47 protein-coding genes and 2 pseudogenes (2 of these 49 running past the window's edge) are annotated in these 56450 nt (G+C 73.0%); 25 read left to right on the top strand and 24 right to left on the bottom strand.

Going from position 1 to position 56450, the window contains the following annotated elements:
• Positions 1 to 1101, top strand: the 3' portion of a protein-coding gene (locus tag DEJ43_RS27335; RefSeq protein WP_015036624.1) for a glutamate--tRNA ligase. It extends 549 nt beyond the left edge of the window; only the last 1101 of its 1650 coding nucleotides appear in the window; its start codon lies beyond the left edge, outside the window; it ends in the stop codon at positions 1099 to 1101.
• 27 nt (positions 1102 to 1128) lie between these two features.
• Here the strand turns inward: DEJ43_RS27335 and DEJ43_RS27330 are convergent, their stop codons facing one another.
• The 3 genes from DEJ43_RS27330 to DEJ43_RS27320 form a co-directional block, all read right to left on the bottom strand.
• Positions 1129 to 2550, bottom strand: coding sequence for a hypothetical protein (locus DEJ43_RS27330; protein ID WP_015036623.1), 1422 nt, complete (start codon positions 2548 to 2550; stop codon positions 1129 to 1131).
• Positions 2551 to 2567: 17 nt separating this feature from the next.
• Positions 2568 to 3524, bottom strand: a complete 957-nt coding sequence (locus DEJ43_RS27325; protein WP_015036622.1) for a hypothetical protein — start codon at positions 3522 to 3524, stop codon at positions 2568 to 2570.
• A gap of 85 nt (positions 3525 to 3609) precedes the next feature.
• A complete protein-coding gene (locus tag DEJ43_RS27320; RefSeq protein WP_015036621.1) occupies positions 3610 to 4095 on the bottom strand; it encodes a BAR domain-containing protein in 486 nt (161 codons plus the stop codon).
• Positions 4096 to 4757: 662 nt separating this feature from the next.
• Between DEJ43_RS27320 and DEJ43_RS27315 the strand changes: the two genes are divergently transcribed.
• The 4 genes from DEJ43_RS27315 to DEJ43_RS27300 all read left to right on the top strand — a co-directional run bounded on the left by DEJ43_RS27315 (position 4758) and on the right by DEJ43_RS27300 (position 9495).
• Positions 4758 to 5984, top strand: coding sequence for an RCC1-like domain-containing protein (locus tag DEJ43_RS27315; protein WP_015036620.1), 1227 nt, complete (start codon positions 4758 to 4760; stop codon positions 5982 to 5984).
• 17 nt (positions 5985 to 6001) lie between these two features.
• A complete protein-coding gene (locus tag DEJ43_RS27310; protein WP_015036619.1) occupies positions 6002 to 7162 on the top strand; it encodes an RCC1 domain-containing protein in 1161 nt (386 codons plus the stop codon).
• Positions 7163 to 7177: 15 nt separating this feature from the next.
• Positions 7178 to 8362, top strand: coding sequence for an RCC1 domain-containing protein (locus DEJ43_RS27305; protein ID WP_015036618.1), 1185 nt, complete (start codon positions 7178 to 7180; stop codon positions 8360 to 8362).
• Positions 8363 to 8496: 134 nt separating this feature from the next.
• On the top strand, positions 8497 to 9495 hold the full coding sequence (locus tag DEJ43_RS27300) for a TAXI family TRAP transporter solute-binding subunit (RefSeq protein WP_015036617.1): 999 nt from the start codon (positions 8497 to 8499) through the stop codon (positions 9493 to 9495).
• Positions 9496 to 9620: 125 nt separating this feature from the next.
• Here the strand turns inward: DEJ43_RS27300 and DEJ43_RS27295 are convergent, their stop codons facing one another.
• Entirely contained in the window at positions 9621 to 11051 is a 1431-nt protein-coding gene (locus DEJ43_RS27295) for a sensor histidine kinase (RefSeq protein ID WP_071891537.1), read from the bottom strand.
• Positions 11052 to 11069: 18 nt separating this feature from the next.
• On the bottom strand, positions 11070 to 11783 hold the full coding sequence (locus DEJ43_RS27290; protein WP_015036615.1) for a response regulator transcription factor: 714 nt from the start codon (positions 11781 to 11783) through the stop codon (positions 11070 to 11072).
• A 273-nt stretch (positions 11784 to 12056) separates the two neighbouring features.
• Here DEJ43_RS27290 and DEJ43_RS27285 point away from each other — a divergent pair, with 273 nt between their 5' ends.
• From DEJ43_RS27285 to DEJ43_RS27255, 8 genes and pseudogenes are all read left to right on the top strand, one after another.
• Positions 12057 to 12854 carry an amino acid ABC transporter ATP-binding protein gene (locus DEJ43_RS27285; RefSeq protein ID WP_015036614.1) on the top strand — a complete coding sequence of 266 codons (798 nt, stop codon included), beginning with the start codon at positions 12057 to 12059 and terminating at the stop codon, positions 12852 to 12854.
• Between the two features lie 54 nt (positions 12855 to 12908).
• Positions 12909 to 13730, top strand: coding sequence for a glutamate ABC transporter substrate-binding protein (locus tag DEJ43_RS27280; protein WP_015036613.1), 822 nt, complete (start codon positions 12909 to 12911; stop codon positions 13728 to 13730).
• Between the two features lie 120 nt (positions 13731 to 13850).
• On the top strand, positions 13851 to 14525 hold the full coding sequence (locus DEJ43_RS27275; protein WP_015036612.1) for an amino acid ABC transporter permease: 675 nt from the start codon (positions 13851 to 13853) through the stop codon (positions 14523 to 14525).
• Positions 14522 to 15412: an amino acid ABC transporter permease gene (locus DEJ43_RS27270; RefSeq protein ID WP_015036611.1), complete on the top strand. Its 891-nt coding sequence runs from the start codon at positions 14522 to 14524 to the stop codon at positions 15410 to 15412. Before DEJ43_RS27275 ends, DEJ43_RS27270 begins: the two co-directional genes overlap by 4 nt.
• 193 nt (positions 15413 to 15605) lie before the next feature.
• A pseudogene (locus DEJ43_RS27265) lies at positions 15606 to 17219 on the top strand (FAD-dependent monooxygenase); the annotation flags it as partial.
• Between the two features lie 506 nt (positions 17220 to 17725).
• The gene (locus tag DEJ43_RS38805; RefSeq protein ID WP_311605579.1) at positions 17726 to 17812 is read left to right on the top strand and encodes a putative leader peptide; all 87 of its coding nucleotides are present in this window, start codon (positions 17726 to 17728) and stop codon (positions 17810 to 17812) included.
• A gap of 93 nt (positions 17813 to 17905) precedes the next feature.
• Complete coding sequence (locus DEJ43_RS27260; RefSeq protein ID WP_015036609.1) at positions 17906 to 18454, top strand: cupin domain-containing protein; 549 nt, start codon at positions 17906 to 17908, stop codon at positions 18452 to 18454.
• Entirely contained in the window at positions 18451 to 18858 is a 408-nt protein-coding gene (locus DEJ43_RS27255; protein ID WP_015036608.1) for a rhodanese-like domain-containing protein, read from the top strand. Before DEJ43_RS27260 ends, DEJ43_RS27255 begins: the two co-directional genes overlap by 4 nt.
• Before the next feature lie 379 nt (positions 18859 to 19237).
• On the opposite strand, the gene recX is transcribed toward DEJ43_RS27255, so the two are convergent.
• The 3 genes from recX to DEJ43_RS27240 form a co-directional block, all read right to left on the bottom strand.
• On the bottom strand, positions 19238 to 19804 hold the full coding sequence (gene recX / locus DEJ43_RS27250) for a recombination regulator RecX (protein WP_015036607.1): 567 nt from the start codon (positions 19802 to 19804) through the stop codon (positions 19238 to 19240).
• Between the two features lie 4 nt (positions 19805 to 19808).
• Complete coding sequence (gene recA / locus DEJ43_RS27245) at positions 19809 to 20945, bottom strand: recombinase RecA (protein WP_015036606.1); 1137 nt, start codon at positions 20943 to 20945, stop codon at positions 19809 to 19811.
• Positions 20946 to 21244: 299 nt separating this feature from the next.
• Positions 21245 to 22537, bottom strand: a complete 1293-nt coding sequence (locus DEJ43_RS27240) for an MFS transporter (protein ID WP_051026178.1) — start codon at positions 22535 to 22537, stop codon at positions 21245 to 21247.
• 99 nt (positions 22538 to 22636) lie between these two features.
• On the opposite strand from DEJ43_RS27240, the gene DEJ43_RS27235 reads away from it, so the two are divergent.
• The 3 genes and pseudogenes from DEJ43_RS27235 to DEJ43_RS27225 all read left to right on the top strand — a co-directional run bounded on the left by DEJ43_RS27235 (position 22637) and on the right by DEJ43_RS27225 (position 23766).
• Complete coding sequence (locus DEJ43_RS27235; protein WP_015036604.1) at positions 22637 to 23197, top strand: CGNR zinc finger domain-containing protein; 561 nt, start codon at positions 22637 to 22639, stop codon at positions 23195 to 23197.
• Between the two features lie 87 nt (positions 23198 to 23284).
• Positions 23285 to 23377 (top strand): annotated as a pseudogene (locus tag DEJ43_RS38800) (transcriptional regulator); the annotation flags it as partial.
• Entirely contained in the window at positions 23374 to 23766 is a 393-nt protein-coding gene (locus DEJ43_RS27225) for a VOC family protein (RefSeq protein ID WP_015036603.1), read from the top strand. The pseudogene DEJ43_RS38800 and the gene DEJ43_RS27225, both read left to right, overlap by 4 nt.
• Before the next feature lie 33 nt (positions 23767 to 23799).
• Here DEJ43_RS27225 and DEJ43_RS27220 read toward each other — a convergent pair whose 3' ends face one another.
• Complete coding sequence (locus tag DEJ43_RS27220; RefSeq protein ID WP_015036602.1) at positions 23800 to 25368, bottom strand: IucA/IucC family protein; 1569 nt, start codon at positions 25366 to 25368, stop codon at positions 23800 to 23802.
• Between the two features lie 41 nt (positions 25369 to 25409).
• Between DEJ43_RS27220 and DEJ43_RS27215 the strand changes: the two genes are divergently transcribed.
• Positions 25410 to 27068 (top strand): IucA/IucC family protein, encoded by a 1659-nt coding sequence (locus DEJ43_RS27215; RefSeq protein ID WP_015036601.1) that lies wholly within the window; start codon positions 25410 to 25412, stop codon positions 27066 to 27068.
• On the opposite strand, the gene DEJ43_RS27210 is transcribed toward DEJ43_RS27215, so the two are convergent.
• Positions 27065 to 27415 (bottom strand): hypothetical protein, encoded by a 351-nt coding sequence (locus DEJ43_RS27210; RefSeq protein WP_015036600.1) that lies wholly within the window; start codon positions 27413 to 27415, stop codon positions 27065 to 27067. The two genes, DEJ43_RS27215 and DEJ43_RS27210, sit on opposite strands and share 4 nt — an antisense overlap.
• 42 nt (positions 27416 to 27457) lie before the next feature.
• On the opposite strand from DEJ43_RS27210, the gene DEJ43_RS27205 reads away from it, so the two are divergent.
• The 4 genes from DEJ43_RS27205 (at position 27458) to DEJ43_RS27185 (ending at position 31700) form a co-directional block, all read left to right on the top strand.
• Positions 27458 to 28771: a sensor histidine kinase gene (locus DEJ43_RS27205; protein ID WP_041662945.1), complete on the top strand. Its 1314-nt coding sequence runs from the start codon at positions 27458 to 27460 to the stop codon at positions 28769 to 28771.
• Positions 28768 to 29436 carry a response regulator gene (locus DEJ43_RS27195; RefSeq protein WP_015036598.1) on the top strand — a complete coding sequence of 223 codons (669 nt, stop codon included), beginning with the start codon at positions 28768 to 28770 and terminating at the stop codon, positions 29434 to 29436. The genes DEJ43_RS27205 and DEJ43_RS27195 overlap by 4 nt, the downstream gene beginning before the upstream one ends.
• A gap of 169 nt (positions 29437 to 29605) precedes the next feature.
• Positions 29606 to 30904 (top strand): cytochrome ubiquinol oxidase subunit I, encoded by a 1299-nt coding sequence (locus DEJ43_RS27190; protein ID WP_015036597.1) that lies wholly within the window; start codon positions 29606 to 29608, stop codon positions 30902 to 30904.
• 16 nt (positions 30905 to 30920) lie between these two features.
• Positions 30921 to 31700 carry a cytochrome d ubiquinol oxidase subunit II gene (locus tag DEJ43_RS27185; RefSeq protein ID WP_015036596.1) on the top strand — a complete coding sequence of 260 codons (780 nt, stop codon included), beginning with the start codon at positions 30921 to 30923 and terminating at the stop codon, positions 31698 to 31700.
• Positions 31701 to 31709: 9 nt separating this feature from the next.
• Here DEJ43_RS27185 and DEJ43_RS27180 read toward each other — a convergent pair whose 3' ends face one another.
• Positions 31710 to 32834, bottom strand: coding sequence for an AI-2E family transporter (locus DEJ43_RS27180; protein ID WP_015036595.1), 1125 nt, complete (start codon positions 32832 to 32834; stop codon positions 31710 to 31712).
• A gap of 299 nt (positions 32835 to 33133) precedes the next feature.
• Entirely contained in the window at positions 33134 to 33328 is a 195-nt protein-coding gene (locus DEJ43_RS27175; RefSeq protein ID WP_041662943.1) for a DUF3046 domain-containing protein, read from the bottom strand.
• A 79-nt stretch (positions 33329 to 33407) separates the two neighbouring features.
• Here DEJ43_RS27175 and DEJ43_RS27170 point away from each other — a divergent pair, with 79 nt between their 5' ends.
• Positions 33408 to 34337, top strand: a complete 930-nt coding sequence (locus DEJ43_RS27170; protein ID WP_015036593.1) for a hypothetical protein — start codon at positions 33408 to 33410, stop codon at positions 34335 to 34337.
• Positions 34338 to 34405: 68 nt separating this feature from the next.
• Here the strand turns inward: DEJ43_RS27170 and DEJ43_RS27165 are convergent, their stop codons facing one another.
• From DEJ43_RS27165 to DEJ43_RS27155, 3 genes are read right to left on the bottom strand one after another with little or no spacing between them, the layout of a single operon-like run.
• Positions 34406 to 34714, bottom strand: coding sequence for an AzlD domain-containing protein (locus DEJ43_RS27165; protein WP_015036592.1), 309 nt, complete (start codon positions 34712 to 34714; stop codon positions 34406 to 34408).
• On the bottom strand, positions 34711 to 35478 hold the full coding sequence (locus tag DEJ43_RS27160; protein WP_015036591.1) for an AzlC family ABC transporter permease: 768 nt from the start codon (positions 35476 to 35478) through the stop codon (positions 34711 to 34713). The genes DEJ43_RS27165 and DEJ43_RS27160 overlap by 4 nt, the downstream gene beginning before the upstream one ends.
• A 55-nt stretch (positions 35479 to 35533) precedes the next feature.
• Positions 35534 to 36358: an AraC family transcriptional regulator gene (locus DEJ43_RS27155; protein WP_015036590.1), complete on the bottom strand. Its 825-nt coding sequence runs from the start codon at positions 36356 to 36358 to the stop codon at positions 35534 to 35536.
• Between the two features lie 90 nt (positions 36359 to 36448).
• Between DEJ43_RS27155 and DEJ43_RS27150 the strand changes: the two genes are divergently transcribed.
• The 3 genes from DEJ43_RS27150 to DEJ43_RS27140 all read left to right on the top strand — a co-directional run bounded on the left by DEJ43_RS27150 (position 36449) and on the right by DEJ43_RS27140 (position 42936).
• Complete coding sequence (locus DEJ43_RS27150) at positions 36449 to 41098, top strand: Lhr family ATP-dependent helicase (protein ID WP_041662942.1); 4650 nt, start codon at positions 36449 to 36451, stop codon at positions 41096 to 41098.
• Between the two features lie 213 nt (positions 41099 to 41311).
• Positions 41312 to 42136 (top strand): DNA-formamidopyrimidine glycosylase family protein, encoded by an 825-nt coding sequence (locus tag DEJ43_RS27145; RefSeq protein WP_015036588.1) that lies wholly within the window; start codon positions 41312 to 41314, stop codon positions 42134 to 42136.
• Between the two features lie 32 nt (positions 42137 to 42168).
• Complete coding sequence (locus DEJ43_RS27140) at positions 42169 to 42936, top strand: SDR family NAD(P)-dependent oxidoreductase (protein WP_015036587.1); 768 nt, start codon at positions 42169 to 42171, stop codon at positions 42934 to 42936.
• Here DEJ43_RS27140 and DEJ43_RS27135 read toward each other — a convergent pair.
• The 9 genes from DEJ43_RS27135 to DEJ43_RS27095 form a co-directional block, all read right to left on the bottom strand.
• Positions 42884 to 43153, bottom strand: coding sequence for a hypothetical protein (locus DEJ43_RS27135; protein WP_015036586.1), 270 nt, complete (start codon positions 43151 to 43153; stop codon positions 42884 to 42886). The genes DEJ43_RS27140 and DEJ43_RS27135 overlap by 53 nt on opposite strands.
• Before the next feature lie 241 nt (positions 43154 to 43394).
• Positions 43395 to 43778 (bottom strand): helix-turn-helix domain-containing protein, encoded by a 384-nt coding sequence (locus DEJ43_RS27130; protein ID WP_015036585.1) that lies wholly within the window; start codon positions 43776 to 43778, stop codon positions 43395 to 43397.
• Between the two features lie 109 nt (positions 43779 to 43887).
• Positions 43888 to 44409 carry a CinA family protein gene (locus tag DEJ43_RS27125; protein WP_015036584.1) on the bottom strand — a complete coding sequence of 174 codons (522 nt, stop codon included), beginning with the start codon at positions 44407 to 44409 and terminating at the stop codon, positions 43888 to 43890.
• A complete protein-coding gene (pgsA, locus tag DEJ43_RS27120) occupies positions 44406 to 45080 on the bottom strand; it encodes a CDP-diacylglycerol--glycerol-3-phosphate 3-phosphatidyltransferase (RefSeq protein WP_015036583.1) in 675 nt (224 codons plus the stop codon). The genes DEJ43_RS27125 and pgsA overlap by 4 nt, the downstream gene beginning before the upstream one ends.
• Positions 45077 to 46570, bottom strand: coding sequence for a 30S ribosomal protein S12 methylthiotransferase RimO (gene rimO, locus DEJ43_RS27115; RefSeq protein WP_015036582.1), 1494 nt, complete (start codon positions 46568 to 46570; stop codon positions 45077 to 45079). The genes pgsA and rimO overlap by 4 nt, the downstream gene beginning before the upstream one ends.
• Before the next feature lie 90 nt (positions 46571 to 46660).
• Positions 46661 to 47482 (bottom strand): helix-turn-helix domain-containing protein, encoded by an 822-nt coding sequence (locus DEJ43_RS27110; protein ID WP_041662938.1) that lies wholly within the window; start codon positions 47480 to 47482, stop codon positions 46661 to 46663.
• A 261-nt stretch (positions 47483 to 47743) separates the two neighbouring features.
• Positions 47744 to 50566, bottom strand: a complete 2823-nt coding sequence (locus DEJ43_RS27105) for a DNA translocase FtsK (protein ID WP_041662937.1) — start codon at positions 50564 to 50566, stop codon at positions 47744 to 47746.
• Positions 50567 to 50692: 126 nt separating this feature from the next.
• Positions 50693 to 51367, bottom strand: a complete 675-nt coding sequence (locus DEJ43_RS27100; protein WP_015036579.1) for a response regulator — start codon at positions 51365 to 51367, stop codon at positions 50693 to 50695.
• Positions 51368 to 51691: 324 nt separating this feature from the next.
• Positions 51692 to 56450 carry the 3' portion of a HAMP domain-containing protein gene (locus DEJ43_RS27095; protein ID WP_181399481.1) on the bottom strand. It continues 728 nt past the right edge of the window, so only the last 4759 of its 5487 coding nucleotides appear in the window; its start codon lies beyond the right edge, outside the window; the stop codon is at positions 51692 to 51694.

Genomic DNA, 56450 nt, shown 5'->3' with positions numbered 1-56450 from the left:
GGCGAGCCGTACGTGGTGCGCTTCCGCTGCCCGTACGAGTTCCCCGGCCGGGTCCGGTTCGCGGACCGCATCCGGTCCTCCGTGACGCTGCAGGACAACGGCAACGACATCGTGCTGCTCAAGTCCTCGCAGGACGAACTTCCCCTGCCGACCTACCATTTCGCGCACGTCGTGGACGACCACCTGATGAGGGTGTCGCTCGTCGTGCGCGGCGAGGAGTGGCTGTCCTCGACGCCGGTCCATCTGCAGCTGCACACGGCGCTGGGCTTCGAACCGCCCGCGTACGCGCATCTCGCGCCGCTGATGAAGGCGGAGGGTCCGTCCCGCCGCAAGCTCAGCAAGCGCAAGGACCCCGAGGCGTCGGTGGACTACTACCTGGCCGCCGGATACCCCCCGGCGGCCGTCCAGCACTACCTGCGCGGTCTCGCCAACATCCGGCTGATGGACGTCCCCACGGCCGAGGCGCTCGCCGCGCCCGTCCGGACCGACGGCATGCGCCCGTCAGGTCCCCTGCTCGACCTGCCCAAACTGCACTCCCTGAGCCGGGAGTTCATCGCCTCGCTCACCCCCGGCGAGCTGTACGCCCAGCTCCTCGCCTGGGCCCGGGACCACGACCCCGAGCTCGGTTCCGTCCTGGCCCGGCACGAGGAACTCGCCTTGGCCGCCTTGGCGGTGGGCCGGCCGGAGGGCGCGCCCGCCCGGAAGGACCTCGACCGCTGGTCCTGCTTCCGCGACCGCTACGGCTTCTTCTTCACGGAGCTCTTCGGCTCGCCGCCGGCCGCCGACGACGACCGCTACGGCGGTCTGGACCCGGAGCTGGTGCGCCGGATCGCCGCCGGCTTCGCCCGGGAGGCGGCCGGGGCCGGCACGCCGGAGGAGTGGTACGGGGCCCTGCGGGAGCTCGCGGTGCGGCACGGTCACGCCCCGGACACGGCCGCCTGGCGGCGGGAGCCGGGACGCTGGGCGGGACCGCCGAGACAGGTCGCGAACGTGGTCCGGGTCGCGCTCACGGGCGCCACCCGCAGCCCCGACCTGTTCGCGGTGGCGCGCGTCCTGGGCCCGGACGAGGTGCTGCGCCGCCTCGGCGCCGTGGCGGGGTGAGGCGGCGGCGGGGCACCGGATGCGGGGTCAGTCCAGCGGCATGCTCCGTTCCGCGGGCCGCGCTCCCGGGGCCGTCGGCGCCGGGACCCTGAGCAGGCCCTTGTCGCTGGAGCTCGCGGGCGCGTCCGCCCCGACCGGGGTGGTGGTCATCGGGCGGGCGGCGGCGCAACGCTGCTTCTCCGCCTCGGACATGGGTCCGGTCCGCTGGAGCAGCCGGTCGGGCACGGCCCGGGAGGGCCCGTCGACGACGACGTGCAGCCGGTAGTCGTCCTTCGTGCTGACGAACCAGCCTTCGACCCGCTCCCGGCTCGGCTGCGTCTCGACCCAACTGACCTCGCCGGGCTGGATCTTCTCCACGATGGTGCGCCGGTCGCCGCTGAACCACTGCCAGGGCCGCTCCCAGGCCTTCTCGTAGGCGAGGGCGAACTGGGCGGCCATGGGCCGCTCCTTGGCCCGCTTCTCGTCCTCCTCCCGCACGCCGCTGGTGGGCAGCCGGGCCACCTCGGGGAGCGCGAGGCCGGCGTCGGCGTACGTCTGGGCGATGCTGTCGTGGCTGCGCTCGGAGTACGAGAGGAGCCGGCTGTGCTGGAGGGTGTTGCGGGTGCAGTTGACGAAGGCCTCTCCGACGACCCGCGCCTCGTCGTAGTAGCGGAAGGAGGTCCGGGCGTCCGGCCGGAAGACGCAGGCGTTCTCGCCGTTGCAGGCGGCGGCCGCGTTGTGGAGGCTGCTCTCCCGTTCGTTGCCCTTGTACGCCTCCGAGGTCCCGAGGCGCGTCTTGTCGACGGTCTTGTCGACGGCGGGCGGCACCTCGACCGCGCGGATGCGGGCGATCATCGGTGAACAGGTCACATGGGTACGGGAGTCGGTGACCCGGGAGGTGAAGATGAGCGCCGGTTCGTTCTCCCCGGCGGTGAACACATAGCCGCGACCCGTCCAACGCCCCTTGCCGGGCGTGCCCTTCACCCGGTCGGGGTCACCCGCGGTGGTGACCTCCTGGACGGCGCCGCCGGAGCCGGTGACCGCGTACGGCTGTCCGTCGACGACCTGCGCGCCGGTGCACTCCTTGGAGACGGCGGGGCTGTCCTCGTAGGTGACGGTGACCTTCGCCCCCGCACGGACCCCGCGGAGTCGCTGCCGAAGGGTGTTGCCGTCCTTCTGGAGGGCGACGCCGTGGGAGACGTCGGTGCGCCCGGAAGCGGTGGGCGAGTAGCGCTGGTTGAGGCCGGTCCAGTGGTCGATGCCGACGGTGGTGGGACCGTCGCCCCTCATGACGGGTTCGGCGAAGTCACCGTTGAGGACGGGGACGGCCTGCTCGGCGGGGGCGGACTGCCGGGCGGGGGCGGCCTGCTCGCCCGGGGCGGCCGAGGCGAGGGCGGGCAGGGGGGCGAGCGGCAGCAGCAGTCCGGCGGCCCCGATGACGGCGGCGGCCGGGAGCGTGGTGCGGTTCATGGCGGTGGTCCTCCCGGTCAGTGAGCGGCGAGTACGACGACGGCGCGCTTCGGTTCGGCGCCCGAGGGCACCGCCCGCGCTGCGGGGACCTCGACGGCCGACGGCGGGCCGGGAGCAGGAACGGGCCCGGGCCCGGGTGCCGGGGTGGGGGCGGTGTTCCCGGTGGGCCTCGTGCCGCCGCAGACGCCGGCGGGTGCGGCGTACGTCTGGGCGATGAACGTGCTGCTGGTGACCATCGAGGGGCTGTCCACGACGATGCCGAGGATCTGCTGCCCGGTGTCGGCGACGAGGCTGCCGGCCACCCGCCGCATGGCGGCGTTCGCTCCGAAGACGAGCATGTCGTGCGCGTTGACCGTGGTCTTGTAGACGGTCTGCTCGGTGGCCTCGGTCGTCCACGACTTGGAGTACGTAGCCTTGAAGGCGGCCTGGAAGGCGAGCCGCGCGCTCGTCGAGCCGGCCGCCTTGGCGCCGCCGGCGACGGTGGTCTTGGTCCCGTTCGTCGACGTCGGCCCGTCCTTGAGGTTGGGTGTCTTGTTCTCGCTGCTGTTGTCGTTGGAGAGGTTGGTGGTGACCTCGCCGGAGGCGCTGACCGTGCCCTCGGCGGTGATCTGCCCGGAGATCTCGCCGCCGATGTTGTCGGTGGTGCCGGTCTTCAGGGTGACGGTCCGGTCGACGGCCATGTCGTTCTGGGTGCAGTTGACGACCGCGTTGCCGAGGGACTTCACGGCGGTGACGTACTCGCGGCTCAGCTTGCGGTCGATGACGAACGTGCAGGCGGAGCGCTTGGTTTCGCAGTGCTTGAGGACGTCGTCGACCTTGGCCGGGCGGCCGTCGGCGGTGACGGCGCGGGGGACGGGGGTCTCGCCCGGCCCCTCCTCGGCGGCGCCGGCGGGAGGTGCGAGGGCGGTGGCGGCGAGGCCGAGGAGGACGGAGAGCGCGGGCAGCAGGGCGGCGCGAGGAGGGCACGCGGGCATGGCGGGGATTCCCTTCGGGACGGAGGGGCGCGGGGACGTGCGGGGGCGCGGCTGGAGCGCGGGGACGTGCGGAGGGGGCGGCGGCTCAGTCGCCGAGGAGGGCGCAGAGCTGGTCGACCGGGAAGGGGGACCGTCCCGGGTCGGTGGAGCCCTCCGGAAGCGAGCCGGGGAAGGACGCGCAGGTCGAGCTGACGGCCTGGGCCGCGTTGTTCGCGGGCTCGGGCTCGTTCGAGGCGATGGTCTCGGTCATGTCCTTGAGGCCCTTCTCCTCGGCGGCGCCCTTGCCGCCGGTGAGCTTGTCCATGCAGGAGGACGAGCCGGGCGGGCACTCCGAGAGCTTCTCTTCGGCGGCCTTGATGTCCTTGTCGGCCTTGCCGGCCGCCTCCTGGTTCTTCTTCTGCTGCTCCTCGATCTCCTTGGCCTCCTTGGCGTTGGCCTCCTTGTCCAGACAGGCCTGGTCGTCGGGCTTGCACTCCTCGGCGTACGCGGTGGGGGCCAGGGGCAGGGCGAGAGCGGCGGCGAGGACGGCGGCGGTCAGCACACGACGTGCCGATGCCTTGCGGGCGGGCATGGGAACTCCCTCGGGACATGGGTGAGTTGGTGAGCTCGGTCGGGGACGCCAGGGGCGGACAGGGGACTGTCCTCAAGATCACCGAGCGCATCCCGACGCTAACCGCCGGTGCCTCGGCGCTCCGGCACGACACACGGCGCGGCGCGCACCCCGAGGGCCGCTCACCACTTCGGCGGAGCGCACTCGGGGCCGCCGGGACCGGTCGCACCAGGGGGTCGCGGGGCCGGTCGCGCGGTCCCTCCGTACACCCGTGGGCGTGGATTACGGGCCCGGCGCGGGAGGGCCTGCGGCCGTGCGGGGCGGGGTCGCTCACTCCCCCGGCCGCCGCCGTTCGGCGGCCCGCGTCGGGGCGCGGCGGAGGGGCGCGTCCAGGGCCGGCGACCGGCCGAATGCGCCCCCGCCGCAGCGTCCCGAACGGAGGTCCGTCAAACGGGTGTTTCAGCGATTCCAGCGCGCCCTCGTGATCGTTTTCGGTCAGTCTGCTGATGTGCCCGGCGGCCCGTCCCGGTCGCCGCACCCGGCCGTGGGCACCCCATGCCCAAGGGCCCGGCACGGCCTGTCCGCATGACCCGCGCCCGGCCCGCCCGCCTCCGCCCACCCTCGGAACCGCAGGCCGACCGGCGCAGCGCTCCCGTATGTCCCCATCGAAGGAGAGCAGAGCCATGTCCCGAACACGCCGCAGTCCCCTGCGTACCCCGCTGCCCGGGCGCTTCTCGGCCGCGGCCGTCCTCACGGCCGCCGCACTCACCGCGCTTCCGGCGCTCGCCCCGGCCGCGACGGCCAACGAAGGCAACCCCACCGTGCTCAGCTGGGGCGCCGGCCGCACCGGCCAGCTCGGCAACGGCACCCTCAGCGACAGCCTCAGCCCGTCCTCGGTCACCAGCCTCTTCCGCGGCGACGTCGACCAGATGTCGGCGGGCGGCACCTCGTCCGCCGACTCCTTCGCCCTGGCCCGTACCGACAAGACGGTCAAGTCCTGGGGGCACAACTCCTCCGGCCAGCTCGGCAACGGCGGCAACACCAACCAGACCGTGCCCACCACCGTCCCGCGCCTGACCGACATCAAGGACGTCGCGGCGGGCGGGAAGCACGCCCTCGCCCTCGACACCAGCGGCCAGGTCTACTCCTGGGGCGACAACTCCTACGGCCAGCTCGGCAACAACCGCACCGGCGACAGCCGTACGGTGCCCGATCGCGTCCAGGGCATGCCCAAGGTCAAGCAGATCTCGGCCGGCTGCGACTTCAGCCTCGCCCTCCTGGAGAACGGCAAGGTGTACGCCTGGGGCCGCGGCATCCACGGCCAGCTCGGCACCGGAAACCGCGCCACCAGCTCCGTACCCCGGCAGGTCCAGGGCCTGGAGAACATCGTCGAGATCGACGCAGGCTGCTACCACGCCCTCGCGCTGACCGCCGACGACACGGTCAAGTCCTGGGGCTACAACCTCTACGGCCAGCTCGGCAACTCCTCCACCAAGTCCTCCACCCTCCCCGTCGACGTCGACTGGATCGAGGGCGTCTCCGACATCGAGGCCGGCGCCTTCCACAACTACGTCAAGACCAGCGACAGCCACGTCTGGGGCTGGGGCAACAACCAGTACGGCCAGCTCCTGGAGTCCGACGAGGCCTTCGACGCCAACGTCTCCCGCACCAACCGCACCGCCCCCGTCGAGATCCCGCGCCTCGAAGGCGTCCAGCACCTCGCCGCCGGCGCCCGGCACGGCGTGGCCGTCACCGCCGACGACGTCTTCACCTGGGGCCACAACGGCGAGGGTCAGCTCGGCAACGGCACGACGGTCGCCCGCTACGAGTCGGTGAAGATCCTCAACGAGGGTTCGGCGATCAAGAACGTGGCGGTCTCCCTGGGCGGCAACACGACGTACGCGTACTGAGACGGGAGGGCACTCCCATGACGACGTACACATACGTACGCGGTGTCGCGGCCGCCCTCGCGCTCCTCGCCCTCGCCGGCCCGGCCCGGGCCGCCGAACCCCGTGACCCCTGGGTACGCGCCTGGGGCGGCAACGGCGCCGGCCAGCTCGGCAACGGCACCACCCTCGCCCAGCAGACCCCGGCGGGCGTCCGGGGCCTGAACCGCGCAGACGTCCGGCACCTCGCGGCCGGCGGCGACAGCGACACGCGCTCCTTCGCCGTCGCCCTGCTGAACGACGGCACGGTCCAGTCCTGGGGCGGCAACGCCGCAGGACAGCTCGGCGACGGCAGCACCGTCGGGCGGTCCTTCCCCGCGGCGGTCACCGGACTCTCCGGAGTCTCGAAGACCGCCGCCGGAGTCAATTCCGCCTACGCCGTACGCGGGGGCCGCGTCCTCGCGTGGGGCGACAACACCTACGGCCAGCTCGGCAACGGCACGGCCGGGGCGTCCCCGCGCCCGGTCGCCGTCCAGAGCCTGAACAAGGTCGAGGACATCGCGGCCGGCTGCTTCCACGCGATCGCCCTCCGCGAGGACGGCACCGTCTGGACCTGGGGCCGCAACCACTACGGACAGCTCGGCCTCGGCACCACCACCGACCGGAACACCCCGCAGCGGGTCCCGGACCTCACGGACGTCGTGGAGGTGTCCGCCGGCTGCCACCACTCGCTCGCCCGTACCGCCGACGGCACCGTCAAGGCCTGGGGCTACAACGCCAGCGGGCAGCTCGGCAACGGCAGCACCGCGCACGCTTCCGCCCCCGTCGACGTCGCTCACCTGGCCGACGTCTCGCGGATCTTCGCCGCGGGCTACCACTCCTTCGCCGTCCTCGACGACGGACAGCTGCGCGCCTGGGGCTGGAACAGCGCCGGGCACCTCGGCGACGGCTCCACCGTCTCCCGGACCACGCCGGTCCCCGTCCCCGGACTCACCGACGTCACCGCCCTCGCCGGGGGCTACAACCACACGGTCGCCGTACTCGCCGACGGCTCGGTGCTCGCCTGGGGCGAGAACACCCTGGGCCAGCTCGGCGACGGCACCACCACGAACTCCTCCACCCCGGTCACCGCCCTGCCCCCGGGCAGCGGCGCGACCCGCGTGGCCGTGTCCACCGTGTCCCGGACCAGCTACGCGTACTGACCCCGAAAGGTCCCGATGGAACTCCCCGCACGCATCTCCTTGATCACCGCCCTCACAGCGGTCACCGCCCTCACCGTCCCCTGCGTCTGCGCCCACGCGGCCGCCGGCACCGACCCCTGGGTCCGTGCCTGGGGCGAGAACGCCCAGGGGCAGCTGGGCAACGGCAGCACCCTCGCCCAGCAGACCCCCGCGGCCGTCGCGGGCATCACCCGTGACGACGTCCGCGAGCTCTCCGGCGGCGGGGGCGGCGCCGCCGCGGCCGCCAACGGCTTCGCCGTCGCCCTCCTCAAGGACGGCACCGTGAAGAGCTGGGGCAACAACACCACCGGCCAGCTCGGCAACGGCACCACCACCGCCCAGCCCTTTCCCGCGACCGTCGCCGCACTCTCCGGCGTGAGCGAGGTCTCGGCGGGCCTCAACCACGCCCTCGCCGTCAAGGGCGGCCGGGTCCTCGCCTGGGGCAACAACGCCTCGAAGCAGCTCGGCACCGGCCAGGACACCACCACCCCGTACAAGGCCCCGATCCCCGTGCAGAGCCTGGACAAGGTGAAGGACGTCGGCGCGGGCTGCGACTTCAGCGTGGCGCTGCGGCAGGACGGCACCGTCTGGACCTGGGGCAAGGGCGACAACGGACGCCTGGGCACCGGCAACAACACCACCCGCGAGACCCCGCAGAAGGTCCCCGACCTCGCCGACGTCGAGTCCGTCGCCGTGGGCTGCGAGCACGTCCTCGCGCTCACCGCCGACGGCGTCGTGAAGGCCTGGGGCAAGGGCGCCGAGGGCCAGCTCGGCAACGACTCCACCGCTGACAGCAGCAGGCCCGTCGACGTCGCCCACCTCGACGCCGTGGCCACCGTCTTCGCCACCTCCGCGTCCGGCTTCGCCGTCCTCGACGACGGCAGCGTGGCCGGCTGGGGCAAGAACGCCGAGCGGCAGCTCGGGGACGGCACGAACGCCAACCGCACCACCCCGGTCGTCCTGGACCACCTCAAGGGCGTCCAGAGCATCGCGGGCGGCGCCGACTTCACCCTGGCCGCGCTGGACGACGGCTCGGTGATCGGCTGGGGCGCCAACGCCGCCGCCCAGCTCGGCGACGGCTCCACCACGGCGCCCGCGGCCACCACCGTGGCGCTGCCGCCTGGCAGCGGCATCACCCGTGTCACGACGACGATGACCGGAAAGTCCGGTTTCGCCTACTGACCCTCCTGACCCTGCTGACCCGTCCTCCGCTCCGCGTACCGACCGGGCTGAGGCGGGGAGGTGGGGAGGGGCCCAGCACCCCTCCCCACCTCCGATCCTGGCCAGAATCCACCGTGACCTGGCAGGATCGCTGCATGTCCGCTTCGCCCTCCCGTGTCACCCGCCACTGTCTCGTGGTGGGCGGCACCGTGCTGCTCGTGCTGTGCGGGGTGCTGATGTGGCGGCTGATGCCCTTCGTCTCCCCCGCACCGAGCGGCTCCGTCACCTTCAGTACGGGGGTCCCCAGCGGCGTCTACCAGCGGTACGGGGACCTGCTCAAGCAGGACCTCGCCCAGGACCTGCCCGACGTGTCGATAACGCTGCAGAAGAGCGAGGGCTCGCAGCAGAACCTGGCCCGGGTGGCCACGGGCAAGGCCGACTTCACCATCGCGACCGCCGACGCCGTGGCCCAGTACCAGCGCGAACGCAGGCCCGGCTTCGAGCGGCTGCGCGGCTGCGCACGGCTGTACGACGACTACGTACAGCTCGTGGTGCGCAAGGGCTCGTCGTTGCAGCGGGTGCAGGACCTGCGGGGCCTCCGGGTCGGCGTGGGGCAGGACGGCTCCGGCGTACGGCTGATAGCGGACCGGGTCCTCGCGGCGGCCGGCCTCACACCGGACCGGGACGTCGTACCGGTCCCGGTGGGCATCGACACCATGCCCGAGCTTCTGGAGCGGGGCGAGCTCGACGCCTTCTTCTGGTCAGGCGGCCTGCCCACCCAGGCGGTGCAGCTGCTGTCCGAGCGCTTCCCGATCCGCCTCCTCCCGCTGGACACGGCCCTGGTCGACCAGCTCCACGACGTCGGCGAGTCGACCCGCCACTACCGGTCGGCGGTGATCCCCGCCGACGCGTACGCCAAGGCGCAGGACGGGCTGCAGATCGCGACCCTCGCGGTGGCGAACCTGCTGGTCACGACGGACAAGGCCGACGACGACCTGGTCGAGGGCTTCACCCGTACGGTGATCGCGAGCCGGGACCGGATCGGCAGCAAGGTCCACCCGGCCCAACTGGTGGACCTCCGGACCGCCGTCTACACGGAACCCCTGACCCTCCACGACGGCTCCCGCCGCTACTACCGCTCGGTGAAGCCGTAGGGGCGGTTCGGTCCGCCTTGCCGCCGCCGACCCGCTCCGTCGCCGCTACCGCAGCCGGGGAGGCCCCGCGGCCGGCCTTACCGCCCCGCCGGCTGGCGGCGGCACGCCCGGCACGCGCCTGCCGCCTACCCCCCGGCGAAGCCCCCCGCGTCCGTCCTCGTCGGTGGCTGGTTACGGGGCACGGTCACCGTCACGCGGAGACCGTGCGGCTCGTTCGGAGCGAAGGCCACCCCGCCGCCGCCCGCCGTCAGCAGGACCCGGGCGATGGAGAGGCCGAGGCCCGACCCCTTGACGTTCTGGTGCCGGCCCGAGCGCCAGAAGCGGTCGCCGACCCGGCCGAGCTCCTCGTCCGTGAGGCCCGGCCCGTGGTCGGCGACGACCACCGCGACGGTCTCCCCGCCGGGCAGCGCCGCCACCGTGACGGTGACCTCCTCCCCGGCCGGGGTGAACTTCAGCGCGTTGTCGATCACCGCGTCCAGCGCGCTGGAGAGCGCCACCGGGTCGGCCCAGGCCGTGACCGCCCCGCACTCCGCCGTCAGCAGCACGCCCTTGTCCTCGGCGACCGGACGCCAGGACGCGACCCGCTCGGCCGTGAGCGCGCCGACGTCGGTGAGCCGCAGCTCGGCCGCCGTGTGCTCGGCGAGCGCCAGGTCGAGCAGGTCGTCGAGGACCTGGGCGAGACGCTTGCCCTCGGTCCGTACGGAGGCGATCTCCTCGTTGCCCTCGGGCAGCTCGAGGGCGAGCAGCTCGATCCGCAGGAGCAGCGCGGCCAGCGGGTTGCGCAGCTGGTGGGAGGCGTCGGCGACGAAGGCCCGCTGTTGTTCGAGCGCCTCCTCGACGTTGTCGGCCATCTCGTTGAACGAGAGCGCGAGGCGCCGTAGTTCGGGCGGTCCGCCGGTCGCCGCGACCCGGGAGTTCATCCGTCCGGTCGCGATGTCGTGGGTGACGGAGTCGAGGATGCGGACGGGCCGCAGGACCCAGCCGGTGAGCCGGACGGCGGCGCCGACGGCGACCAGCATGGCGGCGGCCTCGCCCGCGAAGATCAGCACCCAGCCGCGCAGGATGCGCATCCGGAGCTGCCCGGTCGGCGAGTCGGTGACGACGACGGCGACGACGTCCCCGTCGCGGACGACCGGGGAGGCGATGATGAGCCGCGCGTGGGTCTGCCAGGGCCACACCTGGGGCGGATTGTGGCTGCGCCGGCCGAGCAGGGCCTCGTTGAAGGCGCGACGGCCCTCCCCGTCGTACGGGACGACCCAGTCCTCGGGGGCGGCGGCCATGGAGCGGTTGTTCCGGTAGAAGATCCCGGCCCGGATGCCGTACACGTCGTGATAGCTGGCGAGTTCACCGCCGAGGGTGGCGCTCCGCTCGTCGGTGCCGGGGCTGGTCTCGCTGACGAACTGGGCGAGCGCGGCGAAGCGCGCCGCGTCGTCGAGCCGGTCGACGACGACCCGCTGCTGTTCGGACGCGGCGAGGCTGGCGGCGAGCGGGAAGCCGAGGGCGAGCAGGACGCCGGCCATCAGGACGATGAGGAGGGGCAGGAGGCGGGTGCGCACGGAGGGGCCGTCCGGCGGTTACGCGGCGGGGGCGACCAGGCGGTAGCCGACGCCCCGCACGGTCTCGATCAGGGCGGGCATCCGCAGCTTGGAGCGCAGGGAGGCGACGTGCACCTCCAGGGTGCGGCCGGTCCCTTCCCAACTGGTGCGCCAGACCTCGCTGATGATCTGTTCGCGGCGGAAGACGACCCCGGGCCGCTGGGCGAGGAGCGCGAGCAGGTCGAACTCCTTGCGGGTGAGGGGGACGCTCTCGCCGTCGACGCTGACCCTTCGGGTGGGCAGCTCGATGGTGACGGGGCCGAGCCGCAGCTGGGTGCCGTCGGTGGCGGTGCCGGTGGCCGCCGTCTCCTCGGTGCCCGCGTGGCGCCGGCTGACGGCGTGGATCCGGGCGAGCAGCTCGCCGGGGTCGTACGGCTTCACGACGTAGTCGTCGGCGCCGAGGTTGAGCCCGTGGATCCGGGAGCGTACGTCGCCGCGCGCGGTCACCATGATCACCGGGGTGGTGGTGAGCTTCCGGATGCGGCCGCAGACCTGGTAGCCGTCCTGGTCGGGCAGGCCGAGGTCGAGCAGGATCACCCCGTACGAGGGACGCTCGCCCTGCGCGGTGGGCAGGACGGCCTGCAGGGCCTCCTCGCCGTTGCGGGCGTGGGTGACCGTGAAGCCGTGCCGGGCGAGGATCGCGGAGAGGGCGGCGGCGACATGGTCGTCGTCCTCGACGAGCAGCAGTCGCATACGTACCTCCTCCGTGGTTGCCGTCCGATAACGGATCTCTGTGTACCAGGTGGTACCAGGGCATGAACGCCGATCATCGGTGTCACAGTCAAGTGTGCCCCTGTGACGTCGGGGTTTCTGTTATGCACCCGGTACGGCCGGGGACGCCCTCTTCACACGCCGTGTCCGGTTGCAGCCGGATCGTTATGCTCAATTTCAGCTCAGATGTGATGACGGTCCTCACATCGGGTCTCTAGTGTCCTCCCCAACCGAGGAGGACGGAGCAAGAGCCCGATGAGCGGAGAGTCTGTGTCCAAGTCCCTTTCCAGGGGGCCCGAGGACACCCCGCGCGCCGCGGACGACCTGGTCGTACTGTCCGGCGTGAACAAGCACTTCGGCGCACTGCATGTCCTCCAGGACATCGATCTGACGATCAGCCGCGGCGAGGTCGTGGTCGTCATCGGACCTTCCGGGTCCGGCAAGTCGACGCTGTGCCGCACGATCAACCGGCTGGAGAGCATCGACTCCGGCACCATCACCATCGACGGCAAGCCGCTGCCGGCGGAGGGCAAGGAGCTCGCCCGGCTCCGTTCCGACGTGGGCATGGTCTTCCAATCGTTCAACCTTTTCGCGCACAAGACGGTGCTCGAGAACGTGATGCTGGGCCAGATCAAGGTCCGGAAGACGGAGAAGAAGGCCGCCGAGACCAAGGCGCGCGCCCTGCTCGACCGGGTCGGCGTGGGTACCCAGGCGGACAAGTACCCGGCGCAGCTCTCCGGCGGCCAGCAGCAGCGCGTGGCGATCGCCCGCGCGCTCGCGATGGACCCGAAGGTCATGCTGTTCGACGAGCCGACCTCCGCGCTGGACCCCGAGATGATCAACGAGGTCCTGGAGGTCATGCAGCAGCTGGCCCAGGAGGGCATGACGATGGTGGTCGTCACCCACGAGATGGGCTTCGCGCGCTCCGCCGCCAACCGGGTCGTCTTCATGGCGGACGGCCGCATCGTCGAGCAGGCGACTCCCGAGGAGTTCTTCAGCAACCCGCGCAGCGACCGGGCGAAGGACTTCCTCTCCAAGATCCTTCACCACTGAGCGAGTTCGGGCCTATCCTTCCCAACTCACTTCTAGACCAAGGGACATTCCTCGATGAAGCTTCGTCGCACCCCCGCCGCCGCGGCGGCCGCCGTCGTCCTCGCCCTGACCGCCACCGCCTGTGGCAGCGGCTCCGACTCGGGCAGCAACGGTGACAAGATCACCGTCGGCATCAAGTTCGACCAGCCCGGTCTGGGCCTGAAGACCCCGGACGGCACGTACGCCGGCTTCGACGTCGACGTGGCCAAGTACGTCGCCAAGGAGCTCGGCTTCGCCGAGGACAAGATCAACTGGAAGCAGGCGCCGAGCGCCGAGCGCGAGAACCTGATCAAGAACGGTGACGTCAAGTTCGTCGTCGCCAGCTACTCGATCAACGAGAAGCGCCTCAAGGAGGTCGACTTCGCCGGCCCGTACTTCGTGACCCACCAGGACCTGCTGGTGCGCGCCGACGACTCGTCGATCACCAAGGTCGAGGACCTCAACTCCAAGAAGCTCTGCTCGGTCACCGGCTCGACCTCCGCGCAGAACGTCAAGGAGAAGCTCGCCCCGAAGGCCGACCTCCAGCAGCTCGGCGGCTACTCCGAGTGCCTCACCGGCCTGGAGAACAAGCGTGTCGACGCCCTGACCACAGACGCCTCCATCCTCGCGGGCTACGCCTCGCAGAAGGAGCACCAGGGCAAGTTCAAGCTCGCGGGTCTCTCCCTGAGCAACGAGAACTACGGCATCGGCATCAAGAAGGGCGACTCCGAGCTCAAGGGCAAGATCAACAAGGCCCTGGAGAAGATGGTCTCCGACGGCACCTGGGACAAGCTCGTGAAGCAGCACTTCGGCCCCTCGGGCTACAAGAACGACCCCGCGCCGAAGATCGCCGGCTGATCCACCCCGCCCGGTCCGTGACGGCCGCCCCGCTCGGCGGCGGCCGTCACCCCGGCACCGGCCGCTGCCCACGCACCGGCCTCCACACCGACCGACCACCAGGGGAGAGCGCGGGGCATCGTGTTCGACTTTCTTGATTCCGGGCAGTACGACCTGCTCGGCGCCTTCTGGGTGACGGCGCAGCTCGCCCTCTACTCGGCGATCGGCTCCCTGATCTGGGGCACCGCCCTCGCCGCCATGCGAGTCAGCCCGGTACCCCTCATGCGGGGCTTCGGCACCACATACGTGAACCTCGTCCGGAACACCCCGCTGACCGTCGTCATCGTGGCCTGTTCGTTCGGCCTCGACCAGACGCTCGGGATCACGCTCGGCGCGGACCGCTCCGAGGACATCGGCTTCCGGCTCGCGATCCTCGGACTCATCGCGTACACCGGCACCTTCGTCTGCGAGGCGCTGCGCTCGGGCATCAACACCGTGCCGCCGGGCCAGGCCGAGGCCGCCCGTGCGCTGGGCCTGAACTTCGTCCAGGTGCTGACCCTGGTCGTCCTCCCGCAGGCGTTCCGCGCGGCGGTGGCCCCGCTCGCCAACGTCCTCATCGCCCTCACGAAGAACACCACCGTCGCGGCGGCCATCGGCGCCGCGGAGGCGGCCGTCCTGATGAAGGAGATGATCGAGAACGAGACCGACGCGCTCTTCGCCGTCTTCGCCGTCTTCGCCTTCGGGTTCATCGTCCTCACCCTTCCCACCGGCCTGTTCCTCGGCTGGGCGGCCAAGCGACTGGCGGTGAAGCGATGAGCTCCGTCCTGTACGACACCCCCGGACCGCGCGCCAAGCGGCGCAACGTCCTCTTCACGATCGTCTTCCTCGCGGTCCTCGCCCTGGTGGCGTGGTGGGTCCTCGCGGCCCTCAACGACAAGAACCAGCTGGCCGCCGACAAGTGGAGCCCGTTCGTCACCGACTCCCGGGTGTGGACGACGTATCTGCTGCCCGGTCTGATGGAGACCCTCAAGGCCGCCGCGCTGTCCATCCTGATCGCGCTGCCCCTCGGAGCCCTCCTCGGCATCGGCCGGCTCTCCGACCACCGCTGGGTGCGGGTCCCCGTGGGCGCGGTCGTGGAGTTCTTCCGCGCCATCCCGGTCCTGCTCCTGATGATGTTCGCGGCCGCGCTGTACCGCGAGTTCACCACCATCAGCTCCGACTTCCGCCCGCTGTACGCGGTCGTCACCGGCCTGGTGCTCTACAACGCCTCGGTGATCGCCGAGGTCGTCCGGGCGGGCGTGCTCTCGCTGCCCCGCGGCCAGGGCGACGCGGCCGAGGCGCTCGGCATGCGCAAGGGCCAGACCATGACGTACGTCCTGCTGCCGCAGGCCGTCACCGTCATGCTCCCCGCCCTGGTCAGCCAGCTCGTCGTGATCGTCAAGGACACGGCGCTCGGCGGCGCGCTGCTCGGATACGCCGAGCTGCTCAGCCAGAACCGGCAGATCACGGCCAACTACGGCGCCAACACCATCGCCACCTTCACCGTCATCGCGCTGATCTACATCGTCATCAACGCGATCGTCACCCACCTCGCCGCACGCCTGGAGCGGCGCCTGCGCCGGGGCAAGAAGTCCGCCACGGCGGCCATCCCGACCCAGGCCGGACCCGCCGACGTGAAGAGCGACGCGATCAGCGGCGCCTGACCCCTCCCGGGGTCCGTGGGACAACAGGGGTGGGCCGGAGCGGTACTGACTTCAGGTCAGCCGCACCGCGCCCACCCCGTCACTTGACGCAAGCACCCTCAGTGGGTTGCATACGGTCTGTGATCAAGCACCGGGCTCGTGCCACACTCAGCTGTGCTGCCCCCATGACCGTCCGGCCTTCAGGAGCCGTGCCGTGGACCCGGTGATCATCGTGGGCGCGGGGCCGGTCGGCCTCGCGCTCTCCCTCGCGCTCGCCGCGCAGAGCGTGCCCAGCGTCGTCCTCGACGAGGGCCCCGGCAAGGAGGAACCCCGCCCTGCCCGGAGCGTCGTGCTGCGCGCCGACATGGCCGCGATGGTCGAGCGGCTCGGCTGCACCACCCTCCGTGACGAGGGCGTCCGCTGGGTCGGCTGGCGCGGCATGCGCCGCCGCCAGGTCGTCCGCCACCTCGCCCTCGACCTGGGACTCGGCGGCACGGAGGAGTGGTCCGAGGACCCCGCCGCGCCCGCCACCCCGGCCGCACCGCTGCACATCCCCCAGCACGCCCTGGCGCGCGGACTGCGCGACGCCATCGCCCGCCAGAAGCTGATCCGGCTCGTCACCGACGCCCGGCTCGACACCGTCGAGCAGGACCGGGACGGGGTCGTCGCCCACACCCGGGGGCCGGCCGGCACCTGGTGGCGCGGCAGCCACCTGGTCGGCTGCGACGGCGCCCGCTCCACCGTCCGCAAACTGCTCGGCATCCGCTTCCCCGGCCGTACGGCGGTGGAACGCCACGCCGTCGCCGCCCTGCGCACCGAACTCCCCTGGCCCGGCGAGGCCCTGCTGCACCGTCAGCCCCCGTGGCGCGGCGCCGCCGACGAGATCACCGCCCGCCCGCTGCCCGACGGGGTGTGGCGGATCGACTGGCTGCTGCCGCCCCGCGGCGACCTCGTCACCCCGGACGCGCTGATCGCCCGGATCCGCGAGACCCTGGCCGGCTGGTGCGAGGGGACGACTCCCCCGTACGAACTCATCGACACCGGCGTCCACACCCTCCACCACCGGCTCGCCCGGCGCTGGCGCGTCGACCGCGTCCTCCTCGCCGGGGACGCGGCGCACCTGCTCGGCGCGGTCGGCACCCAGGGCCTCGACGAGGGCTTCCGGGACGTCGACAACCTCGCCTGGAAGCTCGCCCACACCTGGCACCACGGCGGCTCGGACCGGCTGCTCGACAGCTACCAGAGCGAGCGGCGGGCGGCGGTCGCCCACCGGCTGCGCGCCGCCGACCAGTCCCTGCCGGTCCTGCGGGGCGGCGGCGGCCTGCGCACGTACCTTCCCGGGGCGACGCGCGGCCACGACGCCCTGCTGACCGACGGGCATGTGGGGCGCGGCCCGCTGGGCGCGCCCCCCGCGTACCCGCACTCCCCCCTCGCACCTCCGTACACCGGGGGCCGTACCCCCGTCGGAACCCCGGAGGGCGCGCCCGTCGAGGACGTCCGGGTGACCGCCCCGGACGGCACGACCGTACGGCTCCGGGACCGGCTGGGGCAGGGCCGCTTCCTGGTCCTGCTGATCGCCCCCGGCACCGGGGTCTGGGACCGGCGCCACTGGCGCGGCGCGGGCGTGATGCCCCGGCTGGACGAGGCCGTCCGCGCCCTCCCGGCGAAGGCCGAGGTCCTGGTGACGGAGGCCTACCCCGGCGCCCCCGCCCACGCCGTCCTGCTCGTACGCCCCGACGGCCACCTCGTCGCCGCCTTCGCCGGGGTCCACCCGGCCGAGCTGTACGCGGCGGCGGACGCGGCCCGCGGCGGCACGACGGAGGCGACGGCGCCGACGGGACCGGCCGCGGGGAGGAAGAGGCCGGGCCCGGGCCGCGCGCTGGAGGCGGGGTCGGGCGTCGGGTCGGACACGGGGTCCGGCGTCGGGTCGGACACGGGGTCGGCTGTCGGCCCGGCCGTCGGGACGACCACCGGCTCGACCATCGGCTCGGACACCGGAGCGGACAGCCGGTCGGTCGTCGGTCCGGACACCGGGACGGACAGCGGGGCGGACAGCGGGGCGGACAGGCGGTCGAGCACCGGCTCGGACACCGGGTCGGCCGTCGGCCCGGACCGCGCGTCGGACAGCGGGTCGGCCGTCGGCCCGAGCTCCGCGTCGGACACCGGGTCGGCCGTCGGCCCGAACTCCGTGTCTGGGAGCGGGTCGGAGAGCGGATCCGGCGTCGGGGCGGAGAGCGGACCTGCCGTCGGGTCGGCCGTCGAGGTGTCCACCGGGAGTGACCGCACAGCGGACATCCATTGATTCCCACAGGCGCGCATGGTGTACTCCGGAGCGTGACCGACACCGATGTGCGCCTGTGGCGGAGGGTCCATATGGACCTCGTCCGCTATGCGGGCTGCGTGTGTCGCCCGTCCTGCTGATCTCGCCCTTCCCCCGCGCGCCCCGCCACGACCACGCTGCCGTGTGCCGTGCCGCCGCCGCGCGCGCCCTCAGCGAACCCAGGACGGTCACCCGTGTCCCAACCTGCCCCCGCACACCCCCTGAACACCCCCTCCGACGCGCCCGGCGGCGCCCCCACCTCAGCTGACCTGCTCGACTTCGTCCGGCGCACGGCGGCGGACCGGGAACTGGTCGACTCCCTGCCGCTCGACCCCGAAGGCCGTACCTGGGTGCGCCTCGAAGGCCCCGGCGGCAGCGAGGCCTGGCTCATCGGCTGGCCGCCCGGCACGGGCACCGGCTGGCACGACCACGCCGAGTCGCTGGGCGCCTTCGCCACGGCCCGCGGAACGCTGACCGAGAACGCCCTGGCGGTCCGGCTGCCCGCCGACGGCTGGAAGACCCTGGAACTGGCGGACGGCCTCGACCGCTCCCGCCGCCTCGGTGAGGGCCGGGGCCGCGCCTTCGGCCGCCACCATGTGCACGAGGTGCTCAACGAGTCCGCCGACACCCATGCCGTGTCCGTGCACGCCTACTACCCGCCGCTCCCGCTGATCCGGCGGTTCAGCCGGACGGGCGCGGTACTCCGCCTTGAGCAGGTCGAGCGTCCGGAGGACTGGCAGTGAGCGAGGCACGGGTGGGCATCGACGAGCTCCTGGAGCGGGTCAGGTCGGGCCTCGACCGGATCGAGCCCCGGGCCGCCTACGAGGCGTACGAGGCGGGTGACGCGCTCCTGGTGGACACGCGGTACGCCGCCCTGCGGGAACGGGACGGTCTGATCCCGGGCGCGCTGGTGGTGGAGCGCAACGAACTCGAATGGCGACTCGACCCCCAGGGCAGCCACCGGGCCCCGGAGGCGACGGACCACGACCTGCGGGTGGTGGTGCTCTGCAACGAGGGCTACGCCTCCTCCCTGGCCGTCGAGTCCCTCCGCCGCCTGGGCCTGCACCGGGCGACCGACCTGATCGGCGGCTTCCAGGCCTGGAAGGCAGCAGGCCTCCCGGTCCTTCTCCCGGCACCCCGCATCTGACCCTCACGGGACGGGCCGCATGCGGCCGGAGCCCGGATCCCGGAGCCACGGAGTGGACCCAGGGCCCGAGTGCCCCCCGATGCCGGCCCCGGCCCCGGCGTCGCCCCGACGGCCGTCAGCCGACCGCGAGCGTCCACGACCGGCCTGCGCCCCGCTGCGCCCAGGGCCCAGGTGGGCGCCGAGCCGAAGCCGGCCCCGGCCCCGGCCCCGGCCCCGGCCCCGGACCCGGACCGAGCCTGGCCCCGGAGCCCGGCCCCCCGGCCCCCCGGTCCTCGGCCCTCGGCCCTCGGCCCTCGGCCCTCGGCCCTCGGCCCTCGGCCCGAGCCTGGCCCTGCCCCCGAAGCCGGACCCGGCGGGTCCTTCTGATCTCCCCCGGGGATCAGAAGGACTCGTCGAGTCCGTCCGTGTCCTCGCCCTCGGCCTCCAGGGCCTGGCGGACGACGCGGAGGGCCATGCCCTCGGGATAGCCCTTGCGGGCGAGCATCCCGGCGAGCCGTCTCAGGCGCCGGTCGCGCTCGAGACCACGGGTGGCGCGGAGCTTGCGGGCGACGAGCTCGCGCGCCGTGGCCTCCTCCCGGTCGGAGTCGAGCTGCTCGACCGCCTCCTGGATGAGGGTCGGCTCGACGCCCTTGGTCCGCAGTTCCCGGGCGAGCGCCCGGCGGGCGAGGCCCCGTCCGTGATGGCGGGACTCCACCCAGGCTCCCGCGAAGGCGGCGTCGTCGATGAGCCCGACGTCCTCGAAGCGGGAGAGGACCTCCTCGGCCACCTCGTCGGGGATCTCCCGCTTGCGCAGCGCGTCGGCGAGCTGCTTGCGCGTGCGCGGGGTTCCGGTGAGCAGGCGCAGGCAGATCGCCCGCGCCCGCTCAGCCGGGTCCTGGGGTGACAGCTCTTTCCCGGCCCTCGACGAGTCGGAGCTGTCACCCGGCCATTCGGTGCGACCGGTCACCGGGTCAGCTCTTGACCGCGGTGGCCTTGGTCGCCTTCGCGGTCTTGCTCGCGGGTGCCGGGACGCTCTTGGCCGCGTCGTCCGTGCCGGCGGTGTCCGCGGCGGCCGCCGCGTCCGTCGCCGCCTCGGCCTTGGCCGCGTCGGGCCGGACGCCGACGCCCAGCTTCTCCTTGATCTTCCGCTCGATCTCGTCGGCGAGGTCGGGGTTGTCCTTGAGGAAGTTGCGGGCGTTCTCCTTGCCCTGGCCGAGCTGGTCGCCCTCGTACGTGTACCAGGCACCGGCCTTGCGCACGAAGCCGTGCTCCACGCCCATGTCGATCAGACCGCCCTCGCGGCTGATGCCCTGGCCGTAGAGGATGTCGAACTCGGCCTGCTTGAACGGGGGCGCGACCTTGTTCTTGACGACCTTGACGCGGGTGCGGTTGCCGACCGCGTCGGTGCCGTCCTTGAGGGTCTCGATGCGACGGATGTCGAGGCGCACCGAGGCGTAGAACTTGAGGGCGCGGCCACCGGTCGTGGTCTCCGGCGAGCCGAACATCACGCCGATCTTCTCGCGGAGCTGGTTGATGAAGATCGCGGTGGTCTTGGACTGGTTGAGCGCGCTGGTGATCTTCCGGAGCGCCTGGCTCATCAGTCGGGCCTGGAGACCGACGTGGGAGTCACCCATCTCGCCCTCGATCTCCGCGCGCGGGACGAGCGCGGCGACGGAGTCGATGACGATGAGGTCGAGGGCGCCGGAGCGGACCAGCATGTCGACGATCTCGAGGGCCTGCTCGCCGTTGTCCGGCTGGGACAGGATGAGGTTGTCGATGTCGACGCCGAGCTTCTTGGCGTACTCGGGGTCGAGGGCGTGCTCGGCGTCCACGAACGCCACCTGGCCGCCGGCCTTCTGTGCGTTGGCCACGGCGTGCAGCGTCAGGGTCGTCTTACCGGAGGACTCCGGTCCGTAGATCTCCACGACACGGCCGCGCGGCAGGCCACCGACGCCGAGGGCGATGTCGAGGGCGGTCGATCCGGTGGAGATCACCTCGATCGGCTCCTGGGTGCGGTCGCCCATGCGCATCACGGCGCCCTTGCCGAATTGGCGTTCAATCTGTGCGAGCGCGGCGTCGAGCGCCTTCTCGCGGTCGGTTCCTGCCATGGGTTCCACCCGGTTTGCTTGAGTCGATCGCTTCATGTGAAAGACGCTAACCCCTGCCACTGACAATGGGCCCCGACGTCCCCTCCAGCCTGTGGACAACTCGGCGACAAGCCCGAGATTCCAAGGGCCGGGCTTCCATGAGAATGGATGTTCGATTTCAGTGTCAAGCGCGCCACGCGCGCACCACCGGCACCGAGCACGAGCGACTCACCGCCCGCCCGACCGACGAACGACCCCGCCCCTTCCGTGAGGGGGACCACCGACGGCATGCCCTGCCAACGCCGCCCCCGCCCGCCCCGTCACGGCCGGGCCCTGGCCGCCATCCGCATGGACCAGGGGGCGAGTGCCGCCAGAAGTGCCACACCCGCCGCGGCCGCCGCCGCGGCCGTGAGGGACCGGGACGCGACCGGGCCGGCGGCCGCCGCCCCGAGGGCGAAGCCGGTGATCTTCAGACTGGCGCCGGTGGTGAAGATCTGGCCGCGCAGACGCTCCGGGGACTCCCGGTGGCGCACCGCGAACAGGGCGGCCAGCTGGGGCCCTTCGCCGATCCCGAGGACGAACGCGGCCACGATCAGCGTGAGGCCCTGGCCCGCGACGGCCGCCACGGCCACCAGCCCAAGACCCGCGGCCTGGACGAGGGCAGCGGCCCAGACGACCGTGTCCGGAGCGACGGCGCGCGGAAACCGGGCGAGCACGGCGTCGGCCGCGAGGGCGGAGACCGCCACGCAGGTCAGCAGCATCGCGCTGCGTTCGGCTCCGCCCAGGACCCGCTCACCCAGCGGCGCGGCGCAGGCCATCAGCATCCCCTGAGCCGCGCAGGAGACGACCGAGGTGACGGTCGCCCTGGCCAGCGCCGGCCGTCCGACGATGGTCCGCAGCCCGGCGGCGAGATCGCCGCTCACCGAGCGGGCAGCCGCGCCGATACGCGAAGGGGCAACCGACAGCCCCCCACCCGCCGGCAGCACCCGGGCCGACGGCAGCCCTTCAGCCGGCGGCAGCACCCCGACACCCGGCAGTGCCCCACCCGCCGGCAGCACCCCAGCCGACGGCGGCCCCCCAGCCGCCAGCAGCCCCTCGGCCGCCGGCAGCGCCCAAGCCGCCGGCAGCGCCACGACGACCAGGGCCACCGAGACCGCCACCGCCGTCGTCGCCCCCAGCGCCCCCGCCACTCCACCCGCCAGGGCCGGTCCGGCCAGGCTCGCCGCGCTGAACGTCATCGCGTCGAGCGCGTTCGCCCGGGGCAACCGGGCGCGGCCCACCACCCGCGGCAGTTGGGCCGTCCAGCCGCCCGAAAGGGCCGGCCCCAGCAGCCCCGCCGCCACGGCGACGAGGACCGTGACGGGGAACGGCCAGTCGCCGAGCCCGACGAGAACCGTCGCCAGGCCCGCCGCGTACAGGACGAGCGCGCCTGCCAGCAGGCGGCCCGGCCGCCTGGCCCTGTCGAGGAGCGCCCCCAGCACCGGTCCGCCCACCGCCGCGGCGACGGTGAGGCCCGCGAGCAGCGACGACGCGTCGGTGGTCGATCCGGCGAGGGCGAATCCCGCGAGCATCAGCGCCGGCCCCGACATCTCGTCCCCGGCACGGGCCGCCATCGCCCCGCCGAGATAGAGGGGAAGTGCGTAACGCGTTCTCACCGAGCAGACGTTACGGAGGTAACTCAAACCTCGGCAATATGCGTTACATTCCGGCAGGTGTGCCCTCCCTCGGACCACAGGTCCGCCCGTCCCTCCGTCCTGGCCACGGCACGGCGTACCGCCGCCCTGATCAACGCCCTCGCGGACGACCGAGCCGACCCCGCCGGCATCGCCGACGTGCTGCGCGCCTACGGCGAGCCCGACCCGGTCGAGCTCACCACCCGCGACGTCACCCGGATGCGCGCCGCCGCGGCCCGGCTCCGTGAGGTCTTCGCCGCCGAGCACCCGGATGCCGCCGCCGAGGCACTCAACCGCCTCCTGCGGGAGCACACCGGACCGCTCCGCCTGACCACGCACGGCGGCAGCACTCCTTGGCACCCCCACCTGGACGGCGACGACGACGCCCCTTGGGACGAGTGGCTGCTCGCCTCGTCCTGCATGGCCCTCGCGGTACTGCTCTGGGACCACCAGCGTCCGCCCGGCCGGGTCTGCGCGTCGCCCAGCTGCCACGACGTCTTCATCACCCAGGGCGCCGGCCCGGAACGCCGCTACTGCTCCCGCCGCTGCGCCACCCGCGAACGGGTCGCCGCCCACCGCCGCTCCCGCCCCCGCCCCTGACCCGACCCTGACCCCGCCACACCCACCCCACTCCCGGTCCGGCCCGGTGAGCCCCGTAGCGCGCGGCCAGATCACGACAGACACTGCAAGTTCCACGACCTGAACACGGCCCCGCTGCGGCAGATCGCCGGGCGACGGCTCGTGAACGACCCATCCGGACCGCGGGAGAGCACCTCATGAAGATTCACCTGACCAGCGTGTTCGTCGACGACCAGGCCAAGGCCGAGCACTTCTACACCGAGATCCTCGGATTCGTGAAGAAGCACGACGTCCCGGTCGGCGAGCAGGACCGCTGGCTGACCGTCGTCTCGGCCGAGGAGCCCGGCGGCACCGAACTGCTCCTGGAGCCCGCCGCCCACCCGGCCGTCAAGGCGTACCGCGACGCGCTCGTCCAGGACGGCATCCCGCTCGCGCAGTTCGCCGTCGACGACGTGCGGGCCGAGTTCGCGCGCCTGCGGGACCTCGGCGTCCGGTTCCTGCAGGAGCCCCTGGAGATGGGGCCCGTCATCACCGCCGTCTTCGACGACACCTGCGGCAACCTGATCCAGATCGCGACCGAACCTCAGTAGACACGCCGAAGGACGGGCCCCGGACGACATCTCCTAGGGGTGCGGCAGCTCCGTCCACAGGTCCCCGCCCCCGGGCTCCAGCCTCATGAGCGTGAGCGCCTTGGCCGGGAGCGGTTCCGTGCGGAGCGCGTGCAGGTCCGGGGTCGGCGCGAGGTCCCGGGTCGCGGCCTCCAGGACCGTGCCGAGGGTCGCCGCGTCACCCGCCAGCGGCCCGAGCGCGCCGGTGACCGCACTGCCGAGCACCTTGCGGCGCAGCGCGACCGGGTCGTCGTTCAGGAGGCGGCCGCTCAGGGCCGGGGCCGGGACGCCGTGCCGGGCGAGACGGGCCGGGCTGATGCGGATGTCGGCGAGGTCCCGGTAGACCAGCCGCCTGGTGCGTCCCTCGGCGTCGACGACGGCGAGGAGGTTCTGGCCGTGCGCCTCGAGGGCCACCCCGAGGTCCAGCAGTTCCAGGCAGACCCCGAGGGCCAGCCGCGCGAACTCGGTCACCCGGTCGAGCCGTTCCCCGCGCGCGTACCCCGCGAGGAGCCCGGGCAGGGCGGCCACCGGCACGACCTGTTCCCCCGCCGCCGGGTCCGCGTGGACCTGCGGAGACTCCCTCAGGAGCACCGCCAGGTCCGCCGTCCTGGCGCCCGCCGCCGCGAGCGTACGGGTGATGTGCAGCCGACCGTCGAGGCGGGGGACGAGGCGCTCAAGGAAGTCGGAGGTGGCGACGGCATGGGTGACGGTGTACGCCGAGATGTCCCGCACGGTGGAGGTGAGCCGCGCCGTCAGGGCCGTCTTCACGTGCGTGTTCCCGCCCAGGCCCCCCAGGCCCCCCAAGTCCCCCTGGCCTCCCCCGTCCCCCAGGTCGAGCGTACGGAGCGACAGCAGCGGGTGCCCGTCAGGACCCGGCCGCAAGGCCCCCACGGACCCACCGGGCCCGTTCTGGCCGCCACGGCCGGCCAGCACGTGCGCGGCCTGCCACGGATGGACGGGGATCAGCACGGCGGACCCGTCCCGCAGGTCGCGGGGCCACGCCCCCGACACCGCCGCGCCCTCGACCGGGGCCAGCAGCAGGGAGACGACGGGCCGGTGCTCGGGGGCGTAGGCGAGCTGCTCGGCGACGGAGAAGCCGGGCCGGGAGCGGCAGCCGGGATGGTACGGGTGTCCGTCGGTCTCCCGCTGCTCCCAGTCCCAGGGGTGGACGGGCGGTCCGGCCGGCCGGGGCGCGGTACGGGACAGGGCCATCGAGGCGACGCTGTGGTCGAGTTCGGCGGCCAGCCGCCCGCCGCCCGGCACGCCCAGGGCCGCGACCAGCTCGGCCGGATGGTCGTACCGGACCCCGTCCAGGCGGAGCCCGGTCACGGACGCCGCCGTCGCCCACGGGTCGGAACGCGGCCCGCGCAGCCGCCGGCCGTCGCTCAGCCGCAGGGTGACGCCCTCGCCCTCCGCCGTACGCGCGGCGATCCAGGGGAACGGCTCGTGGACGAGCCCGCGCCACAACCGCGTCAGGACCGCGGCCCGGGCCCCCGGGAGCCCGGCGGCGTAGGCGCCGGTCCGGTCGGGGCGGACCGTGTCCAGCTCGGCGGCGAGGGCCCGCTCCGCGGCAGTTCGGCACATGGGGTTGTTCTATCGCGGCCGAACGCGATCCACACATACTGATGTCGATGAACGCACTCACCCGGACCGCCGACGCACTGGCGGTGACGCCCCTGCTCAACTGCCTGCTCCGCGAGGCGGCGGACCCGGCCGGGGAGCACGACGCGGCACCGGCGACGCCCGCTGGACCCGCCACGGCGACGGCGACCGCGACACCGACGCCCCACGGACCCGCCACCACCGCACCGAGTCCCGACGGATCCGCCATGGCGACCGCGACCCCGGCGCACGCCGTGCACCGGCTGCGCGTCAGCGGCCGTCTCCTCCGGGTCCGCCCCGGCCGGCACCCCTCCGCCCCCGAGCTGTGGACGGGAGGCGCCTGGCGGCCCCTGGGGCACCCCGACCTCGTCGAGCTCGCCGTCGAGGAGATGCACGCCTCCACCGGCCGGGCCAACCCCGCCCTGGCCGCCGAGATGGCCGCGAGCCGCACCGCCGTGCGGGCGGTGCTCGCCGCACGCGCGCGCGTGGCGCCGCCCGAGGACACCTGGCTCCGTTCCGAACAGGCACTGGTCATGGGGCACCCGTACCACCCGGCCCCGAAGGCCCGCCTCGGCGGCGGGCCCCCCGCCGAATGGCTGCGGTACGCGCCCGAGGCGTACGCCCGGTTCCCGCTGGTGCTGCTCGGCGTCCGCGAGGACGCGGTGGTCGAGGACGGCGACACGAAGGCTCTGGACGCCCTCGGCGAGGCGCCCCCCGGATACCGTCTGCTCCCCGCGCACCCCTGGCAGCTGGCCCTCTCCGACCGGAGTACGCGCGTGCGTGCCGCCTTCGCCGAGGGCCGGCTCGTCCGGCTGGGTGTCACGCCCCGCCCCGCCCGGCCGACGGCCTCGGTGCGCACCCTGCACGTCCCCGGGGACGGCGGGACCGCGGACGCGGGGAACGGCGAGGACATGTTCCTGAAGTTCAGCCTGGACGTCCGCATCACCAACGACATCCGCCGGATGCGGCGGCACGAACTGCTCCACGTCCGCCGCACCGACCCCGTCGTGACCGCGGCCTTCGCCGCGATGGACGGCCCCACGGCCTGGCTCAGCGATCGCGGCTACCGCACGGTCGACGGCCTCTTCGAGACCTGCGCGGTCCTGGTCAGGGACGGTCTCGACCGCCATCTGCCGCCGGGTACGACGGCGGTCCTGGCCGCCGCGCTCGCCGAGGGCTTCCCCGGCAGCCCCCTCGACCGGGTCACCGACCCCCGGGCGTGGTGGGCGGCCTATCTGCGGTGCGTCGTGGCGCCCGCCCTGGAGGCGTACGCCCGGTTCGGCGTGGTCGTGGAGTGCCATCTGCAGAACACCCTGGTCGCCGTGGACGAGCGGGGCATCCCCGTCCGGTCCGTGTTCCGCGACGCGGAGGGCGCGAAGACGGTCCCGGAGATGGCGCCGGAGGCGGCCTGGCGCAGGCTCGTGTACTGCCTCGTCGTCAACAACCTCTCCGAGGTCGCCGGCGCCCTCGCGCACCGTTTCCCGGGCTCCGCCCCCGCCCTGTGGGAGCTGGCGCGCGCCGAGTTCGAGCGGGCCGGCCGGCGGCCGGAGCTGTCCGGCGTGCAGGAGCTGCTCGCCTCACCGACCGTCCCCGGCAAGGCGAACCTGCTGTCCCGCTGGCTCCGCGCGGAGGGCACGGCCCCGCACTACATCCCGGTCCCCAACCCCCTCGCACAGGCCTAGAGGTCTCCCCGCTCCCGACGCGCCCGCGCCCCCTTCACGACCCGGGTGATCCCGTACCCGAGCAGCCAGGGCAGCACCGTGATGCCGAGGACGTACACGAGGAAGTACCCCAGGACGTCGTCCCAGTGCCCCGTCTCGTCCCAGGTGTCCGTCGGCAGGAGCACCGCGGTCGCGGAGACCCCGACCGGCACCAGGGGCGACAGCACGGACCACGCCCGGGGCCACCGCCCGGGCCGCCGGGCGCACCACACCCCCAGGCCCCCCATCACGAAGGGTCCGAACGGCACCCACAACAGCACCGGCACGAACAGGACGACCCACCACTCGTCCGCATACCCGAACATCATCGAAGCCCCCCGACCCCACCCGCCCGTCCTATCCTTCGACGCATGTCCCTCCCCCTCCGTTCCCCCGGTGGCGGGCGTCTTTCCGCCCGGGCCGTCGACGCGCTCGTGGCGGGGGTCGTCCTGGTCGTCGTCGCCGTCTGGACCCTCGTGTCCGCGCGGTACGCGAGTGAGCCCGCCGCCCGGACGGTGCTCGGCTGGGCGCTGATCCTGGTCGGGTGCGGGGCGCTGTGCTTCCGGCGGCGGCAGCCCGTCACCGTCGCCGTCGTCACGCTGCTGGCCTGTGTCGTCTACTACCCGCTGTCCGCCCAGGACGGCCCGCTGATGATCGCCTTCGCGCTCGCGCTCTACACGACCGCCGCCGAGGGGCGTTTCGCCGCGGCCCTCGCGCTCGCCGCCGTCACGCTGCTCGCGGTCGGGATCGGCGAGATCCGGCAGCAGCCGGGGCACCGGCAGATCGACGACACCTCGCTCGTGATGCTGGCCGGCTGGCTGATCAGCCTGGTCGCGGTGGGGCGGGCCCAGCGCACCCGGATGGCGTATCTGCACGAGGTGGAGCAGCGGGCGCTGGCCGCCGAGCGGGAGCAGGAGGCCCGGGCTCGGCAGAGCGCCACCGAGGAGCGGCTGCGGATCGCCCGGGAGGTGCACGACGTGCTCGGCCACAGCATCTCGCTGATCAACGTCCAGTCGGGGGCCGCGCTGCACCGGCTCGGCAAGGGGCCCGCCCCCGAGGCAGGGCTCGCCACGGCCACCGAGGCCCTGGAGGCGGTGAAGGCCACCAGCAAGGACGCGCTGCGGGAGCTGCGGGCGACCCTCGGGGTGCTGCGCGGGGCCGACGAGCCCACGCCCACCGCGCCGTCCTCGTCGGGTCTCGCGCTCCTCGCCGACCTCGCCGCACGGGCCCGGAGCACCGGTCTCGACGTCCGTACGGAGGTGACCGGCAGGCCGGTGCCCCTTCCGCCGCCGGTGGACCTGGCCGCGTACCGGATCGTGCAGGAGTCCCTCACGAACGTCACGCGCCACGCGGGCGCGAGCACCGTCCGCGTCGGCCTGGACTGGGGTGCGGACGCGCTGCGGCTGCGGATCGCGGACGACGGCGCGGGCGCGCCGGAGGGGCGGGCGCTGGGCAGCGGCATCCGGGGCATGGCCGAGCGGGCCCGTGCGTTCGGCGGCGAGCTGACGGCCCGGAACGGGGACGGCGGCGGTTTCCTGGTGGACGCCCGGCTACCGCTCCCGCCGCCCACCGGAGCGACCGAACCGACCGGACCCGCCGGACCGACGGAACCCACCGGACCCACCGCACCGCCCACGCCCACCTCACCCACCACGCCCACCACCCCCGAGGGGAACCCCCGATGATCCGTGTCGTGCTCGCCGACGACCAGACCCTCGTCCGGGCCGGCTTCCGGTCGATCCTCTCCGACGAGGAGGACCTCGAGGTCGTCGGCGAGGCGGCCGACGGCGAGCAGGCCATCGCGCTGGCCCGCGAACTCCGCCCGGACGTGGTCCTGATGGACATCCGCATGCCGGTCCTCGACGGCCTTGAGGCGACCCGCCGGATCACCGCCGACGAGCGGCTCGAAGGCGTACGGGTGGTCATCCTGACCACCTTCGACGCGGACGACCACGTGTACGGCGCGCTGCGCGCGGGCGCTTCGGGCTTCCTGGTGAAGGACACCGAGCCGATGGAACTGCTGCACGCGGTACGGGTCGTGGCGCGCGGCGACGCCCTGATCGCCCCGGCCGTGACCCGCCGTCTGATCGCCGAGTTCGCGGGCCGGGCGGAGCGGCGGCCGGACCCGAGTCCCCGGCTCAACGCGCTCACGGAGCGGGAGCGGGAGGTGCTCGGCCTGGTGGGCGCCGGGCTGTCGAACGACGAGATCGCCGGCCGGCTGGTGCTCTCCCCGGCGACCGCGAAGACCCATGTCAGCCGGATCATGACCAAGCTGGCGGTACGGGACCGGGCGCAGCTGGTGATCCTGGCGTACGAGTCCGGGATGATCACGCCCGGCTGGCTGGCCTGACCCCACGGGCCGCGGGCCGGCCCGATCTTCGTGAGGACCCCTAGGGGTCGTGGACCGCGCGGCGCAACTCAGGGGGTACGCGCGCGTGGGGCGGCGCAACCGCCGGGGTACGCCGGGTGTCCACCGGGGGCTGACGCCGTGCCCCTGACCGTACGCCGACGCTGATCGGGTGAACCAGGACGTACTCGATCTCGCGCGGCTGCAGTTCGCCCTCACGGCGGGCGGTCACTTCCTCTTCGTCGCCCTCACCCTGGGGCTCGCGACCGTGGTGGCCGTGCTCCAGACGCGGGCCACGTTCAGCCGGAAGCCGCTGGACGCGCGCATGGTGCGGTTCTGGGGCCAGCTGTACGTGATCAACTACGCGGTCGGCATCGTCACCGGCCTGGTCATGGAGTTCCAGTTCGGCATGGCCTGGAGCGGCCTCACCCACGAGGCGGGCAACGTCCTCGGGGCCTCGCTGGCCGTCGAGACGATCGTCGCGTTCTTCGTCGAGTCGACCTTCCTCGGCCTGTGGATCTTCGGCTGGCACCGGCTCAACCGCTGGGCCCATTTGGCCGCGATCTGGATCGTCGTCCTGACCGCGTACCTCTCGGCGTACTGGATCCTCGTCTCCAACGGCTTCCTCAACCACCCCGTGGGGTACGGCTCCGAGGGCGGCGAGCTCGTCCTCGACGACCCGGTGGCCGTGCTGACCAACCCCTCCGCGCTGCTCGCCTTCGGGCACGTCGTGGCGGGTGCGCTGCTCACGGCCGGCTTCTTCATGGCCGGGGTCAGCGCGTACCACCTGTTCCGGCGCACTCCGGAGTGGGAGTTCTTCGGCCGCGGCCTGCGCGTCGGGGTGTTCCTTTCGGCGCCCGCGCTCATGGTGACGGCCGCGTTCGGCGGGGTGCAGTTCGCCGTCCTGGACTCCTTCCAGCCGATGAAGTCGGCCGTGTTCCGCGGTCAGACCGCGGAGATCGCCCGGGTCCAGGCGGAGCTGACGGCGCGCTTCGGGCCCGGCGACTACGTGCCCTCGGAGGCGTGGACCCGCGGCGGCGCGCTGGTGATGCTGATCGGCTTCGCCCTGATGATGTACCTCTGCTTCGCCGGGGTGATCCTGGCCGCCTTCAGAAAGGTGGTCTTCCGGTTCCGGTTCTGGCATCTCGTCCTGATGGCGGCCGTCCCGCTCCCGTACCTCGCGATGATCGGCGGCTGGGTCTTCCGGGAGTCCGGGCGGCAGCCCTGGGTGGTCTACGGGCTGCTGAAGACGGAGGACGCCGTCTCGGACCTCTCCCCCGGCACCATGCGCCTCTCCCTCACCGTCTTCACCACGGTCTTCGTCCTGCTCGTCGCCCTCAACGCCTGGCTCCTCACCCGGCACGCCCGCCGGGGCCCGGTGGATTCCGGCCTCGGCCACGACGAGCGTCCGGCCGAGGGCGACGACGGGACGCCCGACCCCGCCGAAGCCCTCCCCGCACCCCGCTACTGAAGCCCGAGGAGCCCCCGTGGAGACCCTGGCCATCGCCCTGCTCGCCTTCTTCGCCGCCGGCTGGTCCGTCCTCGCCGGCGCGGACCTGGGCACCGGCATGCTCACGCCCTGGCTGGGCCGGAGCGACCGCGAACGACGGCTCGTCCTCGCCTCCTTCGCTCCCTTCTTCCTCGGCAACGAGGTCTGGCTCGTCGCCACCGCCGGAGTCCTCATCGGCTGCTTCCCGGCCCTCGAAGGGGAGCTCCTGAGCGGTCAGCTCCCGGTCCTCGTCGCGCTGCTGACGGGCTGGATCCTCCGGGACGCGGGACTCTGGTCACGCGGCCGGGGCCCGGGGCCGCGCTGGCGCGCGGGCTGCGACGCGGCCGTGATCTGCGGGAGCTGGGCCGTCGTGCTGTCCTGGGGCTGGCTGCTCGCCGCCCTGCTGACCGGACGGCCGTACGCCCCCGCGACCGGCTCCACGGGCCTGCTCACCGCGCTCGCCGTGGCCGCGCTGTTCGTCGCGCACGGCCTCGGGTTCGCCACGCTCCGGCTCACCGGACCGCCGTACGAGCGGGCCCGCCGGCTCGCCGGGCGCGCCGGGCGCCCGTGGCAGCCTTTCGCGCTGACCGCCGTCCTGATGGGCGGGCTTCCGCTCTGGGCGGGCGCCGGGCTCCCGCTGGCCGAACGGGCGGCCTCCCCCGCGACGCTCGTGCTGCTCGTGCCCGCCCTGCTGGTCGTCACCCCGCTGCTCGTGGCCGTCCAGGCGTGGATCTGGCACGCCTTCCGGCACCGGGTCACGGGACCCTCGTACCTCTGAGCGGCCGGCTCAGGAGTCCGGGGACTCCTTCTTGTGGTGCAGCGCCTTCTGGAGCCTTGCCACCACCGCCTCCCCGTACCGCCGGTGGCCGTGGACGCGCGGGTCGTCCGTCACGTCGTACCGCTTCACGTAGGCGCCGAGGAAGGCCTGGAGGGTGGCGACGGCCGGGATGGCGATCAGGGCGCCGACGGCGCCGAGCAGCGCCGTGCCCGCGATGACCGAGCCGAAGGCCACCGCCGGATGGATGTCGACCGTCTTCGACGTGAGCTTCGGCTGGAGCACGTAGTTCTCGAACTGCTGGTAGACCACGACGAATCCGAGCACCCACAGCGCGTACCAGGGGTTCACGGTGAAGGCGATCAGCATGGGCAGCGCGCCGGCCAGATAGGTGCCGATGGTGGGAATGAACTGCGAGACCAGACCGACCCAGACGGCGAGCGCGGGCGCGTACGGCACGCCCAGGATCTCGAAGAGGACGAAGTGCGCGACGCCCGAGATGAGGGCCATGAGACCGCGCGAGTACAGATAGCCGCCGGTCTTGTCGACGGCGATCTCCCAGGCCCGCAGGACCTCGGTCTGGCGGGCGGGCGGCAGGACGGAGCAGAGCGCGCGCCGCAGGCGGGGCCCGTCGGCCGCGAAGTAGAACGAGAACAGGAAGATCGTCAGCAGCCGGAACAGGCCGCCGAGGACGGTGGCGGAGACGTCGAGGACTCCGGCCGCGCTGTTCTGCACGTACTTCTGGAGCCACTCGGAACTCAGGACGCTGTCCTGGACCTCAACCCGCGAGAGGTCGGTGTGGAAGTTCTCGTTGATCCAGTTGATCAGCGAGTCGAGGTACTGCGGGAAGTTCTCGACCATGTCCACGATCTGCCCGGCGAGCATCGACCCCAGGAGGACGACGAAGCCCACGCCGAAGATCAGCACGGCGAAGAAGACGAGGAAGGTGGCGAGGCCCCGGCGCATGCCGCGCGCCGCCATGCGGCCGACCGCGGGTTCGATGGCGAGGGCGAGGAAGAAGGCGAGCAGGATGTTGACGAGGAGGCCGACGAGCTGGTGGAAGGCCCAGCTGCCCAGCAGGAAGCAGGCGTAGAGCGCGAGGGCCAGGACGAGGGCCCGGGGCAGCCAGCGCGGCATTCGCGCCCCCGCGGCGGCGGACCCGGACGCCCGGTCGCCGCCGCCCGCGCCACCGCCGTCGCCGGCGGTGTCGCCTCTGCCGGCCGGCGCCACGGGATCAGCCGAAGCGGCCGGATCGGTCGATGCGGTCGAATCGGTCGATGCGGTCAGGTCGGTCGGTTCGCTGTCGTCAGTCGGAGCCACCCCGCCAGTCTCGCGCACCGCACGGACATTCCACCCCGGACCCCCCACATCCCCTTCGGTCACCCGGCGTGAGCCGCGCGGTCACCGTGCGGTACGGGCTCCGGTCACGCCTCCGGTCAGCGCTTGTCGGCCGGCACGTCGACGGCGGCGCAGACCGCCCGCCAGACGTCCTTCGCCTCCCAGCCGGCGTCCAGCGCCTCGCGCACCGTCCGCCCGCCGAGCTCGGCCATCACATGGTCACGTGCGAAGGACTCGGCGTAGGACGCACCGAAGTGGTCCGCCATCCGCTCCCAGAAAATCGTCAACCGCATGACACCAGTATCCCGCTCCCAAGAGTGCAGCCCGCTCCGTAGCCCTTGTCACCGCGACTTTCCGCCCTACGGTCGGAGCATGGCCGAAAAACCCCTCTCCTCACCGCACGCGACCCCCGTGGCCCGCGCCGAGCGTTTCGTCTGGCTGACGGCCCGTGTCCTCGAACAGCGCCGGTTCGCCTACCACTTCCTGCGCGGCGGCGCGGATCAGGTGGAGACGGCCCTCTCGGCGTACCTCAACGAGGACGGCGGCTACGGCCACGCACTCGAACCCGACCTGCGCGGGCCGGTCAGCCAGCCCCTGCACACCGCGCACGGGCTCCGGGTGCTGGACTCCATCGGGCGCTGCGGCGGGCTGCGCGTGGAGCGGATCTGCCGCTACCTCACCGAGGTGTCCACCCACGACGGCGCGCTCCCGGCGGTCCACCCGTCCCAGCGCGGGTACCCGGCCGCGCCGTTCGTCCCGGTCGTCGACGCCCCGCCGAGCGCGCTGCTCGCGACCGGCCCGGTGGTCGGGGTGCTGCACCGCAACCAGGTGTGGCACGCGTGGCTCTTCCGGGCCACCGAGTTCTGCTGGTCGGCCGTGGAGTCGCTGGAGAAGTCGCATCCGTACGAGATCCAGGCCGCGGTCGCCTTCCTGGACGGGGCCCCGGACCGCGCGCGTGCGGAGGCCGCCGCGGACCGGCTCGGCCGCCTCGTCCGTGAGCAGCGGCTCGCCGTGCTCGACCCCGACCGGGAGGAGGACTATCCGGTGGCGGACGGGTACGCGCCGGGGGAACGCCATTTCCCGCACGACTACGCGCGCGTGCCGGACTCGCTGGCCGCCCGCTGGTTCACGGCGGAGGAGATGGCCCGCTCCCTCGACCGGCTGGCGGCCGACCAGGAGGAGGACGGCGGCTGGCCGATCCGCTGGCGCGCCTGGGCCCCCGGTTCGGCCCTGGAGGGCCGCCCGCTCGTCACGGTGGAGGCACTGCGCACCCTCCGCGCCCACGGCCGCCCGGTCGACTGACGGCCGGGAGGCGGCGGCCGCGCTCGCTGTACTCCCGGCCTGCGACCGGCCCCGCCCGTTCCCCGTGGTCACCAGCCCAGCGCGCGTACCCCCGCCGTGACGGCGACGGCGGCGCCGACGACCACCAGGAACGGGGCTCGCAGGACGAGCGCGACGGCGGCCGCGGCGAGGCCGGCGGCCCGGGCGTCCAGGACGACGGAGTCGCCCGCGCCGAACGTCTGCTGCGCCGTCAGCGCGGCGAGCAGCGCGACCGGCAGCAGCGCGGCGAGCCGCTGGACGAGCGGCCGCTCCAGCGCTCCGGCGGGGACGAGCAGGCCGAGCAGCTTGACGAGGTAGCACCCGGCGGCGGTCAGGGCGATCGCGATCCAGACGTTCATCGGGTCTCCTTCTCTCGTCCGGACGGGTCCGCCGCTCCCGCGGCCGGGCCCATCCGGCGGCCCTGGAACCAGAGCACCAGCGGCGCGGCGAGGGCAGCCGCGAGAACCGGCACCCCGGCGGGCAGCACGGGCAGCAGGCCGAGGCCGAGCAGGACGGCGATCCCGGCGGTGGTCCGCTCGGTCGCGGTCTTCAGCATGGGCGCGAGCAGGGCGAGGAAGACGGCGGGACCGGCCGCGTCGAGCCCCCAGGCCGCGGTGTCGCCGATCGCCTCGGCGCCGAGCGCGCCGAGCAGGGTCGTCGCGTTCCACAGGACGTACAGCGTGAGCCCGGTGACGGTGAAGCCGAGCCGGGCGGCCCGGCGGGACGGCTGGGCGAGGGCGACCGCCGTGGTCTCGTCGATCACCCAGTGCGCGGCGAACGGCCTGACGGCCTTCGGTACGGCGAGGAGCTGGGAGAGGCGCAGCCCGTAGAAGGCGTTGCGGGTGCCGAGGAAGAAGGCGCCGGCGGCGGCCGTGAAGGGGTTGCCACCGGCGGCGAGCGCGCCGACCAGCGCGAACTGCGAGGCGCCGGTGAAGACGAGCAGGCTGAGGACGCAGGTCTGGAGGACGCTGAGGCCGGAGCCTGCGGAGGTCACGCCGAAGGCGAAGCCGGAGAGGCCGACGGCGACTCCGACGCCGAGGGCGTCGCGGACGACGGCGGCGTCGGGTTTGCCCTGGGGCGGTGCGCTGTCGCGTATGACGGGGGGTGCTGTTCGTTCTGCCACGTCAGGGACGCTACGGCAGCCCTTCCGGCCCGGTCTTGTACGTTCTTGCGGGCCGTTACGCCCCTGACCTCGCGCGCTGGTACGCGCCGGGCGGCACCCCGACGCTGCGGGTGAAGTGCCGGTTGAGGTGCGACTGGTCGGTGAAGCCGACGATCGCGGCCGCCTCCGCCGGCGGGGTGCCCGTGTCGAGCAGCTGCCGTGCCCGCCGTACGCGCGCGTCGGTCAGCCAGGTGTGCGGCGGCATCCCGTACGCGTCCCGGAAGGCCCGGAGGAGGGCGAAGGGGCTGGTGCCGAGGTCGGCGGCGAGCCGTTCGAGGGTCGGCGGCTCGACCATCCGGTCCTCCAGGACGGCACGCGCGCGTGCCGCGTTGCGGGCGCCCGCCGAGCGGGGCGGCAGCGGGCTGACGATGCCGCCGTGGCTGCGCAGCATCCTGGCCGTGACCAGCCGCAGGAGGCTGTCGGCGGCGAGCGCGTTGCCCTCCTCGGCGGCCCGGTGGACGCCGACGACGAGCCGGGCGGCGTGCGGGTCGTCGACGACGGGCGAGGTGAAGCCGACGGAGCCGCGCAGGGCGAGGGTGTCGGCGGCGATGGCCCGGACGATCTCCGCGTCGGGGTAGATCGTCCGGTACGTCCAGCCCTCGGGCACGCCCGCGTGCCCGGTGTGCGGGGTGTCGGGGTTGACCAGGGCGATCTGGCCGGGGCTCGCGTGGACGAGTTCGTCACGGTAGTGGAAGGCCTCGACGCCCTCGGTGATCGCGGCGAAGACGAAGCTCTCGTGGGTGTGCCGGGCGAAGGCCTTCCGGACGTAGTGGGCGTGCAGCAGGTCGACCCCGGGCAGCTCGGAGTACTGCCAGTACCGTGCCCGCTCCCCGCTCGCCATGCCTCCATTCTGCGCCAGGCCCCGGAGCGGCCACGAGCGGTCGTGCCCAGGTCCGGGCGGTTGTCAGTGGCGGGGTGCACGATGGGGGACATGGTCAGGTCCGCGCTCGAATCGTTCTCCCCCGCGACCCGTGGTTGGTTCAGCGGTGCCTTCACCGCGCCCACGGCGGCGCAGGAGGGCGCCTGGACCGCCATCGGCGCGGGCTCCGACGTCCTCGTCGTCGCGCCGACGGGCTCGGGCAAGACGCTGGCCGCGTTCCTCGCCTCCCTGGACCGGCTCGCCTCCGCGCCCCCGCCGGCCGAGCCGAAGAAGCGCTGCCGCGTGCTGTACGTGTCGCCGCTGAAGGCCCTGGCGGTGGACGTCGAGCGGAATCTGCGCTCGCCGCTGACCGGCATCCGGCAGGAGTCGGTGCGGCTCGGGCTGCCCGAGCCGGACATCAAGGTCGGCATCCGCTCCGGCGACACCCCGCAGGCCGAGCGCCGGGCGCTCGCGACCCGGCCGCCGGACATCCTGATCACCACCCCCGAGTCCCTGTTCCTGATGCTGACCTCGGCGACCCGTGAGGCCCTCGCGGGCGTGGAGACGGTCATCCTGGACGAGGTGCACGCGGTGGCGGGCACCAAGCGGGGCGCGCACCTGGCCCTGTCCCTGGAGCGGCTCGACGAGCTGCTGCCGCGGCCCGCGCGCCGGATCGGCCTGTCGGCGACCGTGCGGCCGGTGGACGAGGTGGCCCGCTATCTGTCGCCGGGGCGCGCCGTGGAGATCGTCCAGCCGCCGTCGGGGAAGGAGTTCGACCTCTCCGTCGTCGTCCCCGTCGAGGACATGGGCGAGCTGGGCGGCTCCCCCGCCTCCGAGGGCAAGGACGGCGGTGACAAGCCGTCGATCTGGCCCCACGTGGAGGAGCGGATCGCCGACCTCGTGCAGTCCCACCGTTCCACGATCGTCTTCGCCAACTCCCGGCGCCTCGCCGAGCGTCTGTGCAACCGGCTCAACGAGATCGCGTACGAGCGGGCGACGGGCGAGCCGCTGCCCGACGGGGCGCCGCCGGCCGAGATCATGGCCCAGTCGGGGGCGGCGCACGGCGCCCCCGCCGTGCTCGCCCGCGCCCACCACGGCTCGGTGTCGAAGGAGCAGCGCGCCCTGGTGGAGGAGGACCTGAAGGCGGGCCGGCTGCCCGCCGTGGTGGCCACCTCCAGCCTGGAGCTCGGCATCGACATGGGCGCGGTCGACCTGGTCGTGCAGGTCGAGTCGCCGCCCTCGGTCGCCTCGGGGCTGCAGCGGGTGGGCCGCGCCGGGCACCAGGTGGGCGCGGTGTCGACGGGCGTGGTCTTCCCCAAGTACCGGGGCGATCTCGTGCAGGCGGCGGTGGTCACCGAGCGGATGCGGTCGGGTGCGATCGAGTCGATGCGGATCCCGGCCAATCCGCTGGACGTGCTCGCCCAGCAGCTGGTCGCCATCGTCTCGCTGGACACCTGGCAGGTGGACGACCTCCTCGCCCTGGTCCGCCGGGCGGCGCCGTTCGCCTCGCTGCCCGAGTCGGCGTTCACGGGCGTGCTCGACATGCTGGCGGGCCGCTATCCCTCGGACGCCTTCGCCGAGCTGCGCCCGCGCGTGGTCTGGGACCGGGTGGCCGGGACGGTCACCGGGCGGCCGGGCGCGCAGCGGCTCGCCGTCACCTCGGGCGGCACGATCCCCGACCGGGGCCTGTTCGGGGTGTTCCTCGCGGGCTCGGACCCGAAGAAGGGCGGTGGCCGGGTCGGCGAGCTCGACGAGGAGATGGTGTACGAGTCGCGGGTCGGCGACGTGTTCACCCTGGGCACCACCTCCTGGCGGATCGAGGACATCACCCGCGACCGGGTGCTGGTGTCCCCCGCGCCCGGGGTGCCGGGCCGGCTGCCGTTCTGGAAGGGCGACCAGCTGGGCCGCCCGCTCGAACTGGGCCGCGCGGTGGGCGCGTTCCTGCGCGAGGTCGGCGCCCTCGCGGACGACGACGCCCGGCTGCGGCTGCTCGCCGCCGGCCTGGACGCCTGGGCCGCGGAGAACGTCCTGGCGTACCTCAAGGAGCAGCGCGAGGCCTGCGGCCATGTGCCGGACGACCGGACGATCCTGGTCGAGCGGTTCCGGGACGAGCTCGGCGACTGGCGGGTCGTGATCCACTCCCCGTTCGGGGCGCAGGTGCACGCCCCCTGGGCGCTGGCGCTCGGCGCGCGGCTCGCCGAGCGGTACGGCATGGACGCCCAGGTGATGCACGCGGACGACGGCATCGTGCTGCGGCTGCCGGACGCGGACCTGATGGGCCTGGACATGGGCCTGGACCTGCTCGACCACGAGCCGGTCGACCCCGGCCGCCATCTCGACACGACGTACGACGCGGACAAGGCGCCCGTGGGCGCGGCCGACGCCCTCTTCGACAAGGGTGAGATCGGGCAGATCGTCACCGACCAGGTCGGCGGTTCCGCGCTGTTCGCCTCCCGCTTCCGCGAGTGCGCGGCGCGTGCCCTGCTGCTGCCGAAGCGCAACCCCGGCAAGCGCACGCCGCTGTGGCAGCAGCGGCAGCGTGCCGCCCAGCTCCTCCAGGTGGCGAGCGAGTTCGGTTCGTTCCCGATCGTCCTGGAAGCCGTCCGCGAGTGCCTCCAGGACGTCTTCGACCTCCCGGGCCTGACCGAGCTGATGGGCGACATCGAGTCCCGCCGGGTCCGTCTGGTCGAGGTCACCACCCCCGAGCCGTCCCCCTTCGCCCGCTCCCTGCTCTTCGGCTATGTGGCGCAGTTCCTGTACGAGGGCGACTCCCCGCTCGCGGAGCGGCGGGCGGCCGCGCTGTCGCTGGACTCCCGGCTGCTGGCCGAGCTCCTCGGCCAGGCGGAGCTGCGCGAGCTGCTCGACGCCGACGTCCTGACCGAGCTGGAGCGGGAGCTCCAGTGGCTGACGGACGACCGGCGGGTCAAGGACGTGGAGGGCGTCGCCGACCTGCTGCGGGTGCTGGGCCCGCTCACCGAGGCGGAGCTGGCCGAGCGGGGCGCCGAGCCGGGCTGGGCGCCGGAGCTGGGCACGGCCCGCCGGGCCATCAGGGTGCGGATCGGGGGCCGGGACCACTGGGCGGCGATCGAGGACGCGGGCCGGCTCCGGGACGCGCTGGGCACGGCCCTGCCCGTGGGCGTGCCGGAGGCGTTCACGGAGCCCGTGAAGGATCCGCTGGGCGACCTCCTCGCGCGGTTCGCGCGCACCCACGGGCCCTTCACGTCCTCCGCGGCCGCCTCCCGTTTCGGCCTGGGCGCGGCCGTCACCGACGGCGCCCTCCAGCGGCTCGCCGCCTCGGGCCGGGTCGTGCAGGGCGAGTTCCATCCGTCGGGCATCGGCCAGGAGTGGTGCGACGCCACGGTCCTGCGCCGGCTGCGCCGCCGCTCCCTGGCGGCGCTGCGCCACGAGCTGGAGCCGGTGCCGCCGGCCGCGCTGGCCACCTTCCTGCCGCAGTGGCAGCACCTGGGAAGCAACAGCCTGCGCGGCATCGACGGCCTGGCCCGAGCGATCGAGCAGCTCCAGGGAGCGCCGGTGCCCGCGTCGGCGCTGGAGAAGCTGATCCTGCCGTCCCGGGTCCGTGACTACTCCCCGGGGCTCCTCGACGAGCTGACGACCACCGGCGAGGTGCTGTGGGCGGGGGCGGGGTCGCTGCCGGGCAAGGACGGCTGGGTCTCGCTGTACCTCGCGGACGCGGCGCCACTGCTCCTCCCGCCGGCGCATCCGCTGGAGCTGTCCGCCCTGCACGAGTCGGTGCTCACCGCCCTGTCCGGCGGGTACGGACTGTTCTTCCGCCAGATCGCCGACCAGATCCGGGCCACCACCCACCCGGACGCCACCGATCCGCAGCTGGCGGACGCCGTCTGGGACCTGGCCTGGTCGGGCCGCCTCACCAACGACACCCTGGCCCCGCTGCGCTCGCTCCTCGGTTCGGGCCGCACGGCGGGCGCCACCGCCCATCGGGCGCGCCGCACGGTCCCGCGCGGCCGGTACGGCACGCTGACGGCGGCCGCCCGCACCGCCTCCCGCACGGGCCCGCCCACGGTCTCGGGCCGCTGGTCGCTGCTGCCCCCGCAGGAGCCCGAGCCAACGCACCGGGCGCATGCCCTGGCCCGTACCCTCCTGGACCGGCACGGCGTGGTCACCCGGGGCGCGGTGGCCGCCGAGGGCGTGGAGGGCGGCTTCTCCGCCACGTACCGCATCCTGGCGGCCTTCGAGGACAGCGGGCAGGCCCGGCGCGGCTATGTGGTGGAGGGTCTCGGTGCGGCCCAGTTCGCGATGGACGGGGCGGTGGACCGGCTGCGGGCCGCGGCGACCGCCCGCGACCGTGGCGCGGAGGCGGCGGCCGGCCCCCGGGCGGTGGTCCTGGCGGCGGCCGATCCGGCGAACGCGTACGGGGCGGCCCTGTCCTGGCCCGAGCCGCCGACCGGCGCCGGGCACAAGCCGGGCCGCAAGGCGGGCTCGCTGGTGGTCCTGGTCGACGGCGAGCTCACGCTCTACATGGAGCGCGGCGGCAAGACGCTGCTGTGCTGGCCGCAGGAGCCGGACGATACGGCGCTGGGCGCGGCGGCCGAGGCCCTGGCGGCGGCGGCCCGGGCAGGCACGCTGGGCACGGTCACGGTGGAGCGGATCAACGGCGCGACGGCCCTGACGTCCGCCCTGTCCCGTCCGCTGGAGGCCGCCGGTTTCGTCGCCACCCCCAGAGGCCTCCGCCTCCGCGCCTGAGCCCCCACCCCCGAGCCGGACCCCGCCCGGGGGCCTCCGCCTCCGCGCCTGAGCCCCGCCCCTGAGCCGGACCCCGCCCGGGGGCCTGCGCCTCCGCGCCTGAGCCCCGCCCCTGAGCCGGACCCCGCCCGGGGGCCTGCGCCTCCGCGCGTGAGCCCCCGCCCCCGAGCCGGACCCCGCCCGGCATCGACACCCACCCGGCATGATGGACGCATGCCCGAAGGAGACACCATCTGGCAGACCGCGCACCGGCTCCACACCGCTCTGGCCGGCCGGACGCTGACCCGCGCCGACCTCCGGGTCCCCCGGTACGCCACCGCCGACCTCACCGGCCGGACCGTCCTCGACGTCACACCCCGGGGGAAGCACCTGCTGGCCCGCATCGAGGGCGGCCTCACCCTGCACTCCCATCTCCGGATGGACGGCGCCTGGCGGGTGTACGTCACCGGGCAGCGCCCGCACGGCGGCCCGGACCACCAGATCCGCGCCATCCTCGGAAACGCCGACCACACCGCGTACGGCTACCGTCTCCCGGTCCTCGAGCTGATCCGTACCACCGACGAGTCCGGCGCGGTGGGCCACCTCGGCCCGGACCTCCTCGGCCCCGGCTGGGGCGCCGAGGAGGCGGAAGAGGCCACCCGCAGGCTGCTCGCGGATCCCGCCCGGTCACTCGGCGAGGCCCTGCTCGACCAGCGCAACATGGCCGGCATCGGCAATGTGTACAAGTCGGAGCTGGCCTTCCTGGCCGGAGTCACGCCCTGGGTCCCGGTCGGTGACCTCGGCCCCGACGTCCCGGCCCGCCTGGTGGCGACCGCGCACCGCCTCCTGGACGCGAACAAGGACCGCCCGGACCGGCGCACCACCACCACCCGCCGCCCCGGCACCCCGCTGCACGTCTACGGCCGCGCCGGGCGCTCCTGCCTCCGCTGCGGCGCCCGGATCCGCAAGGCGGAGCTCGGCGACCGGGTCACGTACTGGTGCCCGGGCTGCCAGCGCGGCCCCGGCGACGAGACGGAACAGCACCTCCCCACCAATTGACGACCCGTCAGATTCACCCGTACGGTCCGAACATGACGGCTCTCCCCGCGTACGACCTCACCGGCCGCACCGCGTTCGTCACCGGCGCCGCCAGCGGCATCGGCCGCGCGACCGCGGTCCTGCTCGCCCAGGCCGGCGCCACCGTGCACGGCGCGGACCGCGACGAGCCCGGCCTCATGGAGACGGTCGACCTCGTCGCGCGCGCGGGCGGCACCGCGCACCCGCACCCCCTGGACGTCACCGACCGCCCCGCCCTCGCCGGCGCGGTCCGGGCGGCGGGCCCGCTCCACGTCATGGCCGCGGTCGCCGGGATCATGCACACCAGCTCGGTCCTGGAGACCCGCGACGAGGACCTGGACCGTCTCCTCGCCGTGAACTTCAAGGGGGTGCTCCACGCCTGCCAGGAGGCGGCCCGTTCGATGATCGACGCCGGCGTCCCCGGCTCGATCGTCACGATGGCCTCGGGCGCGATGGACACCGCGAGCCCCGGCCTCCTCTGCTACAGCGTCACCAAGGCGGCCGTCGTCCAGCTCACCAAGACCCTGGCCGCCGAGGCGGGCCGGTACGGCATCCGGGTCAACGCGGTCGCCCCGGGCTGGATCCGCACCCCCATGACGGACCGCCACGAACCGGCCGCGCAGGAACAGGCGGAGGCCGCGATGATCCGTCACTCACCGCTGGGCCGGGTCGGGGAGGCCGAGGACATCGCGCACGCGGTCCTCCACCTCGCGTCCGACGCCTCGGCGTTCACGACAGGCCAGATCCTGCGCCCCAACGGCGGCGTCGCGATGCCCTGGTGACGTGCCGGGCGACCACGCCCGGCCGTCCCGAAGAGGCGGCCACGTGCACCGGCAGCAGACTCAGCCCCCAGCCGCCCGCGGCCACCGCCCCCTCGACCGGCCCGGTCTCCCCCGGCACGAGCAGCAGGCGCAGCACCGCCCACCACCAGAGCCCACCTGCCGCCAGCCCGATCGCGACCAGCGCGAGCGTCGCCAGCGGCACCCGTCGCCGTACCATGGCCGCCTCCTGCCGTCGACGCTAGACCGGCAGGATCACCCTGCGGGAGGGCGCACCGGAGGCAAACCCGGCGCACTCGGCCCAGTCGTACGTTCCCCCCACCATCGCAGCCCGGCCGGAACCCGGCATCTCAGACGAGGCGGAACGACATCGGCGGACAGGGAAAAGCCCCGGTCAGCGCCCCTGCAGGGGGCACCGACCGGGGCTTGACCCGTGTCGCTTCGCTTCACACGGTGACGACTCAGGCGGCGACGACGTCCACCGCTTCGGCGGGCGCCTTGATGGTCACCCGCCCGGTGGGCACACCGCCCACCGACGTCACCGACACCGAATTGAGCATCGGGCGCACCGGCGTCGGTACCGGTTCGCTCGCGGCCGCCGACTCGGCCAGTTCGGCCAGTGACAGCTCGTCGCTCACTTCACGCATGAGCTCGGACATCCGTACGTCCAGCGCGTCGCAGATCGCGGAGAGCAGCTCGGAGGAAGCCTCCTTCTGCCCCCGCTCCACCTCGGAGAGATAGCCGAGCGAGACTCGGGCGGACGAGGAGACTTCGCGCAGAGTACGGCCTTGGCGCTGGCGCTGCCGACGCAGCACGTCACCCAACAGGCGACGGAGCAGAATCATCGGTGGCTCCCTCCTCGGACCGCGTAGCCGCATCCTTCACGCCCCACCGTACCGCCTCGCGCTGCGGCCGTGCGGGGAGCGATGTCGTGTTCACTCAGGGCTGCAAACATCAATTCCCCCCGTTGTGTTCCGTATCCTGTGCCCGCGCATTTCCCGAGAGTTCCTCGTGGAGCAGTTCCAGCACGCTCCGGACGCTCTCTCTACGGATGTCCGCGCGGTCGCCGTTCAACCTCAACGAGACCACTTTCCCGGCGCGGGCGCCGGTCGCGACGGGTCCCGCGACCGCCACGTAGACGGTGCCGACGGCCTGTCCGTCCTGCGGATCGGGCCCGGCGACCCCGGTGGTCGAGATCCCCCAGTCGGCGCCGAGCCGATCCCGTACGCCCGCCGCCATCTGCAGCGCGACCTCGGGATCCACCGCCCCGCGCTCCGCGAGGAGGCTCGCGTCGACGCCGAGCAGCTCGTGCTTGAGGGTGGTGGCGTAGGCCGTGACCGACCCGCGGAAGACCGCCGAGGCGCCGGGCACCCCGGTGAGCTCCGCCGCCACCAGACCACCCGTGAGCGACTCCGCAGCGGCGAGCGTGTGACCACGCTCCGCGAGCAGCGCCAGCACCCGGGCGGCCTCGGTCATCGCGTCGCCGCCGCCGACTCCGCGGCCGCCCGCTCGGCGGCGAGCCCCTTGCGGCGCAGCACCACGGCCTGCCGGACGTAGTCCAGGCCGGTGACGACCGTCAGCACCACGGCCACGGCCATCACCCAGAAGCGCAGGGTGGCCAGCGGGCCGGTGAGCATCAGCACGTACATGCCGACGGCCGTGCCCTGGGCGAGCGTCTTCATCTTCCCGCCGCGGCTGGCCGGGATGACCCCGTGCCGGATCACCCAGAAGCGCATCAGGGTGATCCCCAGTTCCCGGGCCAGGATGACCCCGGTCACCCACCAGGGCAGGTCCCCGAGCGAGGACAGCGAGATCAGTCCGGCGGCCATGATCGCCTTGTCGGCGATCGGGTCGGCGATCTTTCCGAAGTCCGTGACCAGGTTGTACGTCCGGGCGAGGTGCCCGTCGAAGACGTCCGTGATCATGGCGACGGCGAAGGCCGCCCAGGCCCAGGCGCGCCAGGCGGGGTCGTGACCGCCGTCCTGGAGGAGCAGCAGGACGAAGCCCGGCACGAGCACGAGCCGGATCATGGTCAGGATGTTGGCGATGTTCCACAGGCTGGCCTGGTTGACGGCCGCCGTGCCCAGCTTGCCGCGGGGCGCCGGCCTACCGGTCCCGCCCGTCGCGGATGCCGGGACTCCGGTCATCTGCCTGCCTCCTCGAAAAGACACTCGGCCACCAGGTCGACGCCTTCCGTGCCGACGACCTTCGCCACGACCATACGGCCCGGGGCCAGGTCGGGGCTCGCGCCACCGGCCGTGGTGAGGACCACCTGGCCGTCGGTCTCGGGCGCCTGGTGGGCCGCGCGGCCGATCACACCGTCCTCGTCGTCCACGGACTCGACCAGTACCTCCAGGGTCTCTCCGATCCGCTCCTCCGCGCGCTGCGCGGTGAGCTCCTCGGCGAGCCGGGAGAGGTGGGCGAGCCGGGCGTCGACGACCTCCTGGTCGAGCTTGTGCTCGTAGCCGGCGGCCTCGGTGCCGTCCTCGTCGGAGTAGCCGAAGACGCCGATCGCGTCGAGCCGCGCGTGGGTGATGAAGCGTTCCAGCTCGGCGAAGTCGGCCTCGGTCTCGCCGGGGAAGCCGACGATGAAGTTGGAGCGGGCGCCGGCCGTGGGGGCCTTCTCGCGGATGCTCGCGAGGAGCTCAAGGAAGCGGTCCGTGTCGCCGAAGCGGCGCATGGCCCGCAGCACGTCGGGGGCGCTGTGCTGGAAGGACAGGTCGAAGTACGGCACGACCTTCTCGGTCGACGTGAGGACGTCGATCAGGCCGGGGCGCATCTCGGCGGGTTGGAGGTAGCTGACGCGGACGCGCTCGATGCCGTCGACGGCGGCCAGCTCGGGCAGCAGGCTCTCCAGGAGCCGGATGTCACCGAGGTCCTTGCCGTACGAGGTGTTGTTCTCGGAGACCAGCATGACCTCCTTCACGCCCTGCTCGGCGAGCCAGCGGGTCTCGTTCAGCACGTCCGAGGGACGGCGCGAGACGAAGGAGCCGCGGAAGGAGGGGATGGCGCAGAAGGAGCAGCGGCGGTCGCAGCCGGAGGCGAGCTTCACGGAGGCGACGGGGCTGGTGTCCAGGCGGCGGCGGAGCGGCGCGCGGGGCCCTGAGGCGGGCGCGATGCCCTCGGGGAGGTCCGCCGGGGCCTCGGCGGGCGCCTCGGCCGCGTCGCCGTGGCCGGGGAGGGCCACCGCGGCGGCGGCCTCCTGGCGCTCGACGGGCGAGAGCGGCAGCAGCTTGCGCCGGTCACGCGGGGTGTGCGCCTCGACACTGCCACCGCTGAGGATGGTCTGGAGGCGGTTGGAGATGTCGGAGTAGTCGTCGAAGCCGAGGACGCCGTCGGCCTCCGGGAGGGCTTCGGCGAGCTCCTTGCCGTAGCGCTCGGCCATACAGCCGACGGCGACCACGGCCTGGGTGCGGCCGTGGTCCTTCAGGTCATTGGCTTCGAGGAGGGCGTCGACGGAGTCCTTCTTGGCGGCTTCGACGAATCCACAGGTGTTGACGACGGCGACATCCGCGTCCTCGGCGTTCTCGACGAGCTCCCAGCCGTCCGCTGCCAAGCGGCCTGCGAGCTCCTCCGAGTCCACCTCGTTACGGGCGCAGCCAAGAGTGACAAGGGCGACGGTACGGCGTTCGGGCATGGACTCAAGACTACTTCGTCCCGGCCGTTCCCCCGTCGCGCAGGGTTCACCTGCGCGACAGAGGTCACATCACGGGCCCGGCGGGGCGGCTCAGCCGGCCTCGGGGTCGCCCTTGGTGTAGGTGAGCCGCTCGACCTGGCCGGACTCGAACTTGTCGGCGACCTTCTTGCCGTTCACGTAGAGCTCGATCGCGCCGGCGTTGCCGAGGACCAGGTCGATGCGCTCGTCGTCCTGGAAGGTCTTGGACTCGCCGTTGAGGAGCAGCCCGTCGAAGAGCAGCTTGCCGTCGGCGGCCTTGGCCGAGATCCAGCTCTTGCCGTCGGTGGCGGTCATCTTCACGGTCACCTTGTCCTGCGGGACGGCGGCGATCGCGCTCTCGGAGGGCTTGGGCGCGGGCTTGACGGGCTTGGGCTTGGCGGCCGAGGACGCCTTCTCGGGCGCCGGCGCCGGGCCGTCGGCGACGGTGCTGCCCTTGGGGGCGTCGTTGCCGTCGAACATCGTGAAGCCGACGAAACCGACGACGGCGACGATGGCCGCGACCATCGCGGCGGTCCAGTTGGGCCGGCGCGGCTCGGGGCGGATGCGTTCCGCCTCGAACAGCGGGGCGGCGGGGGTGGGCGCGGGACGGCCACCGTGCTCGGCGTCGTACTGCTCGATCAACGGGGCCGGATCGAGGCCGACGGCGCGCGCGAGGGTGCGGATGTGCCCGCGGGCGTAGACGTCTCCGCCGCAGCGCGAGAAGTCGTCCTCCTCGATCGCGTGCACGATCGGGATCCGGACACGGGTGGAGGCACTGACCTCTTCGACGGTGAGACCGGCGGCGATGCGGGTCTGCTGGAGAGCGCGACCGATCGAGTCCCGGTCGTCTGCCGGGGAGATCCGGTCGTCTTCGGGGGAGTTGCCGATGGACACGAGAGCGCCTTTCGAGCGTGTAGCCACCTGCTGGACGTTCAGTCTATGGGTGGTACGAAAGGGTGGGGCAACCGGGCGGGTGCTGTTTGTACGCCATGAGGCTGGGACATCCTTCTGTCCCTCCGTCCAACTTGACGTACGGCCAGGGGAAACGGTTGCCCTCCGTTCCCTTACGAGTGAGTCTCGGCCCGGTCTCGATCGCGTACCCCGCCTCCGGCGCACTACGCCGAACGGCCCCGGGGCACCCCGGGGCGGTCGGCGCTAGGCCCCCGACTCCCCCCGGATCACGGCGAGCACGTCGTCCAGCTCGTCGGGCTTGATCAGCACGTCCCGCGCCTTGGAGCCCTCGCTGGGTCCGACGATGTTCCGCGACTCCATGAGGTCCATCAACCGGCCGGCCTTCGCGAAGCCGACGCGCAGCTTGCGCTGGAGCATCGACGTGGAGCCGAACTGCGTGGAGACGACCAGTTCGGCGGCCTGGCACAGCAGGTCGAGGTCGTCGCCGATGTCCTCGTCGATCTCCTTCTTCTGCTTGGTGCCGACGGTGACGTCGTCCCGGAAGACCGGGGTCATCTGGTCCTTGCAGTGCTGCACGACGGCCGCGACCTCGTGCTCGGTGACGAAGGCGCCCTGCATGCGGACGGGCTTGTTGGCGCCCATCGGCAGGAACAGTCCGTCACCCTTTCCGATGAGCTTCTCGGCGCCGGGCTGGTCGAGGATGACCCGGCTGTCGGCGAGCGAGGAGGTGGCGAAGGCGAGCCGGGACGGCACGTTGGCCTTGATGAGGCCGGTGACGACGTCCACGGACGGCCGCTGGGTGGCGAGCACCAGGTGGATGCCGGCGGCGCGGGCCAACTGGGTGATGCGGACGATCGAGTCCTCGACGTCCCGGGGCGCGACCATCATCAGGTCGGCGAGCTCGTCGACGATGACGAGCAGGTACGGGTAGGTCTTGAGCTCCCGCTCGCTGCCCTCGGGCAGCTGGATCTTGCCGTCCCTGATCGCCTGGTTGAAGTCGTCGATGTGCCGGTAGCCGAAGGCCGCCAGGTCGTCGTACCGGAGGTCCATCTCCTTCACCACCCACTGCAGGGCCTCGGCGGCCCGCTTGGGGTTGGTGATGATCGGGGTGATCAGGTGCGGGATGCCCTCGTACGCGGTGAGCTCGACCCGCTTGGGGTCGACGAGGACCATCCGGACGTCCTCGGGGGTCGCCCTTATCATGATCGAAGTGATCAGGCAGTTGATGCACGAGGACTTTCCGGAGCCGGTCGCACCGGCCACCAGGACGTGCGGCATCTTCGCCAGGTTGGCCATCTCGTAGCCGCCCTCGACGTTCTTGCCGAGCGCCACCAGCATCGGGTGGTCGTCCTCGGCCGCGGCGGCGAGACGCAGCACGTCGCCGAGGTTGACCATCTCCCGGTCGCTGTTCGGGATCTCGATGCCGACGGCGGACTTGCCGGGGATCGGCGAGATGATCCGGACGTCCGGGGAGGCCACGGCGTACGCGATGTTCTTGGTGAGGGCCGTGATCTTCTCGACCTTCACGGCGGGCCCGAGCTCGACCTCGTAGCGGGTGACCGTCGGCCCCCGGGTGAAGCCGGTGACGGCCGCGTCGACCTTGAACTCGGTGAAGACGTTCGACAGCGAGTCCACCACGGCGTCGTTGGCGGCGCTGCGCGTCTTGCCGGGCCCGCCCCGCTCCAGGAGGTCGAGCGACGGCAGCGCGTACGTGATGTCGCCGGACAGCTGGAGCTGCTCGGCCCGGGGCGGCAGATCGGTCGGCTCGGGCGCCGGCTTGGTCAGATCCGGTACGCCTCCGCCGGGCCGCTGGTCCCCGCCTCGGGCGGGCGGCACGGGCGCGGCCGGTGCCGCCGTTTCGGCGGCCTCGGCGGCGGCCCTCGCGGCGGCGTCCACGGCGGCCTTGCGGTCGGCGGTGACGTCCCTGGTCAGATCGGCGACGATCGGCGACGGCGGCATGCCGTTGAGCACCGCCCCGTCGAGCGCGGCGGCCGCCGCGGCGGCGACGTCGACGGGGTCGAGGCCGTGGTCGAAGGCCGGCTCCGGAGCGGGGCGGCGGGCCAGTCGGCTGCGCCGCTCCAGCATCTCGGCCTCGGCCCGGTCCACGTCGTACGGCTCCGCGGGGCCGCGGCGCCGCGCGGGCCGGGACTGCGGCCGGGCGTCGCGCCACTCCTCGTCGTACTCCTCGCGGCCCTCGGCGCGCCCCCCGTACCCCTCGGTCTCCGCGGGGTCGTAGGCCGGCTCGACGATGCCGAGGCGGGCGCCGAGGATGCGCAGCCGCTGCGGGATCGCGTTGACCGGGGTGGCGGTGACGACGAGCAGCCCGAAGAGCGTGAGCAGCACCAGCATGGGGACGGCGAGGACCTCGCCCATCATGAAGACGAGGGGCTGGGACGCGGCCCAGCCGATCAGACCGCCGGCGTCCTGCATGGCCTCGCTGCCGTCGCCGCGGCCCGGGGAGCCGCAGGCGATGTGGACCTGGCCCAGGATGCCGATGACGAGCGCGGAGAGGCCGATGCTGATCCGGCCGTTGGCCTCGGGCTTCTCCGGGTAGAGGATGAGCCGCACCGCGATCGAGCCGAGCAGCAGCGGGACCAGCAGGTCGAGCCGGCCGAAGGACCCGGTCACCAGCATCTCGACCAGGTCACCGACCGGGCCGCGGAGGTTGGACCAGGTGCCCGCGGCGACGATCAGCGAGAGGCCGAGCAGGAGCAGCGCGAGCCCGTCCTTGCGGTGGGCCGGGTCGAGGCCCTTGGCGCCGCGCCCTATCCCCCGGAACATCGCCCCCACCGCGTGGGCGACACCGAGCCAGGCCCCGCGCGCGAGCCGGTAGATCCCCCCGGTGGGGGACGGTGCGGGACGGGGCGCCGCCTTCTTCGCCGCCGTCTTCCGCGCGGGCGCGCGCTTGGCGGGCGCGGCCTTCTTGGCCGGCGCCTTCTTCGCGGGCGGTTTGGCCGGGGACTTCGCGGGTGCCGCTTTCTTCGCGGCGCCCGTCGTACGGCCGGCGCGCGGCTTTGCGGTGCCCGCCGTGCCCTGGGAACCCTTGCCGGACGTACGTGAAGCCATGATGCCGAGGTTACCGGTGTGGGGACGAGCTGTCCGCCTCACCCGTTCGTGTCGTCCTTGCCGCGGCGCGACGCTGACGCCGCCTCACACCGGACGGCGTGCGCCGAAACGATCCGTGACGGAGCGTCAGCTCTGGGCCGGCAGCGTCGGCGCGGCGCCGGTGCCCGGCTCCAGCGCGTCCAGCGCCCTGCGCAGCCCGGTGAGCTTCCGCTCCAGATGCGCGGCGGTGGCGACGGCCGCCGCGTCGGCGGAGTCGTCGTCGAGCTGCTTCGACAGCGCCTCGGCCTGCTCCTCGACCGCCGCGAGCCGTGCGGAGAGCTCGGCGAGCAGACCGGCGGCCTCCTTGCCGTGACCGCCCTCGCCGCCGCCCTCCAACTGCAGCCGCAGCAGGGCGGCCTGCTCGCGCAGCTTGCAGTTCTTCATGTACAGCTCGACGAAGACCGAGACCTTGGCGCGCAGCACCCACGGGTCGAACGGCTTCGAGATGTAGTCGACCGCCCCGGCCGCGTACCCACGGAACGTGTGGTGGGGGCCGTGATTGATGGCGGTGAGGAAGATGATCGGGATGTCCCGGGTCCGCTCCCGCCGCTTGATGTGGGCGGCGGTCTCGAAACCGTCCATCCCCGGCATCTGGACGTCGAGCAGGATGACCGCGAAGTCGTCCGTCAACAGCGCCTTGAGCGCTTCCTCCCCGGACGATGCCCGTACCAGCGTCTGATCGAGCGCGGAGAGAATGGCCTCCAGCGCCAGCAGATTCTCCGGCCGGTCATCGACCAGGAGGATCTTGGCCTTCTGCACCATGCCCCGTCCTCCTCGCCCCGGCAACGGCTCTCCCCGGCTCCCCGAACCGGGGGAAGCACCGGGCGCCGCCCCAGAAGACGACTCCCTAACGCCGTCCGTCCTTGTGCCGGTCATCGTAGCCGCACCCCGCCCGTCGCCACACCCTGTCACCGCGATGTCACTGTGCACGTACCGGAAACGCGGTGGGAGACCAGAAGGTTCCCCGTATCCCGGCCCCTCACACCCTTCTGGCAACAGTCCGTCAGCGGAGTCCGGGAGCCGCGCCGGACCCCGCCCGGGGCCCGTGCGGCGGAGTCGCCCCCGCCCCACGGGCCCCGGAGCGCGTCACGCCCCGCGCATCCACTCCTCCATGACCGACAGCAGATGATCGGGATCGACCGGCTTGGTCACATAGTCCGAGGCGCCCGACTCGATCGCCTTCTCCCGGTCGCCCTTCATCGCCTTCGCCGTCAGCGCGATGATCGGCAGCCCCGCGAACTGCGGCATGCGCCGGATCGCCGTCGTCGTCGCGTATCCGTCCATCTCCGGCATCATGATGTCCATCAGGACGATCGTCACATCGTCGTGCTGCTCCAGGACTTCGATGCCCTCCCGCCCGTTCTCCGCGTACAGCACCGCGAGACCGTGCTGCTCCAGGACGCTGGTCAGCGCGAAGACGTTACGGATGTCGTCGTCGACGATCAGCACCTTCTCGCCCGAGAAACCGAACGTCCGGCGCGGCTCCGCCTCCACCTCCTGCTCCGCCCGCTCGGCCACGGCCTCCTTGTCGGCCTGCCCCGGCACCCCGCTGCGCGCCCCGGTCGCCTCCGCGGCGGCCTTCCGCCGGTGCCGGAACAGTGCCGCGGCCCCGGACCGCGCCTCCGTCCGCACGGGCGGCGGCGGGAAGTGCGGGAACGGATGGACGGCCCCGGCGAACCCTTCCTCCTCGCCCTGCTGCGTGTCCTCGGCGTCCTGCGGGCCCTGCCCGTAACCGCCCGACGGCAGCTCGGTCGGACTCAGCGGCAGGTACAGCGTGAACGTCGAACCGCGGCCCGGCTCGCTCGCCGCGAAGATCTCGCCGCCGAGCAGCCGCGCGATCTCCCGGCTGATCGAGAGCCCCAGCCCCGTACCGCCGTACTTGCGGCTGGTCGTGCCGTCGGCCTGCTTGAACGCCTCGAAGATCACCCGCATCTTGCTCGCGGCGATCCCGATCCCGGTGTCGGTGACCGAGAACGCGATCAGATCGGCCTCCGGGTCGCGCAGCGAACCGGCCTCAAGGAGCTGCTCGCGGATCGACTGCGGCACGTCCGCCCCGGCCGGCCTGATCACCAGCTCCACCGCGCCCGTGTCGGTGAACTTCACCGCGTTGGACAGGAGGTTGCGCAGCACCTGCAGCAGCCGCTGCTCGTCGGTGTGCAGGGTGGCCGGCAGCTCCGGCGAGACCCGCACCGAGAAGTCGAGCCCCTTCTCCGCCGTCAGCGGCCGGAAGGTCGCCTCCACGTAGTCGACCAGCTGGACGAGCGCGATCCGGGTCGGCGAGACGTCCATCTTGCCCGCCTCGACCTTGGACAGGTCGAGGATGTCGTTGATCAGCTGGAGCAGATCGGAGCCGGCGCCGTGGATGGTCTCGGCGAACTCGACCTGCTTCGGCGTCAGATTGGTCTCGGCGTTGTCCGCGAGCAACTTCGCCAGGATCAGCAGCGAGTTGAGCGGCGTCCGCAGCTCGTGCGACATGTTGGCGAGGAACTCGGACTTGTACCGCATGGAGACGGCGAGCTGTTCGGCCCGCTCCTCCAGCACCTGCCGGGCCTCCTCGATCTCGGTGTTCTTGACCTCGATGTCACGGTTCTGCCGGGCGAGCAGCTCGGCCTTCTCCTCCAGCTCCAGGTTGGACCCCTGGAGCTCCTTCTGCCGGTGCTCCAGCTCCGCCGAGCGCTCCTTCAGCTGCTCGGTCAGCTCCTGCGACTGCTGGAGCAGCACCTCGGTCTTGGTGTTGACGCTGATGGTGTTGACGGTCGTGGCGATCAGTTCGGCGATCTGGTTGAGGAAGTCCCGCTGGATCTGCGTGAACGGCTGGAAGGAGGCCAGCTCGATCACCCCGAGGACCTTCCCCTCGAACAGGACGGGAAGGACGATCACATGCGCGGGCGAGGCCTCGCCGAGCCCGGAGGAGATCTTGAGGTAGCCGGGAGGGGCGTTGAGCTGGATGGTCCGCTTCTCCTCGGCCGCCGTCCCGATGAGGGTCTCGCCCGGCCGGAACGAGGTCGGCATGGAGCCGGCGGAGTATCCGTAACTCCCGCGCATCCGCAGCTCGTACGAGCCGTCCCCCTCACCGACGAGTTCGGCGTCGCTGTTCGCGGAGCCGGTCGGCATCGCCACGAAGAAGGCACCGTGCTGGGCCGAGACCACCGGCGTCAGCTCGCTCATGATGAGCGAGGCCACGTCGTCGAGGTCCCGCCGGCCCTGCATGAGACCGGAGATACGGGCCAGGTTGCTCTTCAGCCAGTCCTGCTCGTCGTTGGCGAGGGTGGTGTCCCGCAGGTTGGCGATCATCGTGTTGATGTTGTCCTGGAGGGCCTGGATCTCACCGGCCGCGTCCACACCGTCGATCTTCACGTTCAGGTCACCGCGGGTCACCGCGGTGGCGACCGCGGCGATCGCCCGCACCTGCCGGGTCAGGTTCCCTGCCATCTCGTTCACGGACTCGGTGAGGTCGCTCCAGGTGCCCTCCACGTCCCGGACCCGGGCCTGTCCGCCGAGCTGCCCGTCGGTGCCCACCTCGCGGGCCACGCGCGTGACTTCCTCCGCGAAGTTCGACAGCTGGTCGACCATCGTGTTGATGGTGTTCTTCAGCTCCTGGATCTCACCGCGCGCGTCGATGTCGATCTTCTTGGTGAGGTCGCCCTTGGCGATGGCGGTGGTGACGGCGGCGATCTGCCGCACCTGACCGGTGAGGTTGTCGGCCATCGAGTTCACCGACTCGGTGAGGTCCTTCCAGGTGCCCGAGACGCCCGGCACCCGGGCCTGACCGCCCAGTTCGCCCTCCGTGCCCACCTCACGCGCCACGCGCGTGACCTCGTCCGCGAAGGACGACAGGGTCGTCACCATCGTGTTGACGGTCTCGGCGAGCTCGGCGACCTCGCCCCGCGCCTCGACCGTCACCTTCTTCGTCAGGTCGCCGTTGGCGACCGCCGCCGACACCCGCGAGATGTTCCGCACCTGACTGGTCAGGTTGTTGGCCATCAGGTTGACGTTGTCGCTGAGGTCCTTCCACGTGCCGGTGACCCCGCGCACCCGCGCCTGACCGCCGAGGATGCCCTCGGTGCCCACCTCGCGGGCCACGCGCGTGACCTCGTCCGCGAAGTTCGACAGCTGGTCGACCATCGTGTTGACGGTCGTGACCAGCTCCAGGATCTCGCCCCGGGCGTCGACGGTGATCTTCTTCGACAGATCGCCCTTGGCGACCGCCGTCGTGACCTCGGCGATGTTCCGCACCTGGATGGTGAGGTTGTTCGCCATGAAGTTCACCGACTGGGTGAGGTCCTTCCAGGTGCCGGAGACCCCCTGCACCTCGGCCTGACCGCCCAGGATGCCCTCGGTACCCACCTCGCGGGCCACCCGGGTCACCTGCTCGGCGAAGTTCGACAGCTGGTCCACCATCGTGTTGAGGGTGTTCTTCAGCTCCAGGATCTCGCCCCGGGCGTCCACGTCGATCTTCTGCGACAGGTCACCGCGCGCGACCGCCGTGGCGACCTGCGCGATGTTACGGACCTGGGTGGTCAGGTTCCCGGCCATGCCGTTCACCGAGTCCGTCAGGTCACGCCACACACCGGCCACACCCGGCACCTGCGCCTGACCGCCGAGCCGCCCGTCCGTGCCCACCTCACGGGCCACCCGGGTCACCTGCTCCGCGAACGCCGAGAGCTGGTCGACCATCGTGTTGATGGTGTTCTTCAGCTCCAGGATCTCGCCCCGGGCGTCGACGTCGATCTTCTGCGACAGGTCACCGCTGGCCACCGCCGTCGTCACCTGCGCGATCTGCCGCACCTGCGAGGTCAGGTTGCCGGCCATGAAGTTCACCGAGTCGGTGAGCTCCCGCCAGCGCCCCGAGACGCCGTCCACCCGCGCCTGACCGCCCAGCCGGCCCTCCGTGCCCACGTCCCGGGCCATCCGGGTCACCTGGTCCGCGAACGACGAGAGCTGCGACACCATCGTGTTGACGGTGTTCTTCAGCTCCAGCATCTCGCCGGCCACGTCCACCGTGACCTTCTGCGACAGATCACCGTTGGCCACCGCCGTCGTGACCTGCGCGATGTCCCGCACCTGACCGGTCAGGTTCCGGAAGGCCGTGTTCACCGAGTCGGTGAGGTCCTTCCACGTCCCCGCCGCACCGGGCACCTCGGCCTGCCCGCCGAGCAGACCCTCGACGCCGACCTCCCGGGCCACCCGGGTCACCTCGGAACCGAAGGCCGACAGCTGGTCGACCATCGTGTTGACGGTGTTCTTCAGCTCCAGCATCTCGCCGGCCACGTCCACCGTGACCTTCTGCGACAGATCACCGTTGGCCACCGCCGTGGTCACCTGCGCGATGTCCCGCACCTGCGTCGTGATGTTCCGGAAGACGGTGTTGACCGAGTCCGTGAGGTCCTTCCACGTGCCCGCCGCACCCGGCACCTGCGCCTGACCGCCGAGCAGGCCCTCCGCGCCGACCTCGCCCGACACCCGGGTCACCTCGTCGGCGAAGATCCGCAGCGTCTTCGTCATCTGGTTGATGGTGTCCGCCAGCTGCGCGATCTCCCCGCGCGCCGACACCCGCACCTTCTGCGACAGGTCACCGTTGGCGACCGCCGTGGTCACCTCGGCGATGCCCCGCACCTGGTTGGTCAGATTGCCGGCCATGGTGTTGACGGAGTCCGTGAGGTCCTTCCACACACCCGCGACCCCGGCCACCTCGGCCTGACCGCCCAGCTCGCCCTCCGTGCCCACCTCGCGGGCGACCCGGGTCACCTCGGAGGAGAACGACGACAGCTGGTCCACCATCCGGTTGACGGTGTTCTTCAGCTCCAGCATCTCGCCGGCCACGTTCGCCGTGACCTTCTGCGAC

Source organism: Streptomyces venezuelae ATCC 10712, assembly GCF_008639165.1.
Lineage (GTDB): Bacteria > Actinomycetota > Actinomycetes > Streptomycetales > Streptomycetaceae > Streptomyces > Streptomyces venezuelae.
This window is presented reverse-complemented; position numbering and strand designations above follow the sequence as displayed.

What these genes read in the sequence shown, in the direction of transcription:
- DEJ43_RS27330 (WP_015036623.1), bottom strand. Translation starts at nt 2,550, where the DNA reads ATGAACCGCACCACGCTCCCGGCCGCCGCCGTCATCGGGGCCGCCGGA.
- DEJ43_RS27325 (WP_015036622.1), bottom strand. Translation starts at nt 3,524, where the DNA reads ATGCCCGCGTGCCCTCCTCGCGCCGCCCTGCTGCCCGCGCTCTCCGTC.
- DEJ43_RS27320 (WP_015036621.1), bottom strand. Translation starts at nt 4,095, where the DNA reads ATGCCCGCCCGCAAGGCATCGGCACGTCGTGTGCTGACCGCCGCCGTC.
- DEJ43_RS27315 (WP_015036620.1), top strand. Translation starts at nt 4,758, where the DNA reads ATGTCCCGAACACGCCGCAGTCCCCTGCGTACCCCGCTGCCCGGGCGC.
- DEJ43_RS27310 (WP_015036619.1), top strand. Translation starts at nt 6,002, where the DNA reads ATGACGACGTACACATACGTACGCGGTGTCGCGGCCGCCCTCGCGCTC.
- DEJ43_RS27305 (WP_015036618.1), top strand. Translation starts at nt 7,178, where the DNA reads ATGGAACTCCCCGCACGCATCTCCTTGATCACCGCCCTCACAGCGGTC.
- DEJ43_RS27300 (WP_015036617.1), top strand. Translation starts at nt 8,497, where the DNA reads ATGTCCGCTTCGCCCTCCCGTGTCACCCGCCACTGTCTCGTGGTGGGC.
- DEJ43_RS27290 (WP_015036615.1), bottom strand. Translation starts at nt 11,783, where the DNA reads ATGCGACTGCTGCTCGTCGAGGACGACGACCATGTCGCCGCCGCCCTC.
- DEJ43_RS27285 (WP_015036614.1), top strand. Translation starts at nt 12,057, where the DNA reads ATGAGCGGAGAGTCTGTGTCCAAGTCCCTTTCCAGGGGGCCCGAGGAC.
- DEJ43_RS27280 (WP_015036613.1), top strand. Translation starts at nt 12,909, where the DNA reads ATGAAGCTTCGTCGCACCCCCGCCGCCGCGGCGGCCGCCGTCGTCCTC.
- DEJ43_RS27270 (WP_015036611.1), top strand. Translation starts at nt 14,522, where the DNA reads ATGAGCTCCGTCCTGTACGACACCCCCGGACCGCGCGCCAAGCGGCGC.
- recA (WP_015036606.1), bottom strand. Translation starts at nt 20,945, where the DNA reads ATGGCAGGAACCGACCGCGAGAAGGCGCTCGACGCCGCGCTCGCACAG.
- DEJ43_RS27240 (WP_051026178.1), bottom strand. Translation starts at nt 22,537, where the DNA reads ATGGCGGCCCGTGCCGGGGACGAGATGTCGGGGCCGGCGCTGATGCTC.
- DEJ43_RS27225 (WP_015036603.1), top strand. Translation starts at nt 23,374, where the DNA reads ATGAAGATTCACCTGACCAGCGTGTTCGTCGACGACCAGGCCAAGGCC.
- DEJ43_RS27220 (WP_015036602.1), bottom strand. Translation starts at nt 25,368, where the DNA reads ATGTGCCGAACTGCCGCGGAGCGGGCCCTCGCCGCCGAGCTGGACACG.
- DEJ43_RS27215 (WP_015036601.1), top strand. Translation starts at nt 25,410, where the DNA reads ATGTCGATGAACGCACTCACCCGGACCGCCGACGCACTGGCGGTGACG.
- DEJ43_RS27210 (WP_015036600.1), bottom strand. Translation starts at nt 27,415, where the DNA reads ATGATGTTCGGGTATGCGGACGAGTGGTGGGTCGTCCTGTTCGTGCCG.
- DEJ43_RS27205 (WP_041662945.1), top strand. Translation starts at nt 27,458, where the DNA reads ATGTCCCTCCCCCTCCGTTCCCCCGGTGGCGGGCGTCTTTCCGCCCGG.
- DEJ43_RS27195 (WP_015036598.1), top strand. Translation starts at nt 28,768, where the DNA reads ATGATCCGTGTCGTGCTCGCCGACGACCAGACCCTCGTCCGGGCCGGC.
- DEJ43_RS27180 (WP_015036595.1), bottom strand. Translation starts at nt 32,834, where the DNA reads ATGCCGCGCTGGCTGCCCCGGGCCCTCGTCCTGGCCCTCGCGCTCTAC.
- DEJ43_RS27175 (WP_041662943.1), bottom strand. Translation starts at nt 33,328, where the DNA reads ATGCGGTTGACGATTTTCTGGGAGCGGATGGCGGACCACTTCGGTGCG.
- DEJ43_RS27170 (WP_015036593.1), top strand. Translation starts at nt 33,408, where the DNA reads ATGGCCGAAAAACCCCTCTCCTCACCGCACGCGACCCCCGTGGCCCGC.
- DEJ43_RS27165 (WP_015036592.1), bottom strand. Translation starts at nt 34,714, where the DNA reads ATGAACGTCTGGATCGCGATCGCCCTGACCGCCGCCGGGTGCTACCTC.
- DEJ43_RS27155 (WP_015036590.1), bottom strand. Translation starts at nt 36,358, where the DNA reads ATGGCGAGCGGGGAGCGGGCACGGTACTGGCAGTACTCCGAGCTGCCC.
- DEJ43_RS27150 (WP_041662942.1), top strand. Translation starts at nt 36,449, where the DNA reads ATGGTCAGGTCCGCGCTCGAATCGTTCTCCCCCGCGACCCGTGGTTGG.
- DEJ43_RS27145 (WP_015036588.1), top strand. Translation starts at nt 41,312, where the DNA reads ATGCCCGAAGGAGACACCATCTGGCAGACCGCGCACCGGCTCCACACC.
- DEJ43_RS27140 (WP_015036587.1), top strand. Translation starts at nt 42,169, where the DNA reads ATGACGGCTCTCCCCGCGTACGACCTCACCGGCCGCACCGCGTTCGTC.
- DEJ43_RS27135 (WP_015036586.1), bottom strand. Translation starts at nt 43,153, where the DNA reads ATGGTACGGCGACGGGTGCCGCTGGCGACGCTCGCGCTGGTCGCGATC.
- DEJ43_RS27130 (WP_015036585.1), bottom strand. Translation starts at nt 43,778, where the DNA reads ATGATTCTGCTCCGTCGCCTGTTGGGTGACGTGCTGCGTCGGCAGCGC.
- DEJ43_RS27125 (WP_015036584.1), bottom strand. Translation starts at nt 44,409, where the DNA reads ATGACCGAGGCCGCCCGGGTGCTGGCGCTGCTCGCGGAGCGTGGTCAC.
- pgsA (WP_015036583.1), bottom strand. Translation starts at nt 45,080, where the DNA reads ATGACCGGAGTCCCGGCATCCGCGACGGGCGGGACCGGTAGGCCGGCG.
- rimO (WP_015036582.1), bottom strand. Translation starts at nt 46,570, where the DNA reads ATGCCCGAACGCCGTACCGTCGCCCTTGTCACTCTTGGCTGCGCCCGT.
- DEJ43_RS27105 (WP_041662937.1), bottom strand. Translation starts at nt 50,566, where the DNA reads ATGGCTTCACGTACGTCCGGCAAGGGTTCCCAGGGCACGGCGGGCACC.
- DEJ43_RS27100 (WP_015036579.1), bottom strand. Translation starts at nt 51,367, where the DNA reads ATGGTGCAGAAGGCCAAGATCCTCCTGGTCGATGACCGGCCGGAGAAT.